This is a genomic window from Polynucleobacter sp. MWH-UH25E, assembly GCF_018687095.1.
In the GTDB taxonomy this organism is placed as follows: Bacteria; Pseudomonadota; Gammaproteobacteria; order Burkholderiales; family Burkholderiaceae; genus Polynucleobacter.
In genome coordinates this window covers 1,860,235-1,917,905 of the sequence record NZ_CP061286.1, presented here as the reverse complement: position 1 = coordinate 1,917,905, position 57,671 = coordinate 1,860,235, and the positions used below count along the sequence as shown (strand labels likewise).

The window sequence follows — 57,671 nt, the reverse complement described above, 5'->3', positions numbered from 1 at the left end:
CTGTATCTTTGGCCCGATCTTTTTCTTAATTGATCGTGATACCAGTCTGTTAACAGCAGGTTTGGTTGGCGGCACTCTAGCTTACTTTATCGACCGTAAGTTCTTGCGCAAGAGAGCAGGGGTGATCGGCTAATGAATGTGATTCATAACATGGCTGATGCGCTCTCAGGCTGGGGTTTATGGATCGCTTTAGTTGGCGCCTGTCTCGGTACGTACTTTTGCAGAGCTATTGGTGTCTTACTTTCTAATAGCATCAATCAAGACAGCGAGATCTTTCGTTGGCTCTCTGCAGTAACCTATACGATGGTTGCAGCATTAACTATTCGTTTGATTGTGATGCCATTAGGTTTAATGGCGACCGTGCCTTTATGGATCCGCATTTTGGTTTGCGTACTCAGTATTGGTGTGATGGTATCCAAGCCTACCAGGCGCTTAGTACCCGCTTTATTAACGGGTACCTTGCTCATGGTTGGTTATGGAGTAATCCGCTAACTTTTGATAAAAGTTTTTACTGAAGATGCGCTGCCAATATTTTGGCAATGTGTACCGCTTCTCTGTTAGCGCCATCTGCAATCTGATGGCGGCAACTAGTACCATCAGCAATCACCCAACTATCTGGTGATTTACGAATACTAGGTAATAAGCTAGCTTCAGCCATTTGTTTGGAAACGGCAATATGTTCAGCTTCATAGCCAAAGCTGCCCGCCATACCGCAACATGATGACTCAATCAGCTTAGCTTGTGCATTTGGAATGAGTTTGAGCAATTCCAGTGCTGGGGTAACCGCCGCAAACGATTTTTGATGACAGTGTCCATGAAAGAGTACTTCTTGGTTTGCCGCTTTTAAATTCAGCTTCAGATTTCCGGTTTTGACCTCACTTGCTAAAAATTCTTCTAGTAGTTGCGCTTGCTTGGATACGCGCACTGCTGACTCACCAAGACCCATGACAAGTGCTTCATCCTTTAAGGTGAAAAGACACGAGGGCTCTAAGCCAATAATCGGAATATTCTGTTCTGCGTATGGTGCCAAGTGATTTACCAGTTCACCTAGTGTGGCTTTTGCCTGATCCACCATACCTGCAGCTAAATAGGTTCTGCCACAGCAAAATTCTTTGGAGCAAGTATTTGTAGCGGAAGAATTGTTGCTTTCGCTCTCGTTTTTACTCTCGCATTTGCCCTTATGAGGAATATGTACTCTGTAGCCACCAGCCTCTAGTACTTTGATGGCTGCTTGGAGATTTTCATCTTCAAAGTAAGCGTTAAAAGTATCAGCCAACAAAACAACACCTTTGCCTCTATTGCTCTGGCTCGCCAATTGCTCTGGAGTGTATTGATAGTTATTTGCCGCCTTCTGTTTCCAAAAGGTTTTACTCTTCCAAATAGGCAAACTACGCTGTGCAGAAATACCCATTACCCATTCTTGTAGCTTGGCGATAGGCGCAAAGTGATTGCGTAGGTTGAGTAATGATGGCAGTAGCGGGATATTGCTAATCGTGGCCGCATATTTGGGTAAATAAGCCACTGCAAGATCGCGTAATGAGTGACCCACACGCTTTTTGTAGGCTGATAAGAACTCAATCTTCATCTTTGCCATATCAACCCCAGTAGGGCATTCACGGCGACAGGCTTTGCAACTGACGCAAAGCTCCATGACCTCTTTAATGGCGTCACTACCTAAAGGTGAGCTCTCATCTTGCAGATCCAGTTGATTAGAAAGCGCTAAACGTAAGGTATTGGCTCTACCGCGTGTCAGGTGCTTCTCATCACGAGTCACGCGATAACTAGGGCACATCACCTCAGCGTCGAACTTACGGCAATGGCCATTGTTATTGCACATCTCTACTGCTTTGGCTAAACCTTGCGCAGGATCACCACCCGTGCCGGGGGCAGTAGTCTCTTCAGTAACGGGATTATTTTGAACATTCCAAGCAGACCAATCTAATGCGGGCTGCAGTGGAATAACTTTGTAGCTTGGTGGAAAGCGGAAATTGCTTGCATCATCCATCTTGGGTGGATCAATAATCTTGCCGGGATTAAATAACCCCTTCGGATCAAAAGCTTGTTTGATTTGCGCAAGTGCTTCGGTAATCTTCGGTCCAAATTGCCAAGAGATCCATTCACCACGACAGAGTCCATCACCATGCTCACCGCTGTATGCGCCTTTATATTTGCGCACCAGGGCTGAAGCTTCTTCTGCAATCGCGCGCATCTTTTGCGCGCCATCGCGACGCATATCCAAAATAGGGCGCACATGTAGCGTGCCAACAGAGGCATGGGCATACCAAGTGCCACGTGATCCGTATTTCGAGAACACATCAGTCAAGGCTTGGGTGTATTCCGCCAAGCTTTCTAGAGGTACGGCACAGTCTTCAATAAAGCTGACTGGCTTGCCATCGCCTTTCAGACTCATCATGATGTTGAGACCAGCCTTACGTACTTCCCAGAGATTTTTTTGCAAACCTGCATCTGGCATGGCAACAACAGAACCAGGTAAACCTAAGTCACCCATCAATTCTTGAAGGGCTTTGAGTTTCTCAAGCAGAGGGGCATGGGCTTCGCCAGAAAACTCTACTAGGAGAATGGCTTCAGGTGTTGGCGCAGCAGGATCAATGAGTGAAGTCTCAATCGTCTTCTTAAAGCTAGGGTTGCTGCGGGCTAAATCAATCATCGTGCGATCGACAAGCTCTACGGCGGTGGGTCCGAGTTTGACGATATGCTGCGCGCTATCCATCGCTTTATAAAAGCTAGCAAAGTTCACGATGCCTAGCACTTTGTGCTTTGGTAATGGCGCTAGCGCAAGCTTTAAGGATTTGAAATACGCCAGCGTACCTTCGCTACCCACCAAGAGATGTGCGAGATTGACGCTGCTATCTTGGGTGTAAGGAAGTTCACTTTGTGGGTGAAAGATATCGAGGTTGTAGCCAGCAACGCGCCTGAGCACTTTGGGGAAGTGAGCTTCGATTTCAGGTTGGAGAGTGCACGCAAGGTCTTTAACAAAATCGCCAAGCTGCTTGGCTGCGCCAGAGCTGTTGGCATAGTTGCCAAATTGTGCAACCTGACCATCTGCTAACCAGGCATCAATACCCAATACGTTATGCACCATGTTGCCGTAGGCAATGGAACGGCTACCACAGGAGTTATTGCCCGCCATGCCACCAATGGTTGCTTGTGCAGCAGTGGAAACATCCACTGGATACCAAATGCCATGTTGCTTTAGTGAGCCATTAAGGTGATCAAGCACCATGCCAGGCTCAACTTCTACATAGCCTTTTTCGATATTGAGATCCAGAATATTGCGAAAGTACTTGGTGTTATCAATCACCAATGCAGCACCAGTCGTTTGACCACATTGGCTGGTGCCGCCACCGCGAGGCAGTACGGGTACTTTCATTTCTGCTGCAATCTGAATAGCGCTGGCAATATCTTCGGCGGTCTTCGGGACAAAGACCGCAACAGGCATGGCTTGATAAATAGAGGCATCGGTTGCATAGCGCCCGCGACTTGCACTATCGGTCATCACTTCGCCAGAGGTCTCCTGGCGCAAGCGCTTAGCCAGTAGCGCGGTATCCATCAGGAGTTCTTTGTGGAGGGGTTTATTCATGATTTGATTGCCTCGGTTGACTCGGATGACTCGCTTGCCTTTATATGCATTTCAGATTGGAGTAATTGCACGACTACATCGCGCTTGTTGTGAACGTGTTGCATCATGATCTTGCGCATGCGCTTGCCGTCTCTAGCCTTGAGCGCATCCAACATCTCTTGATGTTCTTCAACGGCTTTCTCCCACTTCACGCCATCTTGGTTGGAGCGAAAGCGTAAAGCTTCAATGCGGGCATTGACTTGGGTAAATAATCGAGAGAGGACTGGATTATTTGCCGCTTGATTAATGAGATGATGAATGCGCAGATTGAGTTGGTAGTAGCTTGATAAATCTCTGCGAGCATAGGAAGCCATCATTTCATATTGGAGGGCTTCTAATTCAGAAAGAGTGGCATCGCTAATATTGTTGGCTGCTAATTCACCAGAAAAACCTTCTAGGTCTGCAATCACATCAAAAGTATGAATCACGTCTTCAAGAGACAGTTGTACGGCAATGGCGCCACGATTGGCGATGAGCTCAACCAAACCATCTGCCGCTAAGCGACGAATCGCTTCCCGAATCGGCGTGCGTGAAACGCTCAAACTTTCAGCCAACTCCCGTTCATTGAGTTTGCTGCCGGGCGCGATCTTGCCTTCCACCAATAAAGAGCGGAGCTTCTGGAAGGTGGCTTCGTGAAGATTCTGGGAATTCAGCGTTTCGTTTGCCATGATTCTGGAATCCTAAATTTGTATACAAAATAGTCAATAAGCCATAATAAAGCATAAATAAGCCATATTTAGGCAATTTAACTAAATAAATTTGTATACAAAATGGAAAATTACTAAAAATTGGCATACACTACGTCAAAGTTCTTTTTTAAGTACTTAAACCCATAAAACTGATCAATAGCGAGACAAACCATGCTGAAACTTGATAACCACGCATCAGGACGCCATTTTTTGCATATTCCTGGCCCAAGTCCTGTGCCCTCCCGAGTGCTACGTTCTATTAGTTACCAAACTATTGACCATCGTGGCCCTGAATTCGGTGCATTTGGTTTGCAGGTACTCGAGGGTATCAAGAAGATTTTTAAAACTGAGCAACCGGTGATCATTTATTCCGCATCTGGAACTGGTTCATGGGAAGGCGCTTTAGTGAATGTGCTTAATCCTGGTGACAAGGTGCTGTTTTATGAAACTGGTCAATTTGCAAACTTGTGGCGTGCGCTCGCAAAGCGATTGGGCTTAGATGTAGAAGTGGTTGGAAAGCCAGGACAAGATTCTTGGCGTTGGGGTGTTGATGCTTCTGTGATTGAAGAGCGTTTGCGCAAAGATACGCAGCATGAGATCAAGGCGGTTTGCGTAGTCCATAATGAAACATCAACCGGTGTTACTTCTAACATTGCTGCAGTACGTAAAGCAATTGATTCCGCCAAACATCCCGCCTTATTGCTGGTGGATAGCGTGTCTGGCTTGGGTTCGGCGGACTATGAGCACGATAAGTGGGGCGCTGATGTGACGGTGTCTGGCTCCCAGAAGGGCTTGATGTTGCCGCCAGGCATTGGCTTTAACGCATTATCACCAAAGGCAATTGAGGCAAGTAAGCGTAATACTTTTCCAAAGTCCTATTGGGCTTGGGATGAAATTTTAGAGTCCAATAAAAATGGTTATTGGCCAACTACTCCAAGCACCAATTTGATGTACGGCTTGCATGAAGCTATGGACATGATGATGGTTGAAGGCTTAGATAATATCTTTGCACGTCATCAACGTTTAGCTGCCGCTTGTCGCGAAGCAGTAAATGCTTGGGGCTTGGAGATCCAGTGTCAAGATAAAGATTGCTATTCACCTGTATTAACTTGCATTGCTGTACCTGAAGGCATGGATGCGGATGTCTTACGTAAACATGCGCTTGAGAAATTCAATCTCTCATTAGGTACGGGTCTTGGCAAGATTAAAGGCAAAGCATTCCGTATTGGCCACTTGGGCGACTGCAATGAATTGAGCTTGATGGCTGCTTTGAGTGGTGTAGAAATGAGCTTGGGTGCAATGGGCTATAAGCCTAAGGCTAGCGGTGTAGTAGCTGCTCAGGAGTTCCTGAAGTAATCTCCTAAGCGTTAGAAATGCGGTGTAGCGGGGCTTGTAGGTTTGAGTCTGGCCACACCCTTTATAATTCAGGCACTTGTAAAGATGACATTTTCATCACATAAAACATATTCGAGACAAACGTATTTAAAAAGGATTCAACATGTTGGCAACTAAACCTTACCTCACACAAGCAGATGTTCAAAAGATCTTGGAAGCTGCTAACAAGCATGCCGCTGCGAATAACTGGGCAGTGACCATTGCGGTTTGTGATGATGGTGGTCATATGTTGGGCTTAATTCGTCGTGACGGTTGCGCCCCTGTATCTGCATATATTGCGCAAGAGAAAGCGCGTACTGCTGCAATGGGTAAACGCGAAAGCCGTGTTTACGAAGAAATTATTAACAATGGCCGCACTTCTTTCTTATCTGCCCCGCACATCGCTGGCATGTTAGAGGGTGGGGTCAATATCGAGGTAAATGGGTTTACCATCGGCGCAGTCGGCGTTTCCGGCGTTAAATCGTCCGAAGATGCTGAGACCGCTAAGGCCGGCATCGCGGCCATTCTGTAAGTTACCTTGACAAACACTACTACTGATATCAATTCATCCACAGGGTCTGGCGCAGCAACTGCTGCCAGCCCTACAGCAACAATCACTTTTGCTGATTTTGGTTTAGATCCGCTGATTCAAAAAGCGGTAGCCGAACAGGGTTATAACAACCCAACCCCAATTCAAGCGCAATCGATTCCCCATGTATTGTCGGGAAGTGATTTGATGGGCGCGGCGCAAACAGGTACTGGCAAGACAGCAGCCTTTGTATTGCCGATTATTCAAAAGATTTTGCGTCACGCGAGCAATAGTGCATCGCCAGCGCGTCACCCCATTCGTGCATTAGTGCTGACACCAACTCGTGAGTTGGCGGTGCAGGTAGCAGATAACGCTGCAAGTTATTCCAAACATACGGATTTACGCACTGCCGTGGTTTATGGTGGCGTGGATATGAAAGAGCAAGTGCAAGTATTGCGTAATGGTGTAGAGATTCTGATTGCTACGCCAGGTCGCTTACTAGATCACATTGGTTCCAAAGTAGCGAATTTGTCACAAGTAGAGCTGTTGGTATTGGATGAGGCAGATCGCATGCTCGACATGGGCTTCTTGCCAGACTTGCAGCGCATCATTAACTTGATTCCAGCGCAACGCCAAACCCTATTGTTCTCCGCAACCTTCTCACCAGAGATTAAGAAATTAGCGCAAAGTTATTTGCGCTCTCCAGTAACGGTTGAAGTGGCAAGACAAAATGCTGCAGCTGACACAGTAAAACAAGTGGTCCATTTAGTTTCTTCAATGGATAAACAACGTGCGATCGTAAAAGTTTTGGAGAATCGCACTCGCCAAGGCTTATCGCGTCAGTGCATTATCTTTACCAATAGCCGTCTAGGTTGCGCGAAATTAGCACGAGCCTTAGAGCGCGATGGCATTAAGGCTGGCGCGATTCATGGTGATAAGAGTCAGGGCGAACGCACCTTAACCTTGGAAGCATTTAAATCAGGCGCTATCGAAGCTTTAGTGGCAACGGATGTGGCTGCACGTGGTTTGGATATTCCAGATATGCCATGCGTGATTAATCATGAGTTGCCATTTAATGCCGAAGATTTTATTCATCGCATTGGTCGTACGGGTCGCGCTGGTAGCAAAGGCGACGCGATTGCCCTAGTCGATGAAAGCGAAAAGCGTTTACTCGATGACATCGAGAAATTAATGAAGCGCAAACTAGAAGTAGCGCCATTGCCTGATGTGAAATCCACTCCAGGCCAAATCACGGACCCGTTCTTCTACAAGCCTTATGAGCCAGGTAGTGCACCAAAATCTACTAATGCGGATTCCGCAACAGCAGCTCAGTTGCCGGAAGCGAAAAGAGCAGGCATCACTCCTGCTAAGCCTGCGGTGGGTGCCTTACTTGGCGGCTTTAAGAAAAAGTAACCCAGTAATGAACACTCAATCTTTGGACTGAGCGTTCACTGTTACATCCCTCCAGGCTTTTGTAGCCGCCAATAACCACTCTGCAATTGTGATGTTCCCATCAGGCATGCTACCTAAGCCAAGGTGCTCCGCTGCTTTGCGAAGCTCAGCAAGCGCGCTTTTGTCATTTTCGGTATTGATTGAACTTGCTAGCGTTTGTTTGCTGAGCTTTTCACCATTTGTATCTAGCACTAAGGGAAGGTGGCGATAGCTTGGGGTTGGGTAGCCCAATTGTTGTTGAAGATAAATTTGCCTAGCAGTGTTGTTTAGTAAGTCCTTGCCACGAACAACATGGGTTATGCCTTGGTCCGCATCATCAACAACCACTGCTAGTTGATAGGTAAATAAGCCATCATTTCTACGTAAAACAAAATCACCCACTTCCCGAGAGAGATCTTGGTGCTGTATGCCGAGGAAAAGATCTTCAAACTGTATCTGGCAATTTTCAGGAAGGGCAATGCGCCATGCTTTTTTGCTATCTGCTAACAAACCGTCGGTATAGGATATTAGTTGTGAAGGTCTGCAAGTTCCTGGGTAGACCATTTCTTGATTACGTGGAGTACGAATACCCGCTGCCGCTAAGGTATTGGCAATCGTTTGTCTTGAGCAGGAGCATGAATATAGTTTGCCGAACTCATGAAGGCGCTGAAAAGCTGCTTGATAGAGCTCTTGCCTTCTAGATTGATAACTTGGCCCCCCATCCCAAAAAAGGCCACAAGCGCGTAATTGACTTTGAATCTGAAGGTCGGCTCCGGGCACGCATCTAGGGGTGTCAATGTCCTCTATTCTGAGGAGCCATTGACCCCCATTTGCACGGGCGTCTAACCAGCTTCCAAGGGCGGCAACAAGGGATCCAGCATGAAGTGGCCCTGTCGGCGAAGGGGCAAATCGCCCGCGATAGCCGTCGGCTGGGGATGAGGGGTTTTTGAGCTTGGACACAGCTAAAATCATCTCATGGCTTCACCCCGTTTTGTACATCTTCGCGTCCATTCTGAGTTTTCCATTACGGATGGGACGGTGCGCATCGACGATGCGGTGGCTGCAGCAGTCAAAGATGAGATGGGCGCTCTGGCCATTACGGATCTGAGCAATCTATTTGGTTTGGTGCGTTTCTATACTGCTGCGCGTTCTGGGGGTATTAAGCCGATTGCAGGAGCTGATGTGTGGGTAAGTAATCCACAAGATCCAGACCAGCCTCATCGACTCCTCTTGCTGGTACAAAACCATTCTGGCTACTTAAATCTGTGCCAGCTTCTATCTAGAGCTTCTTTGGATAATCAAAATCGTGGCCGCGCTGAAATTGATTTGTCATGGTTCAGTGAGCCTGCTGCAAAAGCGGAAGATAAGACTGCGAAGAAAACACTTGCTTATGGATTGATCGCGCTCTCGGGTGCACGCATGGGTGAAGTGGGTGCAGCATTGCTAGCAGGCCAAGAAGAACAAGCCAAAAAAGCCATTAAACGTTTTCAAAAAATATTTCCCAATGCCTTTTATATTGAAGTGCAAAGGGGCGGGCACCCGCAAGATGAAAGACAACTTCAGTTAGCTTGTCATTTAGCGAGTCAGCTAGATTTGCCTGTGGTTGCGACCCATCCGGTGCAATTCATGCAAAAGAGCGACTTCATTGCGCATGAGGCTCGGGTCTGTATTGCTGAAGGCGAATTGCTTGGCAATCCACGTCGTCAAAAGAAATTTAATGAAGAGCAGTATTTCTTGACGCAAGAGGAGATGGAAAAGCGTTTTGCAGATTTGCCAGTAGCGCTGGCTAACTCTGTGGAGATTGCAAAGCGTTGTAATTTATCGCTAGTCTTGGGCCAACCTCGTTTGCCAGATTTTCCAACGCCACCCGGTATTACTTTAGATGAGTATCTGTTGGCGCAATCTGAGGCTGGGCTTGAGCGTCATATGGAGCGTAACTTCCCAGACCCAGAAGAGCGCGCCAAAGAAATGCCGCGCTATCGTGAGCGACTCGTGTTTGAGGTAAAGACCATCTCACAGATGGGCTTCCCGGGCTACTTCCTCATTGTGGCAGACTTCATTAACTGGGCAAAAAATAACGGCGTACCAGTAGGGCCTGGTCGTGGTTCTGGTGCGGGATCCTTAGTGGCGTACTCATTGGGTATTACCGACCTAGACCCACTGCGTTACAACTTACTCTTCGAGCGCTTCCTTAATCCCGAGCGCGTATCCATGCCTGACTTTGATATCGACTTCTGTCAGCATGGGCGCGATCGCGTCATTCAGTATGTGAAAGACAAGTACGGAAAAGACGCGGTGAGTCAGATTGCAACCTTCGGTACGATGGCGGCGCGCGCGGCGATTCGAGATGTGGGCCGTGTTTTAGAGCAGGGCTATAACTTCGTTGATGGTATTGCTAAGTTAGTGCCGAATAAGCCAGGTCAATACATGACCATTGACATGGCGAAGAAGGAAGAGAAGCAGTTAGCTGAACGAGAGAAGAATGAAGATGAAGTTCGCCAGTTACTTTCATTAGCAGAGCAATTGGAGGGTATGACCCGTAACGTGGGTATGCATGCCGGTGGCGTACTAATTGCACCTGGACGCTTAACCGATTTTTGCCCACTATATACGCAAGAAACCAAAGATCAGGACAGCAGCTCTGTCATTAGTCAGTTCGACAAGGACGATGTAGAAGCCATTGGCTTGGTGAAGTTCGACTTCTTGGGATTAACTACACTCACTATCTTGGCAGCAGCAGAGCGTTGGATTAAGGCCTTACATGCGGATCGAAAAGATTGGAGCATCAGTGACATTCCGCTCGATGATGAAAAAGCTTTTGAGGTTTTAAAGAAAGCGAATACCGTCGCCGTGTTCCAGCTAGAAAGCCGCGGCATGCAAGGCATGCTACGTGAGGCTAAGCCTGACCGCTTTGAAGACATTATTGCTTTGGTGGCCTTATATCGTCCTGGTCCAATGGATTTAATTCCAGACTTTATTGAGCGTAAGCACGGTCGTCAAAAAGTAGAGTATCCAGACCCTCGTATTGAACCAGTTTTGCGTGAGACCTACGGCATCATGGTCTACCAAGAGCAGGTGATGCAGATGGCGCAGATGATTGGCGGCTACTCACTGGGTGGTGCAGACATGTTGCGTCGCGCGATGGGCAAGAAAAAGCCTGAAGAAATGGCGCAACATCGCAAAATCTTTAGCGATGGCGCAAAAGCAGGCGGTATCTCTGAAGCTAAAGCTAATGAGATTTATGACTTGATGGAGCGTTTTGCGGGCTATGGATTTAATAAGTCCCACGCTGCTGCTTATGCATTACTGGCTTACCAAACCGCTTGGTTAAAAGCCTATTACCCAGCCGAATTTATGGCAGCCAACTTATCGCTCGCAATGGATGACACCGACAAGGTGAAGATTCTGTATGACGATTGCTTAGCAAATCAAATTCGTGTGTTCTCTCCCGATATCAATACTGGGGTTTATGAGTTCACCCCATTGCGTGCGCCGGATGCCGCACCAGATTCCCCAATTAGTCATATTCGTTATGGTCTAGGGGCGGTTAGGGGTACCGGTGAAGCGGCGATCGAAGTGATTGTGAAAGCTCGTGAAGCTGGTGGCCCATTCAAGGACTTATTTGATTTTTGCGCTCGCGTAGACCGCAGACAAGTAAATCGAAGAGCAATTGAAGCCTTGATGCGTGCGGGCGCTTTTGATAGTCTCTATCGCGATCAGGTTCCTGCTGGCGGTAATTTATATGATATCCGATCAACGTTATTGGCTTCCTTGGCTAGAGCGATTGAGGCAGCCGAGCAAGCTGAAGCATCGATTCATCAGGTGAGCTTGTTTGAGGTAGCTGGCGAAGATCATCGCCATCTTCCAGAGCTAGTGCGCGAACCTATTTGGTCTGAAAAGAAGCGACTGCAAGAAGAGAAAACTGCTTTAGGACTTTGCCTCACCGGCCACATGTTTGATGCCTATCGCGAAGAGACGTCTCATTTCATACGTCAGCCATTGGCAAAAATTACTGAAGGCAAAGATCAACTCATTGCCGGCATTATTACTTCTGCTCGCATGTTGACTGGTCAACGGGGTCGAATGATGATCGCCACTATTGACGATGGAACGGCTGCTTTAGAGATTACCTTGTATAGCGAAGTGTATGAGCCCAATCGTTCCTGGCTTAAAGAAGATGAGTTATTGATTGCTAAAGTGAACGTCACACCAGATAAGTTCTCTGGTGGTATGCGTATTGTTTCTGAAGCAGTGATGGATATTACCGGTGCACGTATGCGATTCGCTCGTAATATTCACGTCAATCTCGATCCTGCGGTTGATGTTCGCATGTTGCGCAATCAGATTGGGCCATACCTCATGTCCAATCGTTCGCGTGATCCAAAATTAAGTGCGCCAGGAGCCGTCAACCCTAACACTAATGATGGCGTCAAAGGTCTGATGCTGACTGCTGCGGTGACAACCAGCGGAGGTGCTTGCTTGGTGCAGTTTCCGGAAGAGATGCGCATCTATCCTGATGACGCCTGCTTGCACAGCCTCAATCAATTATTGGGCGTCAAACAAAAAGACCCTGTTCAGGTTCAGTATCACTGAATCAAAATCACTAAGGCTGAACTGCTTTAGCCTAAGATTTTTTCGACAGCATTAATTACTTGACTAGGTTCGAGCAGGTCGAGGCATTCGCTATTGCTATCAGCGCGGTCTAGGCAACCTGCTTTGCGACATGGAACGCATTCACCAGGGCCTTGCAAGATCGTAATATTACCAACCGTCTGAGAGCGGGCGCGTAATTGATAAGGTTGTTTGCCAATAAAGCCATTGGGCCAAGGGCCAAAGTTGGTGGGCGGTGTAGCCCCAAATAAGGTAATCGTTGGGGTATTGCACGCTGCAGCTAGATGGGTAATCGAAGTATCAACACCGATATATAGCAATGCATTTCTGAGGAGGGCACCAGCTTGCGGGATGGTTAGCTTTCCTGCGGTATCAATTACCTGGGTACGCACATCATCGGTCAGCAAAGACAGAATGTCGTGATTAAGTTGTAAATCTTGTTTAGCAGGAGATGCACTGAGAACCACTTGAAGTCCGCGTTGTACTAGGTAAGTAATGAGTGCTTGCCAATGCGCTAGTGGCCAGCGTTTATAGGCTGTCAGTGGGCCAGGATGCAAAACTACATAGGATTGTGTGAGTTGACTTGCAATAACAGGGGTTAGCGCTTCGCCAGCTGGCGGAGTGATACCAATCGGCTTTGAAAATAACTGATATGGCTCATCAACAAACGCTTCAAGTAAACGCAATTTTTCAGTAATGACGTGTTGATTGAAGTAATCGACATCGACTGTATGCATGGAAATGAATTTTTTCCAGGCATTTTGTTGCTGAGTTTTATCGGTGGACGGGCTTTGCTTGCCTTGAGGATGACCTCCAAGCACGCCTACTCTGCGGAAGGCAGCAACTAGACCGTATAGATAGGCTCTATCGCTAGGTTGAGTAACAAACGCGAGGTCATAACGCTGGAAGAGTCGATTAAATAAGGAGAGATATTCAGCTAATCCTGGCCGATCCGATGTCTCAATGATTTGCGCAATATCTGGATTGCCTTTGAGCATATCCATCTTGCCCTTGTAGCCCAGAAAATGAAATTCCGCATCAGGCCAGAGCTCTCTTGCTTTACTAATGAGTGGGGTAGTAACAAGCACATCACCGATTTGCCGAGTGGCAATGAATAATACTTTTTTCGGTTTGAAGTTAGAAAAGGACTTCATAGTGTTTGTATTCAGAGAGCCTTAGCAAGAATTTTTTCACGAACGCGGCGAGCATTCTTGGCGGCATTGCTTTGGTCATGTATTTTATGGAAGAGGTGGAGCACCTCTGTTGCCCATGAGCCTGATTTGCGTTTGATATGGTCGTGCTGCAAGCGGAAAACAAAATCCGCGTCCTCATGACCCCAGCCAGTCATGGTTTCGTCAAAGCCACCAATCGCTTGCGCATCGGCTTTCCAGCAAGCCATATTGCAGCCTTTAATGCGACGCCATACAAATTTTTTGTATTCTCGCCAATGCCCATTACCTAATTTAATTTTCAAGGGCCAGTATTTGTTGATCTGGCCAGCAAGGCGATATTGCAGAAGATGTGAGCTGAATTGTTTGTAGTTCCAGTTTCCTGAAGCCGTGAGCTCTTTAGTTATTGTTTCATTCAGCAGTACGCGACTGCCGGTGACAAGAAATCCTATTTGTGAAAGCGCGCGATGTTGCACAATGAAGTCCGGTTGAACAATGCAGTCCCCATCTAGGAACACCAAGTAATCTCCTTTGGCATGTTCAATCGCTTGATTCAGAATTTTGGTTTTACGGAACCCCTGATCTTCTTGCCACAAATGGGTGATCGGAAGAGTCGATTGCGCCTTAAAGGTATCAATAAGTTCTTTGGTGCTACTGGTAGAGCCATCATCAGCAATGATGATTTCAAAATCTCGATCGGTTTGAGTCTCAAGGGATTGTAGGCAAAGCTTTAGCGCTTGTGGCCAGTTGTAGGTGGCCAACAAAATCGAAATCATTTATGCGCTTCCTGATTGAGGTGCCACAGCTTGATATAGCGATAGTAGGTACCTTGGCCATTAGAGATGGCTAAAGTAAATCCCTGACTACCATCTAAGAATCCAGCCCGAATAAAGTAAGTGCGTATGAAAGCCCAAACACCATGCAAAACCGCTTTTAAAGGACTACTGGTTTTGCCTTTGGCAAATGCTTGTTCTGCAGAGGCAGTCGAGTAGCGATCCAGCTTTTGTAAGACTTGGGAGTAATTCATAAAGCTGTAATGCAGCATGCGGTTTTCTAGTTTGGCAACTGGACCATTTGGAATGAGTCTCTCATGGACTAAATCATCAGAAAAGCGGGCGCTTCCCCGCTTAAATAAGCGGTCAACATAGTCGGGCGACCATCCGGAGTGGCGAATGAAGCGACCACAATACCAAGATAGTCTTGGGATAGCAAAGCAATCCACATGGGCGCTATGGTGAATGGCGGTCAAAATCTCTGATCTCAAGGCTGGCGTTAGCCGCTCATCGGCATCCAAAGACAGAATCCAATCACCCGTGGCTAACTCTAAAGCCCGGTTTTTTTGGGGGCCAAAACCAGGCCAATCTGGGGGTTGGGAAACGGTGGCACCGTATTTTTGGGCGATTTCTAGGGTGCGGTCAGCACTATTCGTGTCGACCACTACGATCTGCTGGGCAATCCCATCCAAGGAGGCTAGACAGTCCTCTAAATTGGCCTCTTCGTTGCGGGTGATGAGTATGACGGATAAGGTGGGCATAATTCATTATATGAATGCTCAAGACCGTACCGCACTAAATCGCTTAATTACCTACCTAAAACCCCATATTGGGCTGATTGTTGGCTCATTATTGGCCATGGCCTTGGTTGCTGCCGCAGAAACATCGATACCCGCTTTGATGAAGCCCCTATTGGACCGCGGTTTCACTGGTCAGCTCAATACTAAGCTTTGGCAAGTACCCGTGTTTTTGGTTGGTCTAGCATTGGTTCGGAGTTTGGCGCAGTTTTTATCAAACTATTTACTAACTCGCGTCATTAATGCAGTTCTCTTAAAACTTCGCGAGCAAATGTTTCAGACGCTGCTTCATGCCAGCACAACTTTTTTCCAGAAAAATTCCGCATCGAATTTAATTAATGCAGTCGTATTTGAAGTAAACAATGTGCTGACGATTATGGGCGGCATGTTAATTAGCTTGGTGCGAGACTCATTAACCGTAGTTGGTTTGATGGGCTACCTGATTTACTTGAACTGGAAGTTAACATTGGTTGTTTTATTTATCTTCCCAGTCATTGCTTTCATTATGAGCAAGATCAACCGACGTTTGAGAGCGCTTAATCGGGAACAACAAAATTTAACGAGTGAGTTGGCGTATATCGTTGAGGAATCTGCTGCTGGTTACAAAATTGTGAAGGTTCATGGCGCACAAGAGTATGAAATGAATCGCTTCATGCAAAAGGCAGAGCGTTTACGCCAATTTGCTCTCAAATCCGCAGTAGCAGGGGGTCTAAACCAGCCAATTACCCAGTTAATTGCCTCCATGGCCTTATCAATCGTATTGGTGATTGCTTTGATGCAGTCCGCCACGGAAGGCACTACCGTTGGTGGGTTTGCAGCCTTTATTACCGCAATGATGTTGGTGATTTCTCCTTTAAAGCATTTGGCTGACATTAATCAGCCATTGCAACGAGGTCTTACTGCGGCAGAAATGATTTTTGGTTTGATGGATCAACCATTTGAAGAGTCAGAAGATCGTCGACTCAATATGAAATTCCTAGATAAAGCCAAAGGCGCAATTCGATTTGAGAATGTCGGCTTCTCTTATGAACAAGAACAAGGGCGCAAAGATGCGCTTAGCGACATTAATTTAAATATCAAGCCTGGTGAAATTGTCGCCTTTGTTGGCCCCTCTGGAGGTGGTAAATCAACCTTGGTTAATTTGTTACCACGCTTCTTTAAGCCTACTAGCGGACATATTTACTTAGATGATCATCCTCTAGAAGATATTGTGCTCGCCGATGTCAGAAAGCAAATGGCATTTGTAAGTCAGGATGTGATTTTGTTCAATGACACGATTGCGGCGAACGTAGCGTACGGTGCTACAAATGAAAATGGCATTGATCGTGGGCGTGTCTTGGAGGCTTTGGAGGCTGCCAATCTGAGCGGCATGATTCGTGAGCTCCCAGATGGTATTGACTCATTGGTAGGCGATAACGGCAACCGTTTATCTGGCGGCCAACGCCAGCGTCTAGCTATTGCTAGGGCAATCTATAAAAATGCGCCTATCTTAATTTTGGATGAGGCCACCTCTGCTCTCGACTCAGAGTCAGAGCGTCAGGTACAGGATGCTTTGGAGCGCCTCATGGCGGGCAGAACAACCTTAGTGATTGCCCATCGACTCTCAACGATTGAGCATGCAGATCGAATCGTGGTGCTTGAGCATGGGCACATTGTGGAGAATGGCTCTCATGAAGAACTCATTAAGCAAGATGGCTTATATGCCAATCTCCATCGCATTCAGTTTGCGAATGCTTAATACTCTAAATAACTTTAACTAACTTTCACGTTTTGTACATCTAGCTCAGAACGATATCGTATTGTTCCTGGCGAAAGCTGCCTTCTGCTTGTAAGGTGATGGGCTTACCAATAAAGTCACCTAACTGCGCTAAAAATTGATTTTCTTCTTCTAAGAAGAGATCAATGACATCAGGCGCGGCAACGATTCTAAATTCACGCGGATTAAATTGGCGATGCTCGCGCACGATTTCTCGCAAAATCTCATAACAGATGGTCTGCGCAGTTTTGATCTCACCCTTACCGGTACATGTGGGGCAGGGCTCGCAGGTGATATGAGCGAGCGATTCGCGAATACGCTTGCGCGTCATCTCCACTAAGCCTAATGCAGAGAAGTCGCTCACCGAGGTGCGAGCATGATCACGCTCAAGATTGCGTTTCAATTCATTTAAAACCGCTTCTTGATGATCTTTGCTGATCATATCAATGAAGTCGATGATGATGATGCCGCCAAGATTACGTAAACGCAATTGACGGGCAATCGCCTGAGCAGCTTCCAGATTAGTTTTAAAGACAGTGTCATCCAGATTACGAGCGCCAACATAACTACCTGTGTTGACATCAATTGTTGTCATGGATTCCGTCTGATCAATCATGAGGTAACCACCAGACTTGAGGTCGACACGACGACCAAGCGCCTTATTGATTTCAGCATCGACATCAAATAGATCGAAAAGGGCGCGCTCACCACGATGTAGGGTTAGCTTGCCTAAGAGGTTGGGCATGTACAGATTGGCAAAGCCCTTGAGCTTTTCAAAGTTCTCGGCGGAGTCCACCCGAATTTGCGTAGTTTCTTCGCCGGCAACATCGCGTAATACGCGTTCCGCAAGACTGAGATCTTGATATAACAGGCTTGGCGCAGCCTTGTGCTTCATGGCCTCACGAATGCTTTCCCAAGTAGTTCTGAGGTAATGCATATCGTGTTGCAACTCCGTATCGGTAGCATCTTGGGCGCTGGTGCGCACGATGATCCCACCTTTTTCATCCTCAGCCATTAAGCCAGCTAGACGCGCTTTGATTGCTTCGCGTTCTTCTGGTTGGTCGATACGCTGAGATACGCCAATGTATTTCTCGGTAGCGACATCAGTGCCTGCTGGGGGTAGGTAAACGAGATTACGACCAGCAATACTTAATTGGGTGGTTAGGCGAGCACCCTTAGTGCCGAGTGGATCTTTTAAGACCTGCACCAGAAGTGTTTGACCTTCAAACAACAGCTTCTCAATTTGGGCTTGCGGATTGTTTTGGGTGATGTCTGCCACATGCATAAATGCGGTACGCTCAAGACCAATTTCGATAAAGGCGGATTGCATACCTGGCAGAACTCGGACAACCTTCGCTAAATAGATATTGCCAACAATTCCGCGCTGACGTGTACGCTCGATCTGCAATTCTTGTACCGCACCTTGCTGAATGAGTGCAACGCGCGTTTCTTGCGGAGTGATATTAATCAGAATTTCTTCATTCATATACAGGTAATTCGCGCGTGATCTAGTAGTTGAGCAGTTTCATAAAGCGGAAGCCCCATGATACCGCTATAACTCCCAGTGATCTTGGAGATAAAAGCCCCAGCACTGCCTTGGATGCCATAGGCGCCAGCCTTACCAAAAGGCTCTTGGGTAGCGATATAGCCATCAATTTGTTCCGTGGAGAGATTAGCAAATTCCACATCTGATATCTGGACTATGCAATTTGGCAGATCCCCAGGATGGCTAATGAGAGCAACAGCCGTTAATACTTCATGAGTTTTACCGCTCAGCATTTTTAGAATTCGATGAGCGTCATCCGCATCAATGGGTTTGCCAAGAATTTCTCCATCCTTGCTGTTAGGAAGGCTTACCGTGGTATCTGCACACAGAATAGGCGCCCAAGGCAATACACTTTTTCTCCAACGTGCGAGCGCTAATGAAGCCTTCGCTAAAGTGACGCGTTTCACATAATCACGTGCCTTTTCATGGGGCAAGGGGGTTTCAATGCTTTCGGCATCTTCGCCAGGCAAAGGAAGCAGCATCTCATAGCGCACCCCAATTTGCTTTAAGAGTTCTTGGCGTCTAGGGCTCTGTGAGGCGAGGTAGATAAAGTTACTCAAGAGATTACTCGCGATGATAGGGGTGGCCTTGCAAAATGGTCCAGGCTCGATAGAGTTGTTCTACGAGTAAGACTCTCGCCATCGCATGAGGCATTGTGAGGCTAGAGAGTCTCCACATGGCTTGCGCATTCTTTTTGAGTTCTGCATCAAGCCCATCGGCGCCACCAATCAAGAACGTGATGTCAAAACCTTCCTGGCGCCAATTGGCTAATTGAGTAGCCAAGTTCTGGGTAGTTTGATCTTTGCCGCGCTCATCTAAAGCAATGACGCGTGATCCCTTCGGTATTGCCGCAAGAATCTTTACAGCCTCTTTTGCGGGAGTTAAATCTGGCTTGATTTCTTTGATGTCAATGCTGCAGTCGGCAGGCATGCGCTTGATGTAATCCTGGGTTGCAGTGGCAACCCAATCTGGCATTTTGTGGCCAACGGAAACAATAGTTAAACGCATTGGCAGAACGTAAATTACTCTTCGTCAGGCTCGCTTGCCTTAACAAGACCTTTGTCGCCAGCTAATTTTACGCGCACGGGCTTAGCACCCCACATGCCTTCAAGCTGATAGTAGGAGCGCAACATCGGTTGCAAAATATGCACGACGATATCGCCACAATCGACCAATACCCATTCACCTGTTTCTAAGCCTTCAATTGAGATAACCTCGCCACCCTTGGCATTGACCTCTTCTTTGACGGACATGGCTAAAGATCTTGTTTGGCGGTTGCTTGAGCCGGTTGCAATAATGACGCGATCAAACAGTTCGCTTAATTTGGTGGTGTCGTATACACGAATATCTTGTGCCTTTACATCTTCCAGGGCATCAATGATGACGCGTTGTAATTTTTTCAAGTCCATATCGTTAACTATTCTACTGTTGTGTGTGATCTTAGCTTGATTACTGATATAAGCCTAGATTGTGAATGAGGTTGAGGGTTTGAGATGGAATAGCTTCGGCCTCAATCGAATTGCGCGCCGTTTTAAGCTGTCTTCTCAGGTTTGTTGAAGAAAGATCGACTGCTAGCGTCTCATCTACATAAATAAGGCCAAAAGCTTGGTTTTCAAGAGCGCTCACATCCATGGTTTGATGGTGGAGGAGTAATTCTTTTACTTCGGCACTTCTATTTGCCTCAAGCTCATGATGAGGTCTGCTTGCCACAGCGAAGTTCACATAACTGAGCAACTCTTTCCAAGAGTTCCAGCTCGGGAGCGCACTCAGTGAATCTGCACCCATCAACCAGATAAGGCTGGCTTGATCGCCAAATCGATCTCTTAATACCTTGACGGTATCAATCGCATAACTGGGGCCTGCGCGATCGATTTCAATGCGATCAATTCCAATTTGAGTCGGAATCTTTAGATATAAAAATGCCCTTGCTAAATCGATGCCAGCCGCCTCGGTTAATTGATAGCGAGTTTCAGCAGGGGTAATGCCAGTACCTTTTTGCCAGGGCTCACCGCTAGGCACAAATAATAGGGTATCGAGATGTAGAAGTTTTGCAAAATGAGTTGCAAGTTTTAAATGACCAACATGAGGCGGGTCAAAGGTACCACCCAAAATACCAATGCGTTTGCGAGAACCAGTTTCTGTAGAGCTCAAGCTAACCAATCACGTGGTTTGAGGTAATAGTCATATAGCTTGGCTTCGGGGGTGCCTGGCGCAGGGTGCCAGTTATAACGCCACTGCACCACTGGCGGCATCGACATCAAGATTGACTCGGTGCGCCCACCAGAATGCAGTCCAAAGATAGTGCCACGATCAAAGATGAGGTTGTATTCAACATAGCGACCACGACGATATTCTTGGAATGACTTTTCTTCAGCGGTGAAGGAGTCTTTGTAGCGTCTCTCTACAATCGGCAGGTAAGCATTAATGAAGGCATCACCAACTGCGCGAGTCATAGAAAAACTCTTCTCAAACCCCAATTCATTAAAGTCATCAAAAAATACACCGCCAATGCCGCGGGGTTCTTCGCGATGCTTTAGATAAAAGTACTCATCACACCATTTCTTAAAGCGAGGGTAGAGTGAGTCTCCAAATGGATCTAGCGCATCTTTAGCGGTTTGATGAAAGTGTCTGCAATCTTCATCAACACCGTAGTAGGGCGTTAAGTCAAAGCCACCACCAAACCACCACACCGGCTCCTTATCAGGCGCTTGAGCAATAAAGCAACGCACGTTCATGTGCGTAGTCGGTACTTTGGGATTGTTGGGATGGAAAACCAAGGAGACTCCCATGGCCTCAAAGCTGCGACCAGCTACTTCAGGACGGTGATGTGATGCGGAAGGAGGCATTTGATCGCCACGAACGTGGGAGAAGCCCACACCACCTTTTTCTAGAATGTTGCCGCCATCCAATATGCAGGTGCGACCATATCCTTTGAGCTTGCTATCTTCGGGCTTATGCCATTCATCGGCGATGAATGCTTTGCCATCGAGTACGCTTATTGCGCTAGTGATGCGATCTTGCAGACCTAGGAAATAATTCTTGAGGGCTGCTGTATCAATTTGGGTTTGCTCTGCTGACAAAAGATCGAATCTCTATTTGAAGTTTTTACTTAATAGCGCGATAGCCAATATCCTTGCGGTATTGCATGCCATCAAACTGGATTTTGCTAATCGCGTCATAAGCCTTTTGTTGCGCACCTTTCACGGTATCTGCTAAACCAACAACACAAAGCACGCGCCCGCCAGAGGTCACCACTTTGCCGTCTTGTAATTTAGTGCCGGCATGGAAGGTGATTTGATCATCGGTATCCGCTGGAATACCGGTAATGACATCACCATTCCGTGGAGTGTCTGGATAGTTGTGTGCAGCAAGTACTACACCTAGTGCTGTGCGACGATCCCATTCCAATTCAACTTCATTTAATTTGCCATCAACAGCATGATCGAGAGCGTTCACTAGATCGCTGCGTAAGCGAGCCATGATTGGTTGGGTTTCTGGGTCGCCCATGCGGCAATTGAATTCGAGCGTTTTAATTTTTCCATCGGGTGTGATCATCAGTCCTGCATAGAGGAATCCCGTGTATGGCAAACCATCGGCTTCCATGCCTTTAACGGTTGGCATGATCACTTCACGTAAAGCGCGCGCATGAATTTCAGGGGTAACTACAGGGGCGGGGGAGTAGGCACCCATGCCGCCGGTATTGGGACCTTGATCTGCATCTAATAAACGTTTGTGATCTTGACTGGTTGCTAGCGCAAGAACATTTTTTCCATCAACTAAAACAATGAAGCTTGCTTCTTCGCCGGTGAGGAATTCTTCAATCACTACGCGAGCGCCTGCATTACCTAATTTGTTGTCAGCCAACATCATATCTACTGCTGCATGCGCCTCTTCAAGGCTCATGGCAACAACTACACCTTTGCCCGCTGCTAAACCATCGGCCTTAATCACAATTGGCGCGCCTTTAGCATCAATATAAGCATGCGCCTCTAATGCGCTAGAGAACGTTTGGTAGTCAGCAGTTGGAATGCCGTGACGTTTCATAAAAGCTTTAGAAAAGTCTTTTGATGATTCCAGTTGAGCAGCCAATTGTGTTGGGCCAAAAATGCGTAAACCGTTATTACGAAACACATCAACAATGCCAGCTGCTAGTGGCGCTTCTGGACCAACCACAGTGAGATGAATCTTTTCGCGTTTAGCAAAGTCAGCCAATTCTTGAAGGCCGGTAATCGGTAGATTTTCAATGCCAGCCGCAGTTTGCTTTGCGGTGGCGGTGCCACCGTTACCTGGGGCTACATAAACAGTTTGTACCTGTGGTGACTGAGCTAATTTCCAAGCTAATGCGTGTTCGCGTCCACCGGATCCAACAAGAAGAATTTTCATAATGACAAATATAAAAAAGAATAAATAGTGTTATCGATCGAAGTTTATAGAGCGGCGTTGGTAAATACTTCTTGCACGTCATCTAGATTCTCGAGGGCATCGAGTAACTTTTGCATACTTTCAGCTTGCTCACCTTCGAGTGCGATCTCCGTTTCAGGGCGCATCGCAATCGTCGCTAGTTCTGCCTTTAATCCTGCTTTGGCAATGGCATCTTGTACTTTTGGAAAATCAGGCACGGGGGTCAGAACCTCAAAAGACCCGTCGTCATGACTAATCACATCATCAGCGCCAGCATCCAATGCCACTTCCATCAGTTGGTCTTCATTCGTGCCTGGCGCGAATAGCATTTGACCGCAATGCTTGAACAAGAAAGCAACAGAACCTTCGGTGCCCATATTGCCGCCATTTTTATTAAAAGCATGACGTACTTCAGCAACAGTACGAGTACGGTTATCCGTTAAGCAATCTACGATTACCGCTGCGCCGTTAATACCGTAACCCTCGTAGCGAATTTCTTCATAGTTCACGCCCTCTAATGAGCCAGTGCCACGAGCGATTGCTCTTTGCACGTTGTCATTGGGCATATTGGCATCTTTTGCCTTATCGATGGCAAGTCGTAAACGGGGGTTGGTGGAGATATCGCCGCCGCCTAACTTGGCAGCAACAGTGATTTCCTTGATGAGCTTGGTCCAAATCTTGCCGCGTTTTTCGTCTTGACGTCCTTTGCGGTGCTGAATATTGGCCCATTTCGAATGGCCGGCCATACGGGTAAGTCCTTTACATTATTTGGCTATAAGACCCTATTTTAAGGGGTTCTGAATGCAATGTAGGGGACACGGAGGCAATTTTTGTTACACTCTCATGTCTTAGCTGTAGCAATTTGGCTAATTAAGCAGAATTTCCACTGCAAACACCTGCCTCGGTGATGGAATTGGTAGACGTGCCGGACTCAAAATCCGGTGCCGCAAGGCGTGGCGGTTCGAGTCCGCCCCGAGGCACCATCTATTGAACCTAGTTCAATCCCAAGATTCTTCCAATAAGTGCCAAGTACTATTAGATCTCGTAGGTCTCTGCCTTTTCATTCATGGCCTGCTCAACAATTTTCTTGGTCAGTGTTGGCGAGAATAATTCAATGAAGGTGTACACAAAAGATCGCAAATAAGCGCCTTGCTTAACGCCAATATGGGAAACGTTATTTCCAAATAAGTGGCCTACGTTAATCACTTTGAGATTGCGATCTCGATCAGGGTCGTATGCATGTCCCGCAACAATGCCAATTCCCATGCCTGCTTCAACATAGGTCTTAATCACGTCAGCATCAATGGCTTCCAAAATAATGTCAGGCTCGATGTTCCGTTGAGCAAAGGCCGCATCAATTTTGCTGCGACCAGCAAACGCCTTGTCGTAAGTAATGATGGGGTACTTGGCAATTTCTTCTAAGGTAACGTTTGCTTGATTTAATAAGGGATGACTGAGTGGGACCATGATGACGTGTTGCCACTGGTATCCAGGCAGGGCAAGTACTCCAGGCGTGTTCGCAATACCTTCTGTGGCAATCGCAATATCCGCACGATCATGAATAAGGAGTTCAGCAATCTGCCCTGGACTACCTTGTTGAATACTGACGCGCACTTTTGGAAAGCGCTTAGTAAATTCTGTGAGTACTTTTGGAAGCGCGTAACGTGCTTGAGTGTGTGTGGTTGCAATAACGAAGTTGCCTTGGTCTTGACTCGCAAAATCTTTGCCTACGCGTTTTAGTGTTTCCACTTCATCCAAAATGCGCTCGATAGAAACTAAGATGCGTTTGCCAGGCTCTGTTAGCGAGCGAATACGTTTGCCGTGCCTGCGGAAAATTTCTACGCCGAGCTCATCCTCAAGTTCAATGATGGCTTTCGAAACGCCAGGCTGTGAAGTGAAGAGGGCCTTAGCCGCAGCAGTCAAATTAAAGTTCTGGCGAACGGCTTCACGGACAAAGCGAAATTGATGCAAATTCATGAGGACGACTCCTATCTATATATCTACAAAGATATAGGAATCAAATTCTATATGAATTTTAGGTATTAGGCTTTAGAAACCCATCTCAGCGCCGCAAGGGCCAAGAAGAAATAGAGCATTGGGGGAATCAGAGCCGTCAGCAATGCAGGCCATGCACTCAGAAGTCCTACGTTAGAGAACAGGGAATTGAACAGTTGGAAGCTCATGCCGAGCATGATGCCGCCAAAGACTTTGATGCCCACGCTACCCGCACGCACCTTCAGATAAGCAAAAGGGAGGGCTAAAGCAAGCATTACGAAAATCGTGAGAGGGTAAATAACTTTTTTCCAGAACGCGATGGCATGGCGCTTTGCATCTTGTTTGTTTTCTTCAAGGTGCGCGATAAAGCGAGCCAAACTCACAATCGACATTTTCTCTGGGCTAATTAAGAGTACATTCAAAATTTGTGGCGTTACCTCAGACTCCAAAGTCAAAATTGGGTGAGTCAGTGTTTGGGCGCTAAATACAGGATTTAGCGGGTCAGACTGTTTTGTTTCTTTGAAGCGTGTTTCGGTTACATCATTGAGAACCCAAATACCGCTCTCATCAAAGTGACCAGAGGGCGCGCTACGAATCGAAAGCAGATTGTAGGTATCGTTGAACTCATACATGCGGATGTTGCGAATTTCATTGTCTTTGTCGACATTACCCACGTTGACATAACGAACACCAGGCCGCACGGGGCCGCTACCATCCTCATCGCGCAGGCGATCTTTAACCCAAACGCCTGTCTTAAATTGCGAGGAGTAGGTAGCGCCTAGCGCCTTCATGCGAATCTGTTCAGATTTATTCTCAGCATATGGACCGACCCATTCACTCATCACAAGGGTTAGCACAATCAGTGGAATGGAAATCTTGGTGAGGGCAATCAAGCCACGTTTCACATCTAGTCCAGCGATCCGCAGGATGGTGAATTCGGATTGACTAGCCAGCATGGCAAAGACATAGATGCTGCCGATCAGGCCTGCAATAGGAATGATTTCAGAAATACGACCGGGTGCTTTTAATAAAACATGCAATAGCGCTAGCGGCAGGGTGTAACTGCCTTGCACCGATCCAAGTTCGCTTAGGATGTCAAAAAATAGAAATAAGGCTACCAATGCAAACAAAATAAAGCCAAATGCAATATAAATTTGCTTGGCTAAATAGCGTTCGTATATGTAGGGAAATAGCAATTTCATTTTTTGACGAATGAGGTCGGTAATTGGCGGCGCCACCACTTCACAGAAGGATTAATGCGGTTGCGAATCAATATCGTCGCAATAAATAAGGCCAGCAAGTGAATAGGCCAGATGCCAACAAACACGCTGAACTTTCCTTGAGCAACAAAATTTTGTGTGAGATTTAGTAAGTTGCTGTAAATCAGATAAATGAGAACCGCATAGAACATGGCGGTGTAATTACCAAGACGGGGGTTCACGTAGGCAAGGGGTATGGCGATCAGCACTAAGCCCAGCGCCATGAGTGGCAAACCTATGCGCCACAACAGCTCGGCACGGTTCGCATTGATGACATTCGGGTTGCCATCGTTGAGTAGCTCAGAAATGGTTTTTTCTCGATCGCGAGGTGCTGGTGCTAGAGCTTCCTTGCTGCGAATCTTGGTCGTGTAGTCATTGAATTCAAGGATTCGGAAATCAGGCTCCGTTGGGTATCCCTCGTAGCGCCGACCATTGTGCAAAACAATTGATTTTTCTCCACCCTCGGAGTTTTGAATGTATCCGGTGGAGGCGACGGCAATGCTTAGGCGACCATTCTTATTGTCTGCAACAAAAATATTCTTCACTTCACTCTTGTCTACATCAAGCTCTTCGATGAAGAAGACACGTTCTGCTCGGGCGGATTCCTTAAATTGTCCAGCACTCACCATCGAGACGTCATCCCGTTGCTGAAAGCGTTGGCTGATTAGCGTTGTCTCGCGATTGGCCCAAGGCCAAACAAAAAGAGCGAGTAGAGCGATCACAATGATTAGTGGTGTAGCAAATTGCAAAATCGGTCGAATCAAGTTGCTGACACTGAGTCCGCTAGCAAACCAAACGATCATTTCTGAATCTTTGTACCAGCGTACTAAGACGATGAGAGTGGCAACAAAGAGTGAAACAGTTAATAAAACAGCAAGGTAGCCCAGGGTGGCTAGTGCGATCAGTACGATGGCGTCCTCAGGGTTAACGGTGCCGTTGGCTGCGTAACCCAGGATTCGAATCACCAAGGTGGTCACCATGATGGTTACCAGCACCAAAAAGACCCCACCAGTAGTAAAGCTTAATTCGCGGCGGAGGGCACTTTTAAAGATCATGGCTGAGGGATTTGTCTGGGGCTGATTTCGGGCTAACTTGTGGCTTTTAGGGTTTGATTACTTATCAGTAGGGGTAGACAAATTGGGTTAATCTCATGTCGGAGGATAATGGATAAACAACGTCAATTTATAGCTTTAGACTTTATCCGACCTAAAACACTGTAATAAATAACGCAATTCACCATGACTATTCAATTAAGTACTAAGATTTTCCCTCAAGCAGACCTTCAAAGTGCCAAATTTCTTAAATCCAGCCTAAAAACCCTGTTAGCCCAAGCAACGGATTGCTTGGTTTTGGCTTACTCCAAAACGGACTTAGATAGCTTTGCTGGAACAAAGGCTGCAAAAACAAAATCAGGCCTTTTAGCTGAGTTAGATATCTGTTTAGACGGTGCTGTAAGTCATGCTCATGTATTGGGTGATCTGGATGATAAACAAGCATCTATTTGCTTATTGAGGGCAGATAAGTCATGGTCTACAAATGCAGTAAAAGCGAAACGTGTATTGCTTATTTGTTTAGGTGATTTACGTCTACCTTCTGAGCGAAGCCTTCATGCCTACTCTAAAGTTGCGCGCGCAGGATTAAAAGCATTAAGTGGTGGCTCTATTGAGAGTGCTATTTGGTTTGCTCCGAGCTTTACGCATTCAAAAATAACAGAAGCAATTGCTCAAGAAGTGCGTCTGACAATTCAATATGCAGGTGATCAGGCTTATCGTTTTGGTGTGCGCCAACCTGCAATGAAATTTAAGGCTAAAGATAAGCCTGACACTTTCAAACATTTGGTATTTGCAGGCAACGATGCATGCGCAAAAGAATTGAAACTCGCTGTGGAGCAGGGCAGCGCCATGGTTGAGGGCATGAACCTGGCGAAGGATTTGGGTAACCTGCCGCCGAACGTATGTACACCAACTTATCTTGGAAAAACTGCACAAGGTTTGGCCAAAAAGGCGGCCTTGAAAGTCGAAGTGCTTGGCCTTAAGCAAATTCAGGCTTTGGGGATGGGATCTTTCTTATCTGTGGCGCAAGGATCAGAAACGCCACCTCAATTTATTGTGATGCGTCATCAAGGTGGTAAAGCTGGAGAAGCGCCGATTGTTTTGGTGGGCAAAGGAATTACTTTTGATACCGGCGGAATTTCATTAAAGCCAGGCGAAGCAATGGATGAAATGAAATACGACATGTGTGGCGCCGCATCCGTCATCGGTACCATGTATTCCGTAGGCTTGATGAAGTTAAAGAAGAATGTCATTGGCGTCATTCCTACTTGTGAAAATATGCCTTCAGGCAAAGCAACGCGTCCTGGCGATATTGTGAAGAGTATGTCTGGCCAGACAATTGAAATTCTCAATACGGATGCTGAAGGGCGTTTAATTCTATGTGATGCTCTTACCTATGTAGAGCGCTTTAAACCAAAGGCGGTAATTGATATTGCCACTCTTACAGGCGCATGCATCATCGCCTTGGGTCATGTACATAGTGGTTTGTTCTCCGATGATGAAGATTTAGTCCATGCCATTACTAAGGCAGGCAAGGACTCCTTAGATACCGTGTGGAGATTGCCATTGGACGCCGCTTATCACGAGCAGCTGAAATCTAACTTTGCGGATGTGGCCAATATTGGCGGCCGTCCTGCTGGTAGCGTTACTGCAGCATGCTTTCTCTCGCGCTTTACTGAGAAATACAAATGGGCGCACTTAGATATCGCCGGTACCGCCTGGAAGAGTGGTGCTGCCAAGGGATCTACAGGGCGCCCTGTGCCATTGTTGGTGAACTTCTTGCTTGAGCAAAAATAAATCTAGTAGCTATGGCAAGAATCGATTTTCACAGCAACGTGGCTGACAAATTGGAATATGCGTGTCGTCTGACGCGCAAAATTTGGAGTGCGACACCAGAAGGTCAGCCCGTACGCAATATTGTGATCGTTGGTGAAAAGTCAGACCTCAAAAAACTAGATGAATTACTTTGGTCATTTAGTAGTACCGATTTTTTGCCGCACTGTTTCATTGATGATGAGGCTGCCCCTGAAACCCCCATTGTTCTGAGTGAGAGCTTCGCATCGCCATCGCTTGCCGTTATTCCTCATGCGGATGTCATGATTCATCTAGGTATGCGTATGCCAGTAGATGTGCCAGCTTTGGCGGCGAGGTTTCCCCGCATTGTTGAAGTAGTGACAATCAATGAGGCTGAGCGTCTAGCAGGGCGTGAGCGTTATAAGGCCTATCGTGAACTTGGTCACGAGCTACACAACTTTGACCAATCTCAATCCAAATAAAAACTAATCTTCACCCTTCATGTTGATTCATCCACAGTTTGATCCAGCCGCCATACGTATCGGTTCTTTTGCGATTCACTGGTATGGGTTGATGTACCTGATGGCATTTGCACAATTCTTATTGTTGGGTCGTTTGCGTATTCAGGCGCCACGCTATCAAGCCTTAGGCTGGACTTATAAAGATTTGGAAGATCTACTATTTGCAGGTGTCTTGGGTGTAGTGCTTGGTGGACGCATTGGTTATACCTTGTTCTACATGCCTAGTTTTTATCTTTCCCATCCGTTGAATATTTTGAAGATATGGGAAGGCGGCATGTCTTTTCATGGTGGCCTCTTGGGAGTGTTGCTAGCTTTGCTCTGGTTTGCTAAAAAGAAAGGCACACAATTTTTTGTTGTTAGTGATTTGGTTGCACCGTTGGTGCCATTTGGATTGGCTTTTGGGCGTTTGGGTAACTTTATTAATGGCGAGCTTTGGGGCAGACCAACCGATTTACCTTGGGCGATGATATTTCCTTTGGTGGATTCTGTTCCGCGCCATCCTTCGCAAATTTATCAGTTGCTTGGAGAGGGTGTTTTGCTTGGGGTGGTTTTATGGATCTATGCAAGCAAGCCGAGAAGGGTTGGGCAAATCTCTGGTTTATTCCTCTTGGGTTACGGCCTTTGTCGTTTCTTGGCGGAGTACGCTAGAGAGCCAGACGCATTTCTGGGTCTCTTAGGTCTTGGCTTGTCTATGGGCCAATGGCTTTGCTTACCCATGATCATCTTTGGCATTTATCTAATGCAACGCCGATCCACATCTTTGGCATCATAAAAATATATCGAGATATCGAGAGGCCGGCATGATGTATGAAGAGGTAACTCTAAGGAAGCTCGAAATTTTGTGCTCTTTCATACGCACAGGAAGTTTAGTAAAAACAGCTGATGAATTGCAATTAAGTTCAGTTAGCGTTCACAAGGCTTTACATTCTCTAGAAACTGCAATCGGTTGCCCACTATTTGTAAAGGAGGGGAGGCAGCTAAAGCCCCTGCCTGCAGCTCTTTATCTAGCAGAGGGCGGTATTGAGGTGTTGGAGGAGCTTGATCGGGTTTTAAAAAAGACTAGGGCTAAGGCTGGTCTTGAGAGCAAGCAAATTCGTCTAGGCTCAATGTACTCTCTTACAGCAAATATTATTCCGCGGGTAATTATGGGAACCAAAGTCAGACGCCCTGATTTGGATATTGATCTTTATTTGGGATCGAATGCGGATCTGATGAAAAAATTACACGAGGGTGATGTGGATGCCATTGTGATCGCGGTACCAAATAATGGTGAGCTTGATGGAATTGAAATTGTGCCCTTATTTGAAGATCAGCTTTACTTAGCTTCTTCAAAGAACAAGAAGCCCAAACAGGGCAGTGTGGATCTATCGAATTACGAACATGAAAAATTTTTAACACTCCAAGATGGTTTTGCTACCACCTCTGGTTTCTATGACGCATTTGGGCTTGCCCGAATTACTCCAAACGTAGTTATGAAGGTGGGGGATATCTTCACCTTAATGAATATGGTGTCAAATGATATGGGCCGCTCTTTATTGCCGGGAAGGGTAAAAGCGCTGATGGGAGACGCGCTTGACTTCACCCCATTGGATCCAAAATATCAAGTGACCCAACGAATTGCCTTAATGTACCTTCAGGCTAATGAATCAAACCCCAATATTTTGGCTTTAGCCGCTGAAGCCCGTATGTTGCAACGCAAAATAAAATAGATTTCAGTCATTTCAGCATATATCATTAACTAAAAGTTAATGAAAATAGACTTCAGTTAATTGATTCCTGTATTGAGCGGGAATACATTTTCAACTACATCAATGAATTCTCTTGCTAGGTGAAGATCCATGCTGGAAAAGTTGGCAAAAGCACGTTATTTCTCTCGCGTCACTGGCGCGGTTAATCGACTCATCTCCGAGAGGGGGGAATCGAATGCTCTTAGTATGGCTGACGATGTATTTAATAACTATCGCAAGCTGACCAAAGATCAGCATCAGAAGTTTTTTACTTTCTTGTTTGAAAAGCTGAATCCAGATCCAGCAGCAGTAATGGCTGCAGCTCAAAACTTTGCTAGTGAAGCAAATGCGCGTAACTATATTAAGTTACAGCGTGTGACTGAACCGCCAAGACAGGAATTATTCCGCCGCTTAAATCGTGCAACTAATGGTACCGCGGGCTTAGTTGCCATGCGTCGTGATTTATTGCAGTTACTAGATAAGCAACCAGAATTGACTGCTGTCGATTTTGATTTACGCCATCTTTTATCTTCTTGGTTTAATCCTGGTTTTCTAAAGATGCATCGTGTTGATTGGAAATCCCCTGCTGAAGTGCTAGAGAAGTTAATTCAGCACGAGGCGGTGCATGCCATTGACGGCTGGGACGATCTGCGTAGGCGCTTACAGCCGGACCGTCGCTGCTTTGCTTTCTTTCATCCGCAGTTACCTAATGAACCCCTGATCTTCGTTGAGGTTGCTTTACTTCCTGAAATTCCAGCAGTCATTACGCCCTTAGTGGATAAAAAGGCGGAGACTGTACACCAGACATCTCAATACAAAGTTGCAGCCTTCTATTCAATTAGTAACTGTGAGCCGGGATTGCGTGGCGTATCCATGGGCAATTTCTTGATCAAGCGTGTTGCTGAGCAATTGCATGCTGAATTCCCAGGTATTAAAACCTTTGTAACACTCTCGCCTATCCCTGGATTTATTGATTGGGTTGCCGCAGGCGCTGACATAAGCGATGAAAAAACAGGCGTTCAATTAAAGCCGGCTGTTCGATTGGCTCGAGAGCAGTCTTTGGAAGTATTAAATCTAGCCAATCGATCTTGGACGGAGCGACTCAGCGCTGGATGGCATCCTGACAATGCGACAGAAAAAGAAAAATCTGCATTGTTGTGTCTTGCAAGTATTTATCTAGCCTTGGGATCTGCTGGTAGAAACGGCAATCCTGTTGCTAAGTTCCACCTAGGTAATGGCGCCAAGCTACATCAAATTAATTGGGCGGGAGATTTGTCTCGCAAAGGATTGCGTCAGTCTGCCTCTTTGATGGTCAATTACCTATACGATTTATCTTCCGTGGAAGAAAATCATGAGCGCTTTACCCATGGAGAAATTGATTATTCCCGTGCGGTGGGGCGCTTGATGCAGGTCTGATTTGCCGTAGAAGGTATTTAGGAGGAGCAGTCAGAGCAGAATCCCAAAGAGTGATTCGCTTTAGAATAGAGAAAACTGGGCGCCAAGATCCAGACAATAAATAGTAAAAGAATGAACTAATGAGGAGATCAGCATGAGCAACAAATTTCATTTGAATGCAGGCCAATCAAAGCCAAATACCATTCGTCGGCAATTATTGGCTGGATCAGCCGCTTTGCCCTTGGCGGGAGTGATGGGTTACGGCTCAAATGCAGCTGCCCAGGGCGCGACTAAGACATTGAATATTTCTCATCAATTTCCTGGTGGAACTATTCAGGCAGGTGATTTCCGTGACCGTTTGTGTAGAAAATTTGCTGAATCTGTAGAAAAGCGCACTAAGGGCGCATTAAAGTTCCAGATTTATCCAGGCTCATCATTGATGAAGACCAATGCGCAATTTAGTGCAATGCGTAAGGGTGCCTTGGATATTTCATTGTTTCCAATGCCGTATGCGGGCGGTGAAGTACCAGAGTTAAATATTGGATTAATGCCAGCATTGGTGAGTAGCTACGAGCAGGCAGCCAAGTGGAAGACTGCTGAAGTGGGTCGCATGTTGACTAAGGTTTTGGAAGACAAGGGAATCATTCTGTTGAGTTGGGTTTGGCAGGCGGGCGGTGTTGCCAGCCGTTCCAAGTCGATCGTAAATCCTGAGGATGTCAAAGGCTTAAAGATCCGTGGTGGTAGCCGTGAATTTGATTTGATGCTAAAAGCAGCCGGCGCTTCAGTGATCTCTCTACCATCTAATGAAATTTATGCCGCAATGCAGACTGGTGCAATGGATGCAGCGTATACCTCTTCTACTAGCTTCATGTCATTTAAGTTAGAGGAGTTGGCTAAAGCGTTTACAAGCGCTCGCCAAAAATCCTATTGGTTCATGCTTGAGCCTTTGATGATGTCTAAACAAATTTTTGACTCTTTACCAAAAGACCAGCGCGATGCATTGATGGCGGCTGGTGCTGAAATGGAAAAATTTGGCATGGATGCAGCAAAGGACGACGACAAGACTGCAGCCTTGGCCTATGCAAGGGCGGGTAGCAAGGTGTCTGATGTGGATGCCGCTGTTGTGGATAAATGGAAAGCAATTGCTCGTGATACTGCATGGAAAGATTACTCAGAAAAGAACGAAAGTTGTGCGGCATTACTTAAAGCTGCGGAAAAAATAAGCTGATATGAGTGAGCTCTTGCAAGCGACTGACCGCTTTATGTCAGGCATTAATCGATTGATGGTCTTTTTAGGATCATTGGCCTTGGTAGCAGCCTCAGTAATTTTGAGTTACAGCGTTGCCTCTCGTGCTTTTTTTGGAGCCACAACAGATTGGCAAGATGAGGCTGCGGTTTTCTGCTTAGTGGGCGCGACATTTTTGTGTGGCGCTTATGTGCAGCAAATTAGGGGGCACGTAGGTATCTCTGCGATCTCGACAATGCTTCCTAAGGCGGTCAACCAGGTCAGAGTCTTGCTGATTGACCTTGCGTCTTTTGCTTTTTGTGCATTCTTTGCTTGGAAGTCATGGACTTTGTTTCATGAGGCTTGGGTGGACGGGCAAGTTACCTCATCCTCATGGGCGCCACCTTTGTGGATTCCGTACATCATGATGTCGATCGGAATGACTTTATTGGCATTCCAAATTTTGCTCCAAGCGTTTGGAGATGTAGTTAATCCAAACAAAGGGGAATAAGCATGTCTATCATGATGCTCGGGTTGTTATTCGGCGTAGTCACTTTGTTGATTATGTTCTCAGGCATGCCAATTTCATTTGCACTTGGCTCTGTCGCAGTTGTATTTATGTTTTTCTTCATGCCGGCCTCTTCCTTAGATACGGTTACTCAAAACGTATATGAAGAGATGGCAAGTATTACGTTGCTTTCGATTCCACTATTCATTTTGAAGGGCGCAGCTATTGGTCGATCACGCGCTGGTCAAGATTTATACGAGGCATTGCATGTATGGTTGGGCAAGGTTCCTGGCGGACTTGGCGTTGCAAACGTGTTGGCTTGTGCATTATTTGCGGCAATGGCGGGTTCAAGCCCGGCAACTTGCTCAGCAATTGGCAGCGCTGGTATTCCAGAGATGCGTAAGCGTGGGTATTCTTCTGGCTTAGCCGCAGGAATTATTGCAGCCGGTGGAACGCTTGGTATCTTGTTGCCTCCTTCCATCACCATGATTCTTTACTCCGTTGCTGCGGAGCAATCGCTGGGTCGTTTATTTCTCGCTGGTATTGGCCCTGGTTTGATGTTGGTGGTCTTCTTCTCCATGTATACCGTGTATCGTTTCCGCAAGGAATACAACATGGCTCTACATGCAGTAGAGAAGGGTGCTCCTAAGCAGGCAATTTTGGAGCGACAGACTTACACCATGCAGCAGAAAATGAGTTCGCTTCCTCGCGTACTACCATTCTTAGTTTTGCTGATTGGTGTGATGGTTGCTTTGTATGGAGGTTATGCAACCCCATCTGAAACTGCGGGCCTTGGCGCGATTTTGGCTTTCGCCTTGATTGCGGGTATCTACAAGATGTGGCGCGTCAAAGATTTATCCCCATTGCTTAATGCCACCATTAAAGAATCCACCATGCTGATGTTCATTATTGGCATGTCTTTATTGTTCTCAAACGTCATGAGCCACTTGCATTTGAGTCAGTCAGCGGCGCAAGCCATTGTGGATCTTGGTTTGGGTAGATGGGGTCTCTTAACCGCCATCTTGATTCTGGTGATTATTTTGGGATTCTTCCTGCCGCCAGTGTCGATTATTTTGATGACTGCGCCTATCTTCTTGCCGCCGTTGCGCGCCGCAGGTTTTGACTTGGTATGGTTTGGCGTAGTCATGACCATTGTGATGGAGACAGGTCTGATACATCCACCGGTTGGCCTCAATATCTTTGTGATTAAAAATATTGCACCCGATATCTCTCTAAATGAAATCATTTATGGAGTTCTGCCATTCGTTGTGATCATGATTCTCTCTGTTGTGCTGCTCTGCTTTATGCCAGAGATTGCCACCGGTTTGTCTGACTACGTTATGGGGCCAGCAAGGGTTCATTGATTTAATTGAAATAACTGCATTCACTAGGACTACTTCATGAATTTGTATTCGGTATTGGAAAAAGGCTTTCCAAAAGATAAATCAGCCTGCGCCATTGAGACCCATGATGGCTTGTATTACTCATGGAGTGATTTGGAGCGCGCTACAGCCAAGCTGGCAAATTTATTAAAGAGCCTCAAGCTTCCAGTAGGCTCTCGAGTTGCGGTTCAAGTTGAAAAATCTCCTGAGGCTTTATTCTTGTACTTGGCTACTATCCGTGCTGGTTATGTCTACTTACCGCTCAATACAGCCTATCAAGCGGCTGAGATGCAGTACTTTATTGAAAACGCTGAGCCCGCGCTAGTAGTTTGCAGTAGTAAGAATTACTCTTGGGTATCAAAGGTTGCATCTAAAGCGGGCACTAAACATGTTCTAACCTTAGATGACAATCGAACAGGTACCTTGCTTGAGAAAGCAGGTAAGTTAAGTGATGCATTTCAAACGGTTGTCACAAAAGATGATGACTTGGCTGCCATCTTATATACCTCTGGTACTACTGGCCGCAGCAAAGGCGCGATGCTGACCCATAAGAACTTGTACAGCAATGCTCAAGTATTGCAAAAGTATTGGGGGTGGGTAAAAGGTGATGTGCTTTTGCACGCTTTGCCAATTTTCCACGTGCATGGCTTATTTGTGGCGGCGCATGGCGCTTTGATTAACGGTAGTAAGATGATTTGGTTGCCACGTTTGGATGTGTCGCAGTTAATTCATCACATGCCTAAGTCAACGGTATTGATGGGTGTGCCAACTTTCTATGTGCGCTTATTGGCGGACAAAGGGTTTAACAAGAGAGTAGCGCGCAATATGCGTTTGTTTATTTCAGGCTCAGCGCCATTGCTAACTGAAACGTTCAATACCTTTAAGAAGGTGATTGGCCAGCCTATATTAGAACGTTATGGCATGAGCGAGACCGTGATGTTGGTATCGAATCCATACAAAGGTGCACGCGTAGGCGGATCAGTTGGTTTGCCATTGCCGGGTGTAAAAGTGCGAGTGGTGGACGATAAAAACAAACCATGCGGCGTGAATGAAATTGGTAGCATCCAAGTAAAAGGCCCGAACATATTTAAGGGTTACTGGCGCATGCCAGAAAAAACCGCTGAAGAATTTACCAAAGATGGTTGGTTCAAGACAGGTGACGTGGGTCGCTGGGGTGGCGAGGCCAATGGCGGTAAAGCTCCAAATGATTACCTGTGCATTGTTGGACGCAGTAAAGACTTGATTATTTCTGGTGGATACAACGTGTATCCAAAAGAAATCGAAGGCTTTATTGATGATATGGATGGTGTGGATGAGAGCGCGGTAATTGGTATTCCACATCCTGATTTTGGTGAGGCGGTAATGGCAATCGTTGTTCCGAAGAAGGGCGCTAAGTTAAATTCTGAAGCGATGATCGCAACCCTGAAAACTCAGATCGCCAATTTCAAGATTCCAAAGCGTCTAGAAATTGTTGCGGACTTACCCCGCAACGCAATGGGTAAAGTGCAGAAAAATATTCTGCGTCAGCAATACAGCAGCTAATTTAATCGCTGTTTAGAAGCCAAATGCCTTGCGGCTTTCATTAAACATGAAGGCTGCAAGGAAAAACAGCATGATGCCAAAGACGCGCTTGAGTTGAGCGACGTTAAGTTTTCTGGCCATCTTGGCGCCAAAGGGTGCCGTAAAGATACTCACAATCACAATACAAGCTACCGCAGGTAAGTAAACAAATCCCAATGAACCTGATGGAAGGTTAGGATTACCCCAGCTTCCATACATATAGCCGAGAGTCGCGGCCATTGAAACTGGTAGCCCCAAGCCTGAGGATGTTGCCATTGCGGTGTGGGGTTTTACATTACACCAGAGCATAAATGGCACGGTAATAAAGGCGCCACCTGCGCCAACGAGGCTGGCCAAAGCACCTGCGAAGGTTCCAAAGGAGAAAAGTCCAATTACGCCAGGTAAATCTCTGCCTGCTGTAGGCTTTTTATTCAACAACATCTGAATCGATGTGTAAACAATAAAAATGGCAAAGAACAGTGAGAGCCAAGAAGTCTTCAATGCTTCAAATAATTCGCTACCACCAATGAGTCCGCCAAAAATCATTCCAGGGCTGAGTGAGGCGACCAACTTCCAATCAATCGAGCCGTGTTTGTGGTGGGCCCAAATAGCAGAAGAGGTGGTAAATAAGATGGTGGCCATGCCTGTAGCAATAGCCATGTGCACAATTACTTCTTGATTAAAGCCAAGGTGATTAAATACAAGAATCATGAACGGCACTAAGATCATGCCGCCACCAATGCCAAGAAGTCCCGCTAAAAATCCAGAGATGCTTCCGCATAGCATCAGCATCAAGATATCGCTTAGTAACATGAATTCCCCGCCTTAGCCGCTAGGCCGTTATCCTGAACCCAAAGGTTCAAGGTGGAACGGCTACTTTGCTTCGGGTGCATTAAGGAGTTCAGGGAGAAACCAAGTCTGAGTTGGCACTGTGAACTCGCAAAACGCTCACGCCCACAAGGTAAAGATCGTTCCTGATGCTTGCGCATCGGTTCAAGGAACTATTGGCCTTGGCGAACCAGGCAGGGAAAGGGTTTGCATCAAAGTATCTACTTGTTCCTCAAGATCACGAATCTCCGCTTGAAGACGAGAAACTTCATCAGAGCTGACATTAGAGGAAGTGCTTTGTTGCGTTGAACTATTTTGTAGCTTGATTAGATCGCCAGCGATTTTGAGTGCGGCCATCATGCTAGCGCGCTCAATGCTACGATTGCCACCACTAATTGCAAGTTGAATTTGTTCATCAACTAATACACAGGCTGCACGAAGCAGTGGTTCATGTTCAGCGCTGGTAGCTAAAGTGATCTTCTGACCGGCAAGAGTTACTTCAATGCGTTGTTGGCTCACTGTCGTCCTCTGGATTGGTTGTTGGAATTGTTTCGCCAAGTAAGTTCAGTTGGCGTCCATCGTTTTGCTCAGGCAAGCGACTCAAGATCCGTTGCACACGTTTTTGAGCATCTTCAATCTTGCCCTCAAGTTGAGCACGACTCTGAGTCAGATTACGCACGGCATCTTGAACAAGAGAAATCTTCTCAGACAAGCGCTGAAGTGACGCGCTTAAGTCATCAAGACTTGGGGGTGGGGAGGTTGGCTCGCTCATATGGGCATTGTAGCCTCAGGCGAAAGTTAGGGCGACAGTGGCTAATCAAGCCAGATAAAAAGGCTCTTGCTGCATAGATTCACTCAATATACAGTGAGCGCTTACCCGGTTTGTTAGAATTACAGACGATGATAGTGCTCGCCCTTATTAATTTAAAGGCAGTTAAACGGGAACTTGGAGTTTGAGAGAGTGATCTTGAGAGCGGCCAAACTGTCCTCGCAACGGTAAGTGAACGTATCTGAAGTTAGATGCAAGGCATTTGTAAATACCACTGAGCAAAAGTGCTTGGGAAGGTCAAATGTTTGAGTTCGCTAGTCCGGATACCGGCTTCAATGGGTGGAAATTACGAACGTGGGATTTTCGTGTGCCGATTATGCAGTAGCACTGCTATTGCCTTTCTTCGCATGCCTATTTCTGATTTCTGTTTTGATTTTGTTAACGAGGAGAGTTAACGAAATCGATATTTAAATATGGAATGCCATGCATTTTTTTAGCAAGAAGAAGCTTCACCTCATTTTTTCTGGGGCGGTATTAACGATTGCGTCACCAAACTTAATTGCGCAATCTAATCAACAAACCGTTGTTGTAACTGGATCTCGTTTTGAAGAGAACTTGAATGAAGTTCCTGCCGACATAAAAGTCATCACTCGAGATCAAATTGAGAATTCAACCTCAAATAACATTCCTGAAGTCTTATCCCAAATCGGGGGGTTAGATGTAAGGAGTACAAGCGGGAATCCACTGAATCTAGATGCCACAGTTGATATGGGTGGATTTGGGGCCACTGCGAGTAGCACTACGTTGATATTGATTGATGGTCAACGCTTGAACCCAATAGATTCGGGCACTATTAATTGGGAGTCAATTCCTATTGACTCTATCGAAAGAATTGAAGTTCTGCAAGGTGGCGCTAGCGTTCAGTATGGTAATGGCGCTGTTGGTGGCGTCATTAACATCATCACCAATGGCGGTGCGAAAAACTTAAATCAAGCATCGGTGACATATGGTAGCTACAACACTCTTATTAATAATGCAATTTTGCGTAATAAGTTTGACGACACAACCATTCAGTTGACAGCCAATACATCCAATACGGATGGTTGGCGTCAAAATTCTGCTGCGAATGCATATTCTTTTGATGCTAAGCTCACTCAAGCCTTGGGTGGTGAGGACAATGTGTACGCGGATATCTTTTTGAACCACTCTAATGCGCAAACTTCAGGCGCACTGCTTGGTCAGGCGGGGTCAGGAAACCCGCAGTCTGCGCGAGCAAGATTCATTGGTTCTACAACTGTCACCGATAACTCTGGAATTAGGGCTGGTTTTATAAAGGCAATTAGCGATCAAGTAACTTTTGATATTGATGGCACATATTCAAATAAGAATATGAATCAAAATTACCCATATGGTTCGGGTTACTATGGCCTTTATCCCAATTGGCAATTAGCAATTAATCCAAAGATAAAAGCTAACTTCGGCGCTTGGGGAACTACAGTTATTGGATACGACTTTAATCAAGCATCGCAAAGCTCCTCTTCGGGTAGTACTTTTAACAATACTAGCCTTCAACAGAATGTCAGTGTTTTAAATCAGTCGGTGTATTTAATTGCACGAATACCTTTGAGGCTTCTTGAGGGCTTAGAGGCGAGCGGTGGATTTAGGCATCAAGCTCAAAATGCTTCGACAAATGACTACTCAACTGGATCTACAGTCAGTGCAAGTCAAAAATATTCTGCAAATGCAGGAGATCTTGCTGCGAACTATAACTATCAGCCAGGTCAGAAGGTATTTATTAAATGGGATCAGTCTTATCGATTTCCAAATACTGATGAGTTCTGGGGGTTTGATCCAAATACATGGGCGCCAGTATTTAATGGCATCTTAAGGCCGCAAATTACACAAACCTATTCAGCGGGTGGGGATTGGAATATAAACAAGACCCACATTTCAGCTTCCGTATTTCAGTCAATTACTCAAAATGAGATTCGATTCGACCCAGAAACTAGTGTGAATTTAAATTCGACGGGCAATATTAATCGCACGGGTTTCGTGTTTGATGCATCCTCAAGTGTTATGAAAAATCTCACCTTGGCTGGAGGAGGTAAGTTGCAAAAATCTCTTTTTGCGGCCGGACCATATTCAGGTGCTGGAGTTGGTCTATCGCCAGACTTGTTGCTCAATGCCAGAGCCCAATATATGCTAAACAGTCAGTGGAATACTGGCTTAGTTGTTAACTATGTAGGCGGCCAAAATTATGATGCTTCGCCAACGGTTATTAACTCCCTAGCAAAAATGCCGTCTTATGTTGCTGCTGATGCCTATATCAACTACAACATAGACTCTTGGGATATGAGATTTACGGTTAAGAATATTGGGGGCAGTACGTACGCTACTTCGGGCGGGTATTCTTCAAGCAGTGGCTACTACTACTATCCAAGTACACCAACAACATATTTTGTGACGGCAAAGTACACCTTTAAATAAATCAGAGCTTAGTTAATTTTTGGCGACTTTTAATGAAGGCGACCTAGGGCGCTTTCATTTCTATCAATATGCAAAATATCAAGCAACTTCATGAGCAAGCATGCGCACTGGGCATGGACACTTATATTGATCCCACATCCGGATACCAAGTCCTAACAAGCAATGCTCTTCTAAAGCAGGGCAAATGTTGTGGCAATGCTTGTCGCCATTGCCCCTATGGACATATCAATGTTCCAAAGCCGAATGAAGGGTTCTCCACCCTTGAAATCAAGTAATTAATATTGCAACGCAGCAAAACCCAAAAGACTTGACGAAGGTCAATAAGCCTACAATAGAGCCTTAGGACAAAAAGATTCATGACCGCATTAGATAAGCACCCCGAAAAAAACCTGATTCGCCTTCAGTTGAGCCAAAACTGTGTACTAAATAGCTTGGATTCAGCTGCAATGGCGGATTTGGAGCGTCATTTAGAGATTTCAGATCTCAAAAAGTCTGAGATTTTGCTGCATCAGGGTGATCATCAGATGGAGCAGTACTTCGTGCTGGACGGAATCTTGAAGCGCATCGTTTCAAGCGCAGACGCTAAAGAGATGATTTTGCGTTTTTCCATTGAAAAAGATATTGAGACCAGTTACGCCGCATGGCGTCTAAAGACTGCGGCCCCTTACAGTATTGCCAGTGTCACTAAAGCTCGCGTGGCCCGCATGCCCCTTAAAAAGTGGGCGGAGTTTCTAGAAGAGCACAAGCCACTCAAAGAAAGCTTCGAGTTTGAGGTAATGCGCCTGATGAGCGAGATCATGGCTCACACAATTACCTTACACATGCTTGATGCCCCAGGTCGGGTAGAGCGTTTTCTCCGCAAGTACGAAGACCTCTTTGAGCTCCTCCCCAAGAAAGAGCTCGCCGCTTATTTAAATCTCTCTCCAGAGACTCTAAGTCGCCTTAAAACCAAGCATAAAGAGCTCTTTATTTAAGCCTTTTCTAAGAGGGTAACCCCCTTTGGGATCAAGGAATTGAGGGAAATTGACCGAAGTCAATGATGATCCCCACCCCCAAGCCTAATATTCACATCAGCCTAAGCGGGTCTCAAAACCCGTAGTGCGATTCATAACTTTATTGGAGACCGTAGCGCAAGCTAAATTGCCTTAATGAACATTGGGGCTACACCTGCAATTCACATACATAACTATGACAACAGATAATCAAAACACCCAGTTAACAGATGGCTTTCACCTCGTTATCGATGCGTTGAAAGCAAACGACCTCAACACTATTTTTGGTCTTGTTGGTATTCCAATTACTGACCTTTGCCGTTTGGCTCAGGCGGAAGGTTTGCGCTTCATTGGTTTCCGTCATGAGCAACACGCAGGTAATGCTGCGGCGATTGCTGGTTACATGACACAAAAGCCTGGTATTTGCATGACTGTTTCTGCGCCAGGTTTCTTGAATGGTTTGACTGCATTGGCTAACGCTACTGTGAACTGCTTCCCAATGATTTTGATTTCTGGTTCAAGCGAACGTGAAATCGTTGACTTGCAGCAGGGTGACTACGAAGAGATGGATCAGCTCAATGCAGCTAAGCCATACTGTAAAGCGGCTTATCGTATTAATCACATTGAAGATATCGGCATTGGTTTTGCTCGTGCGATTCGTGCCGCTGTATCTGGCCGTCCAGGCGGTGTCTATTTAGACTTGCCAGCGCAGTTGTTGTCTCAAACTATGCCTGTTGAAGAAGCTAAGAAGTCTATCTTCAAGGTAATCGATCCAGTTCCACGTCAGATCCCAGCTGCTGATGCGGTTGCTCGTGCATTAGATGTACTCAAAGGCGCTAAGCGTCCATTGATCCTCTTGGGTAAAGGTGCTGCTTATGCACAGGCTGATAAAGAGATTCGTGATTTGATCGAAAAATCCGGCATTCCTTACTTGCCAATGTCTATGGCAAAAGGTTTATTGCCAGATAACCATCCACAATCTGCTTCTGCAGCACGTTCATTTGTATTGGCTGAAGCTGATGCGGTGATGTTGGTTGGTGCGCGTTTGAACTGGTTGCTTGCTCACGGTAAGGGCAAGACATGGGGCAAAGATCCTAAGAAATTTATCCAAATCGATATTCAAGCAAACGAAGTCGATAGCAACGTACAGATCGCTGCACCATTGATTGGTGACATTGGTTCATGCGTTGGTGAACTCTTGAAGGGCATTTCTGCTGTTCCGAAGCCAAGCGCTGAGTGGATTGCTGCGATTACCGAGAAGAAAGAGAAGAACACAGCGAAGATGGCTGAGACATTGGCTAAAGAAGCAAACCCAATGAACTTCCATGGCGCATTGCGCGTGATTCGTGATGTAATCAAGAAGAACCCAGATGTGAACTTGGTTAACGAGGGCGCAAACACATTGGATTACTGCCGTGCAATCGTTGATATGTACAAGCCACGTAAGCGTTTTGACTCTGGTACTTGGGGCATTATGGGTATCGGTATGGGCTACGCAATTGGCGCAGCTGTTACTAGCGGCTTGCCAACAGTGGCAGTTGAGGGCGACAGTGCTTTCGGTTTTAGCGGTATGGAATTAGAAACCGTTTGCCGTTACAAGCTTCCAATCACAACCGTCGTGTTCAACAACAATGGTGTGTATCGCGGTACTGATCAAAACCCAACTGGTGGTGCGGATGTTGCGCCAACCGTGTTTGTTAAAGACGCGCGTTACGACAAGATGATCGAAGCATTTGGTGGTGTTGGCTACTATGTAACAACCCCAGCAGAATTAGAAGCAGCATTAACAGAAGCAATTGCTGCCGGTAAACCAGCCCTCATCAATGCTGTTATTGATGAGACTGCAGGTACTGAAAGTGGACGTTTAACAAACTTAAACCCATCTACAGCAGCTGCTAAGAAGTAATTTAATTAATTTAGAAGCAAACAAGAAAGACTCAAGGAGAAATAAGCATGACTAAACCATTAGACGGTATTCGCATTATTGACTTCACACACGTACAAGCAGGTCCTGCATGTACACAGTTGTTGGCATGGTACGGCGCAGACGTAATCAAAGTAGAGCGTCCAGGTGCTGGTGACGTTACACGTAGCCAATTGCGCGATATTCCAGGCGCAGATGCTTTGTATTTCACAATGCTCAACGGTAACAAGCGTTCATTGACTCTTGATACTAAGACTCCAGAAGGCAAAGAAGTTTTGGAGAAGATGATCAAGACTTCAGACGTCATGGTTGAGAACTTTGGTCCTGGCGCGTTGGATCGTATGGGTTTCTCTTGGAAGCGTATTCAAGAATTGAATCCAAAGATGATCATGGCTTCTGTAAAAGGCTTTAGCGATGGCCACTCATATGAAGATTTAAAAGTGTATGAAAACGTTGCTCAGTGTGCTGGTGGTGCCGCTTCTACAACCGGTTTCTGGGATGGTCCTCCTACTGTTTCTGCAGCTGCTTTGGGTGACTCTAATACTGGTATGCACTTGGCAATCGGTATTTTGACTGCATTGATGCAACGTGAAAAAACTGGCCGTGGTCAGAAAGTATCTTGCTCAATGCAAGACGCTGTATTGAACTTGTGCCGCGTAAAATTACGCGACCAACAACGTTTGGACAAGGTTGGCTACTTGGAAGAGTACCCACAGTACCCACACGGTTCATTCTCTGATGTAGTTCCACGTGGCGGTAACGCTGGTGGTGGCGGTCAGCCAGGTTGGGTGTTGAAGTGTAAGGGCTGGGAAACTGATCCAAACGCATACATCTACTTCACTATTCAAGGTCACGCTTGGGAGCCAATTACTAAGGCTTTGGGCAAACCAGAGTGGGCAACTGATCCTGCGTACATGACTGCTGAAGCTCGTCAAGATAAGATTTTTGACATCTTCGCAACCATTGAAGATTGGCTCAAAGACAAGACTAAATACGAAGCTGTGGACATTCTCCGTAAGTTCGATATTCCATGTGCCCCAGTTCTCTCTATGAAAGAATTGGCTGCATCACCAGACTTGCGTAAGAGCGGTTCGATCGTTGAAGTTGACCACAAAGTACGTGGTAAGTATTTGACTATCGGTAGCCCAATCAAGTTCTCTGATTTGGAAATCGAAGTGAAGCCATCTCCTGTATTGGGTGAGCACACTGATGAAGTGTTGTCTGACCTCGGCTACAGCGCTGATGACATCGCTAAATTGCATGCAGCGAAAGCAGTTTAATAAGAACTATCAGTAATTGATGTATCTCAAGGCGCTCCAAGTGGGCGCCTTTTTTATTGCATCAAATACATCAATTACTTCAGCAGATATTTTGAAATCGTTTTAGACTGAGCATATGAAAACCAGTGTTGATTTACACCAGTTGGTGGAGTGTGTTGGCGATGCGATTATCGTGTCAGATGCTAATGAAAAAATTATCTTGTGGAATCCATCCGCAACTCGAATCTTTGGCTATACCGAGGAAGAAGCATTAGGGCAGTCTTTGGATTTAATTGTTCCAGAGCGCCAGCGTCAACGGCATAGCGATGGGTACAGCAAGTCTATGGAGACGGGCACAACTCGCTATGGCACTTCGCTCCTAAAGGTGCCTGCTAAGCATAAGAATGGCAGCACTCTTTCGATCGCTTTTACCGTTGGCATGCTATTTGACGAACATCATCAAGCAAATGGTGTGGTCGCAATCATTCGGGATGAGACTGCTCGGTTTGCCGAGGAAAGAGCCCTTAAAAAGCGCATTGCAGACCTAGAAAATCCATCAGCTTAGTCGCATGCAGTCCACGCAGGCTTTGTCCGCAGGGTGTGCTTAAAAAATAGGCACTCACCGTTTCCCTTCAGCCCCCGCTGGTAAAATTGCCCTAATTCAAAATTTTCATTCTTATTAGGACTTAAACCATGGCAAAAGCACTAGAAGGGGTCAAAATCCTCGACTTTACGCACGTTCAATCAGGGCCAACTTGTACGCAGTTGTTGGCTTGGTTTGGTGCGGACGTAATTAAAGTAGAAAAGTCTGGCGAAGGGGATGCAACTCGCGGTCAATTACGCGATATTCCTGATGCCGATAGCTTGTATTTCACGATGTTGAACCACAACAAGCGTTCGATCACTGTCAATACTAAAACCCAAAAAGGTAAAGAAATTCTTGAGCGCTTGATTAAAGAGTGCGATGTACTGGTCGAGAACTTCGCACCAGGCGCGCTCGATCGTATGGGGTTTTCTTGGGAGCGTATTCAAGAACTCAATCCAATGATGATCATGGCTTCAGTAAAAGGTTTTGGCCCTGGCCCATACGAAGATTGCAAAGTGTATGAGAACGTTGCGCAGTGCGCAGGTGGTTCTGCATCCACAACCGGTTTTGATGATGGCCCTCCTATGGTGACTGGTGCACAAATTGGCGACAGCGGTACTGGTTTGCATTTGGCATTAGGTATCGTGACTGCTTTGTATCAACGTACCCATTCTGGCCGCGGTCAGAAGGTGTTGGCGGCAATGCAAGATGCGGTATTGAACTTATGCCGTGTGAAGTTGCGTGACCAGCAGCGCTTGGAGCGCAATGGCTTGATGCAAGAGTACCCACAGTTCCCTAACGGCGAGTTTGGCGACTCTGTACCCCGCGCCGGCAATGCTTCTGGTGGCGGTCAGCCTGGTTGGATTGTGAAATGTAAGGGTTGGGAAAAAGATCCTAATGCCTATATGTATGTGATTGTTCAAGCCCCAGTATGGGAAGCGGTTTGCAAAGTGATTGGTCGTGAAGATTGGATTACTGATGTACGTTTTGCATCGCCAATGGCTCGCTTGCCACACTTAATGGAAATCTTCGCGGAGATCGAGAAGTGGACTATGACCATGACGAAGTTTGAAGTCATGGATATCTTGAACAAGTACGACATTCCATGCGGCCCAATTTTGTCAATGAAAGAAATCGCGGAAGAGCCAGCTTTACGTGCTACTGGAACGGTAGTAGAAGTTGATCATCCGATTCGCGGTAAGTATTTGACAGTAGGCAATCCAATCAAAATGTCTGATAGCCCAACAGAGGTGACACGTTCACCATTGCTTGGTGAGCACACCGACGAAATTTTGACTGAGCTTGGATACACTACAGACGATTTGATTGCTCTTCGTCACGATAAGGTGATCTAAGATGCGGATTGCTTTGATTGGGAGTGCGGATTTTGGTAAGGCGGCTTTAGAAGCCTTTTTGGATCGCGGCGATGAAATCGTTGCCGTTTTCTGTCCACCCGATAATCCCAAGTCAAGTAAGCCAGAAGTCTTAAAAGAGGCTGCTATTGCAAGGGGTTTGACCCCCTTGCAGTTTGCCTCACTCAAAAGCCCTGAGGCTGCTCAGGCAATGATTGATAGCCAAGCGGATATTTGCGTCATGGCTTATGTGTTGCAATTTGTCCCACAAGAGCTTTGCAAAATTCCAAAGCACGGCACGATTCAATATCACCCATCCCTATTGCCAAAATATCGTGGCCCTAGCGCCATTAACTGGGCAATTGCATTGGGCGAAGAAAAGACAGGTCTGACTATTTTCCGTCCATCCGATGGTTTGGATGAGGGCGAAGTGATTTTGCAAAAAGAAGTGATCATTGGACCTGATGACACTCTTGGAAAAATCTACTTTGATCATTTATTTCCGATTGGTATCAAAGCATTACTCGAGGCTGCGGACTTGGTGGTGGCTGGTAAGCATCAAGAAATCGTGCAAGATGAGTCAAAGGCTAATTACGAAGGTTGGTTTGATGCTAATGCTGCGCAGATTCATTGGGCAAGTCATATCTCCCAAATCTATAATTTGATTCGTGCTTGCAATCCAGCGCCAGGCGCATGGACCAAGTTTGGCGAACAAAAAGTGCAAATCTACGATTGCCACAAACATGTCGCCGCAACTTTTGGTGCAGTCAAAGGCAAGCCGGGTGAAGTAACTCAAATCACTCTGGATTCATTCTTTGTAACATGCCATGGTGGACAGATTGAAGTGCTTAAAGCCAAGGGTGCTGCAGGTAAAGTAAATGGCGCTGAATTGGCTAAAGAATTAAACCTACAGGTAGGGCAGTTCTTCGCCCTGTAAGCAGATCCTAGGGATTAAATCTCTAGGTTATCAATCAAGCGTGTCTTACCCAGTTTGGCGGCAGTCAAAATGACTAGAGGCTCGCCTGCCTGTAAGTTTTCATTTGAAGCGGGGGCAAGATTGCTCTGTTGGCGAATCGCAATGTAGTCCGGCTTCCAGCCACGGCTTGCTAAATTAGCAATCGCCGCTTTTTCAATTTGTGTAATCGCATCAGCGTTTCGTGAGCTTAATTGCAATACTTGTTCACGTACTTCCTTCAATGCCTTTTGAAGCTCAGGGGCTTCAGCACGTTCTTCGACGGATAGGTATCCATTGCGGGAGGAGAGTGCTAAGCCATCATCTGCACGAATGGTTTCACCAGGAACAATCTCTACTGGCAAAGCAAACTGTTTGGTCATTTGGCGGATGATCATCAACTGCTGATAATCTTTCTTACCAAACACAGCCACCTTAGGTTGTACGCATGAGAAGAGTTTTAAGACAACGGTGCACACGCCCTTAAAAAATCCTGGGCGGAATTCACCTTCAAGGATGTCCCCGAGTTGCTGGGGTGGATCTACTCGATACTCTTGTGGTTGCGGATAGAGGTCACGCTCGGTAGGTGCGAACAAGATGTAGACACCTTCTTTTTCAAGCTTCTCGATATCCGCCTGCATAGTGCGTGGGTAGCTATCAAAATCTTCGTTTGGACCAAACTGTAGGCGGTTCACAAAGATACTCGCTACTACTGGATCACCATGCTGTCTTGCTAATCGCATCAGTGATAGATGGCCTTCATGGAGGTTGCCCATGGTTGGCACAAATGAAGCGCGATTTTGTCCGCGCAAATGATCGCGCAGCTCTTGAATGTCGCTAATGATTTTCATGCAACGGGAGTATAGGCCAATCGAACGTAAATTGGAGCATAAGGCTCAGCTTGGGTAATCTCCACCAGAGATTCGCGGGAAAGCTCAAGCATGGCGATGAAGTTGACGATCACAACAGGGATCCCCTTGCCAGACTTAATGGCATCTTCAAACAGTTCACCAAATTCGATAAAGCGGGTGCTTTGTAAGCGACGCAAAATGCGAGTCATAAAGTCGCGAACAGAAAGCTCTTCACGAGTGATGGTGTGGTGCTGAGTTAGTTTGGCGCGGTGCAGTACATCGCGCCATGCCATTTGTAGATCTTCTAAATTAACTTCAGGCCAAGTGATTGCAACAGTGGTGTCTACAAAGCCATGTGCCACTTGGAAGTCACGTCCGTGCTGTGGAATTTGGTCAAGCTCTTGGGCTGCCAACTTCATGCGCTCGTATTCCAATAGGCGACGGACTAATTCTGCGCGTGGATCCTCCACCTCCTCTTCACTATCAGCCTTCTTCATTGGCAACAGCATGCGTGATTTAATTTCAATCAACATGGCAGCCATGAGTAAGTATTCTGCGGCAAGCTCAAGGTTGTGATGACGAATTTGATCGATGTAGCTCAGGTACTGTTGGGTGACCTGCGCCATAGGAATATCGAGCACATTAAAGTTTTGTTTGCGAATCAAATACAGCAAAAGATCTAGTGGGCCCTCAAAAGCCTCTAGAAAAACTTCTAATGCATCAGGTGGGATATATAAATCGTTTGGAAGCTTAAATAGTGGCTCGCCATAAAGCTTGGCGAACGCCTCCGACATGCCATCGGTAACCGATAGGGTGCTATCAAGTAAATCTGGAATTGGCTGAGAATTAGGCTCAGTCATTCGAGTAAACGTAGGCGCGTTGTTTGAGTTTGGCTGCTTTGGCGCGACGCTGATCTTCGACGCTCAGAGGCTCTTTGTCCCATAGCAGGGCGCGACCAGCTTGTTGGTCAGCCTCCAGATGAGGTTTCTGGGTTTTCAGTTCATTTAAGAACTGGGTGAATTCAGATTGGTATCTTGCCATGATGTTTCCTAAAATACTCAATAAATTCAATAACTTACAAAGTTAAAGATGAATGGGGCTTACGCCCTACGAGCACCATTATAGGTGCTTTTTGGGCTGATTTTTACAAGTTTGCAGCCAGTAAAGCCTCGATTTGCGGGGCTTCCACGCGGGTCATGAGGTGCTTATAGGGCTTGATTGGGTTTTTACTTGAGAGGGGCTTGTTGATATCAGACCAAGATTGGGGTGGTAATGACAAAAATTCTTCAACTCCAGTAGCCACATTCGGGATGATTGGCTTCAAATAAAGGCTGAGCATTCTGAATGCTTCTAACGTCACGCTGCAGACTTTTTGCAAGTCGGCTTCACGTGCGGGATCCTTGGCAATTTCCCAAGGTTTGTTTTCGTCTACAAAGCCATTGACCTTGTCAGCAAGCTCCATGATGGAGCGTAAAGCCTTCGCAAATTCTCTTGCCTCGTAAAGCGCGGCAATTTTTTCACTTGCGCTCGCAATCTCTTTTAGTAATGGATGACTCATAGCATCATCAGAAACAATGCCATCAAAACGCTTCACCAAGAACCCAGCACTACGACTTGCGATATTGATGTATTTGCCTAATAAGTCGCTGTTCACTCGTGCAACAAAGTCTTGAAGATTTAAATCTAAATCTTCCATACTATCGTTGAGCTTGGTGGCGAAGTAATAGCGGAACCACTCAGGATTAAATCCACATTCAATCACACTGTTTGCAGAAATTAACGTTCCGCGTGATTTACTCATCTTCTCACCATCAACGGTTAAGAATCCATGAGCGAACACATTGGTAGGAGTGCGGTAGCCTGCAAATTGCAAGGTGGCCGGCCAAAATAAGGTGTGGAAATACAGAATATCTTTACCAATGAAGTGGTATTGCTCTGTAGTGGTGTCAGGTTTGACCCACTCATCAAAATTTAGGCCCTTAGCCTGGCAGTAATTGAGGAAGCTGGCGTAGTAGCCGATCGGGGCGTCTAACCAGACATAGAAATACTTGCCTGGGGCGTCGGGGATTTCAAAACCGAAATAGGGGGCATCGCGAGAAATATCCCAGTCGCCTAATTTGCTATCGCCAGGTTCTCCAACCCATTCTTTCATCTTGTTGCGGGCTTCGGATTGCAAGGGGGTTTTTACTTGCGTCCACTCGCGTAAAAACGCTTCGCATCGAGGGTCAGATAACTTAAAGAAATAGTGATCAGAAATTTTCTTAATAGGGGTTGCACCGCTCACAACAGAAAATGGATTTTTGAGATCTGTTGGGGAATAAGTAGCGCCACATTTTTCGCAATTGTCGCCATACTGATCTTTTGCGCCACACTTCGGACATTCGCCCTTAATGAAGCGATCCGGCAAGAACATTTCTTTAACGGGATCGTAAGCTTGTTCAATTGCGCGTTTTTCAATCAAACCTGCATCGCGTAATTTGAGATAAATGCTTTGTGATAGTTTTTCATTCTCAGGGCTATCGGTGGTGTAGTAGTTGTCGAATGAAATCAGAAAATTGTCGAAGTCGCGTTTATGTTCTTTCCAAACATTGGCGATCAATTCTTTAGGAGTAAGGCCCTCTTTCTCTGCGCGCAGCATGATCGGCGTGCCATGGGTGTCATCTGCGCCAACGTAATGGACCTCATGGCCGCGCATGCGTTGGAAGCGAACCCAAATATCCGTTTGGATGTATTCCACTAGGTGGCCAATATGGATCTGGCCATTGGCATACGGCAGGGCAGAGGTAACGAGAAGACGGCGCTGTGAGCTACTCATGTAAAGCGAATGATTGAAGAAAGGTTAAATTGGGGCTTAATCCAACATTATGATGGCTTGAGCAGTGATTTTAGTCTGCGGTTAAAGTAAAGATCCGTTTAGTGTCGATAAAATAGGGCTCACCCCCGCTTTAGAAGGTAGTTCATGTCCGTAGAGGCTGCAAAACCCGCCATCCAGATGTCCAGTGCTTCAGTGCCCTTGGTGCACGAGGTCGAGGTTTTGGATGAGGCAGGGCGTCGCAAGTTAACTCATATTCCTGGGGAACGTCCACTGACGATTTATCTGGATAAGCGTGAGGTGGTGACCTTGATGACTTTGGGAAGCGCTCCCGAAGCTTTGGTTCTGGGTTACCTTCGCAATCAGCGCCTGGTGGAATCGCCAGACGATATTGAGAGTATTCAGGTGGATTGGGAAACGGATTCAGCTGCGGTGAAGACCCGGCGTAGTACGGTCGATATTGATGCCCTAACGAGCAAACGCGTTGTCACTACTGGTTGTGGTCAGGGAACGATGTTTGGCGGTCTCATGGAGGAGATGGCTGAAATTCGTTTGCCTGATGGTCCGAAGTTAACCCAAGAAGCCATCATCGCCCTTGTTGAGGATATTCGGACTCATGACACCATCTACAAGAAGTCAGGATCGGTACATGCTTGTGCTGTTTTCGAGCGCGAGGGTGAGCATGGCGTACGACTGCTCCACTTTATCGAAGACGTAGGGCGTCACAATGCTGTGGACTCCATTTCGGGCTTGATGTGGCTGGCCAATAAGCCTGGCAGAGATTTGGTCTTCTTCACTACTGGCCGCCTCACCTCGGAGATGGTGATCAAGGGCGCCCAAATGGGTATTCCATTCTTGTTGACACGCTCTGGAGTCACCCTGATGGGCCTAGAGTTGGCTCGCAAGACCAATCTAACCATCCTGTCCCGTTGCTCGGGCAAACATTTTGAGATCTACAACGCCCCTGAGCGGGTGGTTTTTAGTCCAAAAACCCCATAATTTCATGTGCAGTATGGGGCGAAGGTTTTACAATTCGCCCATGACTATTAAATCTGACCACTGGATCCGCCGCATGGGCGAGCAAGGCATGATTAGCCCATTTGAACCTGGGCAAATTCGCCAAGATGCCTCAGGCAACAAAATTGTAAGTTATGGCACATCAAGTTATGGCTATGACATTCGTTGTGCAGACGAATTTAAGATCTTTACCAACATCAACAGCACCATTGTTGATCCTAAAAACTTTGATGAGCAATCCTTTGTCGATTTCAAAGGTGATGTTTGCATCATTCCACCAAACTCTTTTGCTTTAGCGAGAACGGTTGAGTATTTCAAGATTCCACGCAGTGTTTTAACTGTCTGCGTTGGCAAGAGTACGTATGCTCGTTGCGGCATTATTGTGAACGTAACTCCATTTGAGCCTGAGTGGGAAGGTTATGTGACTTTGGAGTTTTCGAATACCACACCATTGCCAGCTAAGATTTATGCGGGTGAGGGTTGCGCACAAGTACTTTTCTTTGAAAGTGATGAAGTTTGTGGCACATCCTATAAAGATCGCGGTGGTAAATATCAAGGTCAGCGGGGCGTAACCCTGCCTAAGACTTAATCCATTCACGGTAGTGGAAAAATTTCACCTGGGTCGCCGCCCCGAGCGGATTAACCTCGATGAATACCGCGCTACGCTGACGCGCTCAGCAGTAGCGCGCCCCGAAAACAATTTCTACCATTGGCTGTTAGGTACGAGCTGGAGCAAATTTCTGCTTCTGGTGATTTGTGTGTATTTGGGCACCAATTTCTTATTTGCGTTGGCTTATTTAGCTTGCGGACCTGGCGCTATTACCAACACGGCACCTGGATCGCTAGTTGATGTATTTTTCTTTAGCGTGCAAACCATGGCAACCATTGGTTATGGTCAGATGACGCCAGTAGGGCATTGGCCAAATTCCATTGTTACATTTGAAGCATTCTTTGGAATCGTCTATTCCGCCTTAACAACCGGTTTAGCTTTCGCTCGATTCACGCGGCCAACCGCTGGTGTCCGCTTTTCAAAAGTCGCCGTGGTCGGGAATCACGATGGCATCAAAACCTTAAAGTTCCGCGTGGCTAATGATCGTAGCTCGCATATTGTTGAAGCACAACTACGACTATGGTTGATAGCGGAGAGTATGACGGCAGAAGGTGAGCGTTATCGCAGATCAGTTGAGCTGCCACTTCATCGCTCAGAGAGCCCAGTCTTCTCTTTGACATGGACTGCAATGCATAGCTTGGATGAATCTAGTGCCCTCAATGAATTTTTGGGCAACAGCGCACTCAATGGACATTGGCACCTCTTAATCACCTTTACGGGCTATCACGAGAGCCTTGCTAACCAAGTTTATGCCCGACATGTTTACTTGCCTCGGGATGTACAGCAAAATGCGTCATTTATCGATATAGTCACGGTTTTGCCAGATGGTGGACGGGTCATTGATCTAGCCAATTTTGAGAAGTGGGTTCCGAACACGTCGGACAAATCAGCAGGGGAGTTTTTATGAAATTTCGTTTCCCAATCATCATTATTGATGAGGACTTTCGCTCCGAGAATATTTCGGGTTCAGGTATTCGCGATCTCGCCGAGGCGATTGAGAACGAAGGTATGGAAGTTATTGGCTTAACAAGCTATGGTGACTTGACTTCATTTGCGCAACAAGCTTCCCGCGCATCTACATTCATTGTATCGATTGATGATGAAGAGTTTGTATCGGATTCTGAAGATCATGATCTTCCAGCGCTGAATAATTTACGTGCATTTATTACAGAAGTGCGCAAGCGTAATGAAGATATTCCTATTTTCTTGTATGGTGAGACGCGTACCTCGCGCCATATGCCAAACGATATCTTGCGTGAATTGCACGGCTTCATTCATATGAATGAAGATACGCCCGAGTTTGTTGCGCGCCACATTATTCGTGAAGCCAAAGTGTATTTGGATTCATTAGCGCCACCATTCTTCCGCGCCTTAACCAATTACGCATCTGAAGGTTCATATTCTTGGCACTGCCCAGGTCACTCGGGAGGTGTTGCGTTTCTAAAGAGTCCTGTAGGCCGTATGTTTCATCAGTTCTTCGGCGAGAATATGCTCCGCGCTGACGTATGTAATGCTGTTGAAGAGTTAGGTCAGCTCTTAGACCATACTGGACCAGTCCTCCAGAGTGAGCGCAATGCTGCGCGTATTTTTAATTCAGACCATTTGTTCTTTGTGACTAATGGAACATCAACTTCGAACAAAATTGTTTGGCACTCCACCGTTGCTCCTGGTGACGTAGTCTTAGTGGATCGTAACTGCCATAAGTCTGTGATTCATTCGATTACGATGATGGGCGCGATCCCGATTTTCTTGATGCCAACCCGTAATCACCTTGGCATTATTGGCCCAATTCCAAAAGAGGAATTTGAGTGGGCCAACATCAAGAAGAAGATTGATGCGAACCCGTTCATTAAGAACAAGAACGTTGTTCCACGTGTAATGACGCTGACACAAAGTACTTATGACGGTATTGTTTACAACGTTGAGATGATTAAAGAGATGTTGGATGGCAAGGTGGATTCCTTGCACTTTGACGAAGCTTGGTTACCGCATGCTGCATTCCACCCGTTCTACAAGGATATGCATGCGATCGGAGCCGATCGTAAGCGCACCAAGAAAAGCTTGATGTTTGCCACTCAGTCAACCCACAAGCTTTTGGCAGGTTTATCTCAGGCCTCACAAGTTCTGGTGCAGGATGCCGAGGAACACAAGCTGGATAAGGATTGCTTCAATGAAGCCTATCTGATGCATACCTCAACCAGTCCTCAATACGCCATCATTGCATCTTGTGACGTTTCTGCAGCGATGATGGAATCACCTGGTGGCACGACCTTGGTTGAGGAGTCGATCGCTGAGGCGATGGACTTCCGCCGTGCCATGCGCGAAGTGGATGATAAGTTTGGCGCAGATTGGTGGTTTAAGGTTTGGGGTCCAGATCATTTGGCTGAAGAGGGTATTGGTGAGCGTTCTGATTGGGTGTTGGAGCCCAATGCAAGCTGGCATGACTTTGGCAAACTTGCCAAAGGCTTCAATATGCTTGACCCAATTAAGGCCACAGTCGTCACTCCTGGTCTCGATATCGAAGGCAACTTTGGCTCAATGGGAATACCTGCGAGTATCGTGACAAAGTATCTCGCCGAACATGGTGTGATCGTGGAGAAGTGCGGTTTGTATTCTTTCTTCATCATGTTCACTATCGGCATTACCAAAGGCCGTTGGAATACTCTAGTAACCGAGCTACAACAATTTAAAGATCACTTTGATAAAAATGCACCGCTCTGGAAAGTGTTACCTGAGTTTGTGGCGAAACACCCACGTTATGAGCGTGTTGGTTTGAAAGACATTTGCCAGCAAATCCATGAGTTCTATAAGAGCCGTAATGTGGCTCGTATGACTACTGAGATGTACACATCGGATATGGAACCTGCCATGATGCCTTCAGAAGCATGGGCGAAGATGGCGCATAGAGAAGTGGATCGCGTTCCATTGGATCAATTGGATGGTCGTGTGACAGCGATGTTGGTTACGCCTTATCCTCCAGGCATTCCATTGCTTATTCCAGGTGAGCGCTTTAATAAACGTATCGTTGACTACCTCTATTTTGCGAGGGACTTTAATGAAAAGTTCCCAGGTTTTGAGACTGATATCCATGGGCTAGTTAAAGCGGATGTGGATGGACGTAGTGAGTACTATGTGGACTGTGTGAGACAGCAGCCTGATATCACCCTGTAAAAGGAATCCTTGCTCATAATAAAAACCCCGCATCTGCGGGGTTTTTATTTACCAGGCTTATCCAATTGAAAAGTAACCGGAGCGTCTTCATCCGCTTTATTGGGTTGCTCTGGTTTATTTTCGTCAGATCCTGTGAAATTAAATTCCTGACTTTGTACTACCGCCGCAGGTTTATCTAGAAAGGTAGTCACCATGGCTGGAAATGCCATAACCAGTACTACCATGACTAGTTGCAAGGCTACCCAAGGTAAAGCGCCCCAATAGATATCGCTACTTTTTACCTCTTTAGGCGCTACACCGCGCAAATAGAACAAGGCAAAGCCAAATGGCGGATGCATGAAAGATGTCTGCATGTTTACGCAAAGCATCACGCCAAACCAAACCAGAGCAGCGCTTGCTGCTGCTTGGGGGTTGCCATTCATGGATTCGAGCAAAACAGGCGAGAGCAATTTAACTGCTACTGGCGCTAACATCGGTACCACAATGAAAGCAATCTCAAAGAAGTCCAAGAAGAATGCCAAGAAGAAGACAAAGAGGTTAACGACAATTAAGAAGCCAACCCAGCCACCAGGTAAATTCGAGAACAGTTCCTCTACCCAGTGACCGCCATCAACGCCTTGGAAGACAACCGAGAAGCAAGTTGAGCCAATCAAGATGAACACGACCATGGCAGTGATGCGCATGGTGTTTTGATAAGACTGCTTAATCAATTCTGAAAGGTTTGGAATGCTGGCGCGACGCATCCAAGCAAGCAATAGCGCACCCATCGCACCCATTGCACCGGACTCCGTTGGAGTGGCAATGCCGGTCATGATGGTGCCCAGAACTAAGAAGATCAGAACTGCGGATGGGATGATGCCCATGAGGCACTTCTTCCAGAGCGCCCAGCCTTTGAGGGTGAGATCGCTCTCGGGGACTGGTGGCAAA

General features: G+C 46.4%; 51 protein-coding genes, 1 tRNA gene, 1 other RNA gene, 2 pseudogenes and 1 riboswitch (2 of these 56 only partly in view). Of the genes and pseudogenes, 29 read left to right on the top strand and 26 right to left on the bottom strand.

Features of this window, described 5'->3' with window-relative positions; translation table 11 throughout:
• Positions 1 to 133 carry the 3' end of an AzlC family ABC transporter permease gene (locus tag ICV39_RS09785; protein ID WP_215317468.1) on the top strand. It extends 617 nt beyond the left edge of the window, so the window shows 133 of its 750 coding nt (coding positions 618–750); its start codon lies off the left edge, out of view; it ends in the stop codon at positions 131 to 133.
• Entirely contained in the window at positions 133 to 492 is a 360-nt protein-coding gene (locus ICV39_RS09780; RefSeq protein ID WP_215317469.1) for an AzlD domain-containing protein, read from the top strand. Before ICV39_RS09785 ends, ICV39_RS09780 begins: the two co-directional genes overlap by 1 nt.
• 16 nt (positions 493 to 508) lie before the next feature.
• On the opposite strand, the gene ICV39_RS09775 is transcribed toward ICV39_RS09780, so the two are convergent.
• A complete protein-coding gene (locus tag ICV39_RS09775; protein ID WP_215389884.1) occupies positions 509 to 3,601 on the bottom strand; it encodes an FAD-binding and (Fe-S)-binding domain-containing protein in 3,093 nt (1,030 codons plus the stop codon).
• Positions 3,598 to 4,308 (bottom strand): GntR family transcriptional regulator, encoded by a 711-nt coding sequence (locus ICV39_RS09770; protein ID WP_215389883.1) that lies wholly within the window; start codon positions 4,306 to 4,308, stop codon positions 3,598 to 3,600. The genes ICV39_RS09775 and ICV39_RS09770 overlap by 4 nt, the downstream gene beginning before the upstream one ends.
• A gap of 192 nt (positions 4,309 to 4,500) precedes the next feature.
• On the opposite strand from ICV39_RS09770, the gene ICV39_RS09765 reads away from it, so the two are divergent.
• From ICV39_RS09765 to ICV39_RS09755, 3 genes are all read left to right on the top strand, one after another.
• A complete protein-coding gene (locus ICV39_RS09765; RefSeq protein WP_215389882.1) occupies positions 4,501 to 5,685 on the top strand; it encodes an alanine--glyoxylate aminotransferase family protein in 1,185 nt (394 codons plus the stop codon).
• Between the two features lie 145 nt (positions 5,686 to 5,830).
• On the top strand, positions 5,831 to 6,235 hold the full coding sequence (locus tag ICV39_RS09760) for a heme-binding protein (RefSeq protein ID WP_215390978.1): 405 nt from the start codon (positions 5,831 to 5,833) through the stop codon (positions 6,233 to 6,235).
• Positions 6,236 to 6,241: 6 nt separating this feature from the next.
• Positions 6,242 to 7,645 carry a DEAD/DEAH box helicase gene (locus ICV39_RS09755; protein WP_215389881.1) on the top strand — a complete coding sequence of 468 codons (1,404 nt, stop codon included), beginning with the start codon at positions 6,242 to 6,244 and terminating at the stop codon, positions 7,643 to 7,645.
• 15 nt (positions 7,646 to 7,660) lie between these two features.
• Here the strand turns inward: ICV39_RS09755 and gluQRS are convergent, their stop codons facing one another.
• Entirely contained in the window at positions 7,661 to 8,635 is a 975-nt protein-coding gene (gene gluQRS, locus ICV39_RS09750; protein ID WP_215389880.1) for a tRNA glutamyl-Q(34) synthetase GluQRS, read from the bottom strand.
• A 3-nt stretch (positions 8,636 to 8,638) separates the two neighbouring features.
• Between gluQRS and dnaE the strand changes: the two genes are divergently transcribed.
• Entirely contained in the window at positions 8,639 to 12,256 is a 3,618-nt protein-coding gene (gene dnaE / locus ICV39_RS09745) for a DNA polymerase III subunit alpha (protein ID WP_215389879.1), read from the top strand.
• 26 nt (positions 12,257 to 12,282) lie between these two features.
• Here dnaE and ICV39_RS09740 read toward each other — a convergent pair whose 3' ends face one another.
• From ICV39_RS09740 to ICV39_RS09730, 3 genes are read right to left on the bottom strand one after another with little or no spacing between them, the layout of a single operon-like run.
• Positions 12,283 to 13,428 carry a glycosyltransferase family 9 protein gene (locus ICV39_RS09740; protein WP_215389878.1) on the bottom strand — a complete coding sequence of 382 codons (1,146 nt, stop codon included), beginning with the start codon at positions 13,426 to 13,428 and terminating at the stop codon, positions 12,283 to 12,285.
• Between the two features lie 11 nt (positions 13,429 to 13,439).
• Positions 13,440 to 14,219: a glycosyltransferase family 2 protein gene (locus tag ICV39_RS09735; RefSeq protein WP_215389877.1), complete on the bottom strand. Its 780-nt coding sequence runs from the start codon at positions 14,217 to 14,219 to the stop codon at positions 13,440 to 13,442.
• Positions 14,216 to 14,977 carry a glycosyltransferase family 2 protein gene (locus ICV39_RS09730; protein WP_215389876.1) on the bottom strand — a complete coding sequence of 254 codons (762 nt, stop codon included), beginning with the start codon at positions 14,975 to 14,977 and terminating at the stop codon, positions 14,216 to 14,218. The genes ICV39_RS09735 and ICV39_RS09730 overlap by 4 nt, the downstream gene beginning before the upstream one ends.
• 10 nt (positions 14,978 to 14,987) lie before the next feature.
• Here ICV39_RS09730 and msbA point away from each other — a divergent pair, with 10 nt between their 5' ends.
• Positions 14,988 to 16,751 (top strand): lipid A export permease/ATP-binding protein MsbA, encoded by a 1,764-nt coding sequence (msbA, locus tag ICV39_RS09725; protein WP_215389875.1) that lies wholly within the window; start codon positions 14,988 to 14,990, stop codon positions 16,749 to 16,751.
• A gap of 40 nt (positions 16,752 to 16,791) precedes the next feature.
• On the opposite strand, the gene rng is transcribed toward msbA, so the two are convergent.
• From rng to ICV39_RS09685, 8 genes and pseudogenes are all read right to left on the bottom strand, one after another.
• On the bottom strand, positions 16,792 to 18,255 hold the full coding sequence (gene rng, locus ICV39_RS09720) for a ribonuclease G (RefSeq protein ID WP_215389874.1): 1,464 nt from the start codon (positions 18,253 to 18,255) through the stop codon (positions 16,792 to 16,794).
• Complete coding sequence (locus ICV39_RS09715; RefSeq protein ID WP_215389873.1) at positions 18,252 to 18,875, bottom strand: nucleoside triphosphate pyrophosphatase; 624 nt, start codon at positions 18,873 to 18,875, stop codon at positions 18,252 to 18,254. Before ICV39_RS09715 ends, rng begins: the two co-directional genes overlap by 4 nt.
• Positions 18,876 to 18,879: 4 nt before the next feature.
• The gene (gene rlmH / locus ICV39_RS09710) at positions 18,880 to 19,323 is read right to left on the bottom strand and encodes a 23S rRNA (pseudouridine(1915)-N(3))-methyltransferase RlmH (RefSeq protein WP_215389872.1); all 444 of its coding nucleotides are present in this window, start codon (positions 19,321 to 19,323) and stop codon (positions 18,880 to 18,882) included.
• Positions 19,324 to 19,340: 17 nt separating this feature from the next.
• Positions 19,341 to 19,724, bottom strand: a pseudogene (rsfS, locus tag ICV39_RS09705) (ribosome silencing factor); the annotation flags it as partial.
• A gap of 40 nt (positions 19,725 to 19,764) precedes the next feature.
• Complete coding sequence (gene nadD, locus ICV39_RS09700) at positions 19,765 to 20,466, bottom strand: nicotinate (nicotinamide) nucleotide adenylyltransferase (protein ID WP_215389870.1); 702 nt, start codon at positions 20,464 to 20,466, stop codon at positions 19,765 to 19,767.
• Positions 20,463 to 21,374, bottom strand: coding sequence for an oxygen-dependent coproporphyrinogen oxidase (gene hemF, locus ICV39_RS09695; protein WP_215390977.1), 912 nt, complete (start codon positions 21,372 to 21,374; stop codon positions 20,463 to 20,465). The genes nadD and hemF overlap by 4 nt, the downstream gene beginning before the upstream one ends.
• A 46-nt stretch (positions 21,375 to 21,420) precedes the next feature.
• Complete coding sequence (purD, locus tag ICV39_RS09690) at positions 21,421 to 22,698, bottom strand: phosphoribosylamine--glycine ligase (RefSeq protein WP_215389869.1); 1,278 nt, start codon at positions 22,696 to 22,698, stop codon at positions 21,421 to 21,423.
• Between the two features lie 44 nt (positions 22,699 to 22,742).
• Complete coding sequence (locus ICV39_RS09685; RefSeq protein WP_215389868.1) at positions 22,743 to 23,462, bottom strand: YebC/PmpR family DNA-binding transcriptional regulator; 720 nt, start codon at positions 23,460 to 23,462, stop codon at positions 22,743 to 22,745.
• Positions 23,463 to 23,614: 152 nt separating this feature from the next.
• Here ICV39_RS09685 and ICV39_RS09680 point away from each other — a divergent pair.
• A tRNA-Leu gene (locus ICV39_RS09680) sits at positions 23,615 to 23,699 on the top strand.
• 52 nt (positions 23,700 to 23,751) lie between these two features.
• On the opposite strand, the gene ICV39_RS09675 is transcribed toward ICV39_RS09680, so the two are convergent.
• The 3 genes from ICV39_RS09675 to lptF all read right to left on the bottom strand — a co-directional run bounded on the left by ICV39_RS09675 (position 23,752) and on the right by lptF (position 27,025).
• Positions 23,752 to 24,693, bottom strand: coding sequence for a CysB family HTH-type transcriptional regulator (locus ICV39_RS09675; protein ID WP_215317487.1), 942 nt, complete (start codon positions 24,691 to 24,693; stop codon positions 23,752 to 23,754).
• A 65-nt stretch (positions 24,694 to 24,758) separates the two neighbouring features.
• Positions 24,759 to 25,913, bottom strand: coding sequence for an LPS export ABC transporter permease LptG (gene lptG, locus ICV39_RS09670; protein WP_215390976.1), 1,155 nt, complete (start codon positions 25,911 to 25,913; stop codon positions 24,759 to 24,761).
• On the bottom strand, positions 25,910 to 27,025 hold the full coding sequence (gene lptF / locus ICV39_RS09665; protein ID WP_215389867.1) for an LPS export ABC transporter permease LptF: 1,116 nt from the start codon (positions 27,023 to 27,025) through the stop codon (positions 25,910 to 25,912). Before lptF ends, lptG begins: the two co-directional genes overlap by 4 nt.
• A 183-nt stretch (positions 27,026 to 27,208) precedes the next feature.
• On the opposite strand from lptF, the gene ICV39_RS09660 reads away from it, so the two are divergent.
• The 9 genes from ICV39_RS09660 (at position 27,209) to ICV39_RS09620 (ending at position 37,116) form a co-directional block, all read left to right on the top strand.
• On the top strand, positions 27,209 to 28,819 hold the full coding sequence (locus ICV39_RS09660; RefSeq protein WP_215389866.1) for a leucyl aminopeptidase: 1,611 nt from the start codon (positions 27,209 to 27,211) through the stop codon (positions 28,817 to 28,819).
• Between the two features lie 11 nt (positions 28,820 to 28,830).
• Entirely contained in the window at positions 28,831 to 29,298 is a 468-nt protein-coding gene (locus ICV39_RS09655; RefSeq protein ID WP_215389865.1) for a DNA polymerase III subunit chi, read from the top strand.
• Positions 29,299 to 29,317: 19 nt separating this feature from the next.
• Positions 29,318 to 30,109 carry a prolipoprotein diacylglyceryl transferase gene (lgt, locus tag ICV39_RS09650; protein WP_215389864.1) on the top strand — a complete coding sequence of 264 codons (792 nt, stop codon included), beginning with the start codon at positions 29,318 to 29,320 and terminating at the stop codon, positions 30,107 to 30,109.
• Positions 30,110 to 30,137: 28 nt separating this feature from the next.
• Complete coding sequence (locus tag ICV39_RS09645) at positions 30,138 to 31,046, top strand: LysR family transcriptional regulator (protein ID WP_215389863.1); 909 nt, start codon at positions 30,138 to 30,140, stop codon at positions 31,044 to 31,046.
• Positions 31,047 to 31,175: 129 nt separating this feature from the next.
• On the top strand, positions 31,176 to 32,480 hold the full coding sequence (locus ICV39_RS09640) for a malonyl-CoA decarboxylase domain-containing protein (RefSeq protein WP_215389862.1): 1,305 nt from the start codon (positions 31,176 to 31,178) through the stop codon (positions 32,478 to 32,480).
• Between the two features lie 133 nt (positions 32,481 to 32,613).
• Positions 32,614 to 33,687: a TRAP transporter substrate-binding protein DctP gene (gene dctP / locus ICV39_RS09635; RefSeq protein WP_371816538.1), complete on the top strand. Its 1,074-nt coding sequence runs from the start codon at positions 32,614 to 32,616 to the stop codon at positions 33,685 to 33,687.
• A gap of 1 nt (position 33,688) precedes the next feature.
• Entirely contained in the window at positions 33,689 to 34,195 is a 507-nt protein-coding gene (locus ICV39_RS09630; protein ID WP_215389861.1) for a TRAP transporter small permease, read from the top strand.
• Positions 34,196 to 34,197: 2 nt separating this feature from the next.
• Positions 34,198 to 35,556 (top strand): TRAP transporter large permease, encoded by a 1,359-nt coding sequence (locus ICV39_RS09625; RefSeq protein WP_215389860.1) that lies wholly within the window; start codon positions 34,198 to 34,200, stop codon positions 35,554 to 35,556.
• Between the two features lie 36 nt (positions 35,557 to 35,592).
• Complete coding sequence (locus ICV39_RS09620) at positions 35,593 to 37,116, top strand: malonyl-CoA synthase (RefSeq protein WP_215389859.1); 1,524 nt, start codon at positions 35,593 to 35,595, stop codon at positions 37,114 to 37,116.
• A 12-nt stretch (positions 37,117 to 37,128) separates the two neighbouring features.
• Here the strand turns inward: ICV39_RS09620 and ICV39_RS09615 are convergent, their stop codons facing one another.
• From ICV39_RS09615 to ICV39_RS09600, 4 genes and pseudogenes are all read right to left on the bottom strand, one after another.
• On the bottom strand, positions 37,129 to 37,947 hold the full coding sequence (locus tag ICV39_RS09615; protein WP_215389858.1) for a sulfite exporter TauE/SafE family protein: 819 nt from the start codon (positions 37,945 to 37,947) through the stop codon (positions 37,129 to 37,131).
• Positions 37,948 to 38,166, bottom strand: a non-coding RNA gene (gene ssrS / locus ICV39_RS09610) — 6S RNA.
• Between the two features lie 99 nt (positions 38,167 to 38,265).
• Positions 38,266 to 38,481: pseudogene (locus tag ICV39_RS10130) on the bottom strand (cell division protein ZapA); the annotation flags it as partial.
• A complete protein-coding gene (locus ICV39_RS09600) occupies positions 38,462 to 38,734 on the bottom strand; it encodes a hypothetical protein (RefSeq protein ID WP_215389857.1) in 273 nt (90 codons plus the stop codon). The pseudogene ICV39_RS10130 and the gene ICV39_RS09600, both read right to left, overlap by 20 nt.
• Positions 38,735 to 38,849: 115 nt before the next feature.
• Positions 38,850 to 39,081: riboswitch (cobalamin riboswitch) on the top strand.
• Between the two features lie 133 nt (positions 39,082 to 39,214).
• Here ICV39_RS09600 and ICV39_RS09595 point away from each other — a divergent pair.
• From ICV39_RS09595 to ICV39_RS09560, 8 genes are all read left to right on the top strand, one after another.
• On the top strand, positions 39,215 to 41,218 hold the full coding sequence (locus tag ICV39_RS09595; protein WP_215389856.1) for a TonB-dependent receptor: 2,004 nt from the start codon (positions 39,215 to 39,217) through the stop codon (positions 41,216 to 41,218).
• A gap of 68 nt (positions 41,219 to 41,286) precedes the next feature.
• A complete protein-coding gene (locus ICV39_RS09590) occupies positions 41,287 to 41,493 on the top strand; it encodes a DUF5522 domain-containing protein (protein WP_215389855.1) in 207 nt (68 codons plus the stop codon).
• Between the two features lie 81 nt (positions 41,494 to 41,574).
• The gene (locus ICV39_RS09585) at positions 41,575 to 42,192 is read left to right on the top strand and encodes a Crp/Fnr family transcriptional regulator (RefSeq protein WP_215389854.1); all 618 of its coding nucleotides are present in this window, start codon (positions 41,575 to 41,577) and stop codon (positions 42,190 to 42,192) included.
• Between the two features lie 214 nt (positions 42,193 to 42,406).
• A complete protein-coding gene (gene oxc / locus ICV39_RS09580; RefSeq protein WP_173955477.1) occupies positions 42,407 to 44,116 on the top strand; it encodes an oxalyl-CoA decarboxylase in 1,710 nt (569 codons plus the stop codon).
• Positions 44,117 to 44,163: 47 nt separating this feature from the next.
• Positions 44,164 to 45,414 (top strand): formyl-CoA transferase, encoded by a 1,251-nt coding sequence (gene frc, locus ICV39_RS09575; protein ID WP_215389853.1) that lies wholly within the window; start codon positions 44,164 to 44,166, stop codon positions 45,412 to 45,414.
• A 115-nt stretch (positions 45,415 to 45,529) separates the two neighbouring features.
• The gene (locus tag ICV39_RS09570; protein ID WP_215389852.1) at positions 45,530 to 45,958 is read left to right on the top strand and encodes a PAS domain S-box protein; all 429 of its coding nucleotides are present in this window, start codon (positions 45,530 to 45,532) and stop codon (positions 45,956 to 45,958) included.
• Positions 45,959 to 46,086: 128 nt separating this feature from the next.
• Complete coding sequence (gene frc / locus ICV39_RS09565; RefSeq protein WP_215389851.1) at positions 46,087 to 47,334, top strand: formyl-CoA transferase; 1,248 nt, start codon at positions 46,087 to 46,089, stop codon at positions 47,332 to 47,334.
• Position 47,335: 1 nt separating this feature from the next.
• Complete coding sequence (locus ICV39_RS09560) at positions 47,336 to 48,268, top strand: methionyl-tRNA formyltransferase (protein ID WP_215389850.1); 933 nt, start codon at positions 47,336 to 47,338, stop codon at positions 48,266 to 48,268.
• A gap of 14 nt (positions 48,269 to 48,282) precedes the next feature.
• Here the strand turns inward: ICV39_RS09560 and panC are convergent, their stop codons facing one another.
• The 4 genes from panC to metG all read right to left on the bottom strand — a co-directional run bounded on the left by panC (position 48,283) and on the right by metG (position 51,949).
• Positions 48,283 to 49,134, bottom strand: coding sequence for a pantoate--beta-alanine ligase (gene panC / locus ICV39_RS09555; protein ID WP_215389849.1), 852 nt, complete (start codon positions 49,132 to 49,134; stop codon positions 48,283 to 48,285).
• Positions 49,131 to 49,994, bottom strand: coding sequence for a ScpA family protein (locus ICV39_RS09550; protein ID WP_215389848.1), 864 nt, complete (start codon positions 49,992 to 49,994; stop codon positions 49,131 to 49,133). The genes panC and ICV39_RS09550 overlap by 4 nt, the downstream gene beginning before the upstream one ends.
• Positions 49,987 to 50,175: a DUF3460 family protein gene (locus tag ICV39_RS09545; RefSeq protein WP_215389847.1), complete on the bottom strand. Its 189-nt coding sequence runs from the start codon at positions 50,173 to 50,175 to the stop codon at positions 49,987 to 49,989. The genes ICV39_RS09550 and ICV39_RS09545 overlap by 8 nt, the downstream gene beginning before the upstream one ends.
• A 103-nt stretch (positions 50,176 to 50,278) precedes the next feature.
• Complete coding sequence (gene metG, locus ICV39_RS09540; RefSeq protein WP_215389846.1) at positions 50,279 to 51,949, bottom strand: methionine--tRNA ligase; 1,671 nt, start codon at positions 51,947 to 51,949, stop codon at positions 50,279 to 50,281.
• 144 nt (positions 51,950 to 52,093) lie between these two features.
• On the opposite strand from metG, the gene ICV39_RS09535 reads away from it, so the two are divergent.
• The 4 genes from ICV39_RS09535 to ICV39_RS09520 are packed head-to-tail and all read left to right on the top strand — an operon-like array spanning position 52,094 to position 56,744.
• Positions 52,094 to 52,945, top strand: coding sequence for a formate dehydrogenase accessory sulfurtransferase FdhD (locus ICV39_RS09535; protein WP_215389845.1), 852 nt, complete (start codon positions 52,094 to 52,096; stop codon positions 52,943 to 52,945).
• Positions 52,946 to 52,985: 40 nt separating this feature from the next.
• Positions 52,986 to 53,552, top strand: a complete 567-nt coding sequence (gene dcd / locus ICV39_RS09530; RefSeq protein ID WP_173955487.1) for a dCTP deaminase — start codon at positions 52,986 to 52,988, stop codon at positions 53,550 to 53,552.
• A 13-nt stretch (positions 53,553 to 53,565) separates the two neighbouring features.
• On the top strand, positions 53,566 to 54,480 hold the full coding sequence (locus ICV39_RS09525) for an ion channel (protein WP_215389844.1): 915 nt from the start codon (positions 53,566 to 53,568) through the stop codon (positions 54,478 to 54,480).
• Complete coding sequence (locus tag ICV39_RS09520; RefSeq protein ID WP_215389843.1) at positions 54,477 to 56,744, top strand: arginine/lysine/ornithine decarboxylase; 2,268 nt, start codon at positions 54,477 to 54,479, stop codon at positions 56,742 to 56,744. Before ICV39_RS09525 ends, ICV39_RS09520 begins: the two co-directional genes overlap by 4 nt.
• Before the next feature lie 44 nt (positions 56,745 to 56,788).
• Here ICV39_RS09520 and ICV39_RS09515 read toward each other — a convergent pair whose 3' ends face one another.
• Positions 56,789 to 57,671, bottom strand: the 3' portion of a protein-coding gene (locus tag ICV39_RS09515; RefSeq protein ID WP_215389842.1) for a TRAP transporter large permease subunit. The gene runs 647 nt beyond the window's last position; the window shows 883 of its 1,530 coding nt (coding positions 648–1,530); its start codon lies off the right edge, out of view; it ends in the stop codon at positions 56,789 to 56,791.

What these genes read in the sequence shown, in the direction of transcription:
- lgt (WP_215389864.1), top strand. Translation starts at nt 29,318, where the DNA reads ATGTTGATTCATCCACAGTTTGATCCAGCCGCCATACGTATCGGTTCT.
- ICV39_RS09765 (WP_215389882.1), top strand. Translation starts at nt 4,501, where the DNA reads ATGCTGAAACTTGATAACCACGCATCAGGACGCCATTTTTTGCATATT.
- ICV39_RS09645 (WP_215389863.1), top strand. Translation starts at nt 30,138, where the DNA reads ATGATGTATGAAGAGGTAACTCTAAGGAAGCTCGAAATTTTGTGCTCT.
- metG (WP_215389846.1), bottom strand. Translation starts at nt 51,949, where the DNA reads ATGAGTAGCTCACAGCGCCGTCTTCTCGTTACCTCTGCCCTGCCGTAT.
- ICV39_RS09730 (WP_215389876.1), bottom strand. Translation starts at nt 14,977, where the DNA reads ATGCCCACCTTATCCGTCATACTCATCACCCGCAACGAAGAGGCCAAT.
- ICV39_RS09660 (WP_215389866.1), top strand. Translation starts at nt 27,209, where the DNA reads ATGACTATTCAATTAAGTACTAAGATTTTCCCTCAAGCAGACCTTCAA.
- msbA (WP_215389875.1), top strand. Translation starts at nt 14,988, where the DNA reads ATGAATGCTCAAGACCGTACCGCACTAAATCGCTTAATTACCTACCTA.
- ICV39_RS09740 (WP_215389878.1), bottom strand. Translation starts at nt 13,428, where the DNA reads ATGAAGTCCTTTTCTAACTTCAAACCGAAAAAAGTATTATTCATTGCC.
- ICV39_RS09615 (WP_215389858.1), bottom strand. Translation starts at nt 37,947, where the DNA reads ATGTTACTAAGCGATATCTTGATGCTGATGCTATGCGGAAGCATCTCT.
- ICV39_RS09685 (WP_215389868.1), bottom strand. Translation starts at nt 23,462, where the DNA reads ATGGCCGGCCATTCGAAATGGGCCAATATTCAGCACCGCAAAGGACGT.
- lptG (WP_215390976.1), bottom strand. Translation starts at nt 25,913, where the DNA reads ATGAAATTGCTATTTCCCTACATATACGAACGCTATTTAGCCAAGCAA.
- rng (WP_215389874.1), bottom strand. Translation starts at nt 18,255, where the DNA reads ATGAATGAAGAAATTCTGATTAATATCACTCCGCAAGAAACGCGCGTT.
- dnaE (WP_215389879.1), top strand. Translation starts at nt 8,639, where the DNA reads ATGGCTTCACCCCGTTTTGTACATCTTCGCGTCCATTCTGAGTTTTCC.
- ICV39_RS09780 (WP_215317469.1), top strand. Translation starts at nt 133, where the DNA reads ATGAATGTGATTCATAACATGGCTGATGCGCTCTCAGGCTGGGGTTTA.
- ICV39_RS09675 (WP_215317487.1), bottom strand. Translation starts at nt 24,693, where the DNA reads ATGAATTTGCATCAATTTCGCTTTGTCCGTGAAGCCGTTCGCCAGAAC.
- lptF (WP_215389867.1), bottom strand. Translation starts at nt 27,025, where the DNA reads ATGATCTTTAAAAGTGCCCTCCGCCGCGAATTAAGCTTTACTACTGGT.
- ICV39_RS09570 (WP_215389852.1), top strand. Translation starts at nt 45,530, where the DNA reads ATGAAAACCAGTGTTGATTTACACCAGTTGGTGGAGTGTGTTGGCGAT.
- ICV39_RS09545 (WP_215389847.1), bottom strand. Translation starts at nt 50,175, where the DNA reads ATGGCAAGATACCAATCTGAATTCACCCAGTTCTTAAATGAACTGAAA.
- ICV39_RS09520 (WP_215389843.1), top strand. Translation starts at nt 54,477, where the DNA reads ATGAAATTTCGTTTCCCAATCATCATTATTGATGAGGACTTTCGCTCC.
- ICV39_RS09630 (WP_215389861.1), top strand. Translation starts at nt 33,689, where the DNA reads ATGAGTGAGCTCTTGCAAGCGACTGACCGCTTTATGTCAGGCATTAAT.
- panC (WP_215389849.1), bottom strand. Translation starts at nt 49,134, where the DNA reads ATGAAAATCATTAGCGACATTCAAGAGCTGCGCGATCATTTGCGCGGA.
- ICV39_RS09735 (WP_215389877.1), bottom strand. Translation starts at nt 14,219, where the DNA reads ATGATTTCGATTTTGTTGGCCACCTACAACTGGCCACAAGCGCTAAAG.
- dctP (WP_371816538.1), top strand. Translation starts at nt 32,614, where the DNA reads ATGAGCAACAAATTTCATTTGAATGCAGGCCAATCAAAGCCAAATACC.
- ICV39_RS09595 (WP_215389856.1), top strand. Translation starts at nt 39,215, where the DNA reads ATGCATTTTTTTAGCAAGAAGAAGCTTCACCTCATTTTTTCTGGGGCG.
- ICV39_RS09600 (WP_215389857.1), bottom strand. Translation starts at nt 38,734, where the DNA reads ATGAGCGAGCCAACCTCCCCACCCCCAAGTCTTGATGACTTAAGCGCG.
- ICV39_RS09550 (WP_215389848.1), bottom strand. Translation starts at nt 49,994, where the DNA reads ATGACTGAGCCTAATTCTCAGCCAATTCCAGATTTACTTGATAGCACC.
- frc (WP_215389851.1), top strand. Translation starts at nt 46,087, where the DNA reads ATGGCAAAAGCACTAGAAGGGGTCAAAATCCTCGACTTTACGCACGTT.
- ICV39_RS09770 (WP_215389883.1), bottom strand. Translation starts at nt 4,308, where the DNA reads ATGGCAAACGAAACGCTGAATTCCCAGAATCTTCACGAAGCCACCTTC.
- ICV39_RS09625 (WP_215389860.1), top strand. Translation starts at nt 34,198, where the DNA reads ATGTCTATCATGATGCTCGGGTTGTTATTCGGCGTAGTCACTTTGTTG.
- rlmH (WP_215389872.1), bottom strand. Translation starts at nt 19,323, where the DNA reads ATGCGTTTAACTATTGTTTCCGTTGGCCACAAAATGCCAGATTGGGTT.
- ICV39_RS09640 (WP_215389862.1), top strand. Translation starts at nt 31,176, where the DNA reads ATGCTGGAAAAGTTGGCAAAAGCACGTTATTTCTCTCGCGTCACTGGC.
- frc (WP_215389853.1), top strand. Translation starts at nt 44,164, where the DNA reads ATGACTAAACCATTAGACGGTATTCGCATTATTGACTTCACACACGTA.
- gluQRS (WP_215389880.1), bottom strand. Translation starts at nt 8,635, where the DNA reads ATGATTTTAGCTGTGTCCAAGCTCAAAAACCCCTCATCCCCAGCCGAC.
- ICV39_RS09560 (WP_215389850.1), top strand. Translation starts at nt 47,336, where the DNA reads ATGCGGATTGCTTTGATTGGGAGTGCGGATTTTGGTAAGGCGGCTTTA.
- ICV39_RS09535 (WP_215389845.1), top strand. Translation starts at nt 52,094, where the DNA reads ATGTCCGTAGAGGCTGCAAAACCCGCCATCCAGATGTCCAGTGCTTCA.
- ICV39_RS09590 (WP_215389855.1), top strand. Translation starts at nt 41,287, where the DNA reads ATGCAAAATATCAAGCAACTTCATGAGCAAGCATGCGCACTGGGCATG.
- dcd (WP_173955487.1), top strand. Translation starts at nt 52,986, where the DNA reads ATGACTATTAAATCTGACCACTGGATCCGCCGCATGGGCGAGCAAGGC.
- ICV39_RS09775 (WP_215389884.1), bottom strand. Translation starts at nt 3,601, where the DNA reads ATGAATAAACCCCTCCACAAAGAACTCCTGATGGATACCGCGCTACTG.
- purD (WP_215389869.1), bottom strand. Translation starts at nt 22,698, where the DNA reads ATGAAAATTCTTCTTGTTGGATCCGGTGGACGCGAACACGCATTAGCT.
- oxc (WP_173955477.1), top strand. Translation starts at nt 42,407, where the DNA reads ATGACAACAGATAATCAAAACACCCAGTTAACAGATGGCTTTCACCTC.
- ICV39_RS09585 (WP_215389854.1), top strand. Translation starts at nt 41,575, where the DNA reads ATGACCGCATTAGATAAGCACCCCGAAAAAAACCTGATTCGCCTTCAG.
- ICV39_RS09620 (WP_215389859.1), top strand. Translation starts at nt 35,593, where the DNA reads ATGAATTTGTATTCGGTATTGGAAAAAGGCTTTCCAAAAGATAAATCA.
- ICV39_RS09655 (WP_215389865.1), top strand. Translation starts at nt 28,831, where the DNA reads ATGGCAAGAATCGATTTTCACAGCAACGTGGCTGACAAATTGGAATAT.